Annotated in this window: 44 protein-coding genes and 1 riboswitch (1 of these 45 cut by a window edge); of the genes, 17 read left to right on the plus strand and 27 right to left on the minus strand. The window is 66.2% G+C overall.

Annotated elements, in window-relative coordinates:
- From dxs to KYK29_RS19800, 4 genes are all read left to right on the plus strand, one after another.
- On the plus strand, nucleotides 1-1,029 hold the 3' portion of the coding sequence (dxs, locus tag KYK29_RS19785; RefSeq protein ID WP_254692623.1) for a 1-deoxy-D-xylulose-5-phosphate synthase. Its footprint begins 897 nt before the window's first position; the window shows 1,029 of its 1,926 coding nt (coding positions 898-1,926); the start codon falls outside the window, past its left edge; the stop codon is at nucleotides 1,027-1,029.
- 170 nt (nucleotides 1,030-1,199) lie between these two features.
- Nucleotides 1,200-1,475: a hypothetical protein gene (locus tag KYK29_RS19790; protein ID WP_254692624.1), complete on the plus strand. Its 276-nt coding sequence runs from the start codon at nucleotides 1,200-1,202 to the stop codon at nucleotides 1,473-1,475.
- A gap of 48 nt (nucleotides 1,476-1,523) precedes the next feature.
- A complete protein-coding gene (locus KYK29_RS19795; protein WP_254692625.1) occupies nucleotides 1,524-2,273 on the plus strand; it encodes a TlyA family RNA methyltransferase in 750 nt (249 codons plus the stop codon).
- The gene (locus tag KYK29_RS19800) at nucleotides 2,270-3,520 is read left to right on the plus strand and encodes a class I SAM-dependent RNA methyltransferase (protein ID WP_254692626.1); all 1,251 of its coding nucleotides are present in this window, start codon (nucleotides 2,270-2,272) and stop codon (nucleotides 3,518-3,520) included. Before KYK29_RS19795 ends, KYK29_RS19800 begins: the two co-directional genes overlap by 4 nt.
- A gap of 82 nt (nucleotides 3,521-3,602) precedes the next feature.
- Here the strand turns inward: KYK29_RS19800 and mcpU are convergent, their stop codons facing one another.
- From mcpU to KYK29_RS19820, 4 genes are all read right to left on the minus strand, one after another.
- On the minus strand, nucleotides 3,603-5,699 hold the full coding sequence (mcpU, locus tag KYK29_RS19805; protein WP_437437278.1) for a methyl-accepting chemotaxis protein McpU: 2,097 nt from the start codon (nucleotides 5,697-5,699) through the stop codon (nucleotides 3,603-3,605).
- Nucleotides 5,700-5,881: 182 nt separating this feature from the next.
- Nucleotides 5,882-6,637, minus strand: coding sequence for a crotonase/enoyl-CoA hydratase family protein (locus tag KYK29_RS19810; protein WP_254692663.1), 756 nt, complete (start codon nucleotides 6,635-6,637; stop codon nucleotides 5,882-5,884).
- Between the two features lie 60 nt (nucleotides 6,638-6,697).
- Nucleotides 6,698-8,470 carry an acyl-CoA dehydrogenase family protein gene (locus KYK29_RS19815; protein ID WP_254692627.1) on the minus strand — a complete coding sequence of 591 codons (1,773 nt, stop codon included), beginning with the start codon at nucleotides 8,468-8,470 and terminating at the stop codon, nucleotides 6,698-6,700.
- 166 nt (nucleotides 8,471-8,636) lie between these two features.
- Nucleotides 8,637-9,167 (minus strand): BA14K family protein, encoded by a 531-nt coding sequence (locus KYK29_RS19820; protein WP_254692628.1) that lies wholly within the window; start codon nucleotides 9,165-9,167, stop codon nucleotides 8,637-8,639.
- A gap of 190 nt (nucleotides 9,168-9,357) precedes the next feature.
- On the opposite strand from KYK29_RS19820, the gene KYK29_RS19825 reads away from it, so the two are divergent.
- The gene (locus KYK29_RS19825) at nucleotides 9,358-10,443 is read left to right on the plus strand and encodes a glycoside hydrolase family 25 protein (RefSeq protein ID WP_254692629.1); all 1,086 of its coding nucleotides are present in this window, start codon (nucleotides 9,358-9,360) and stop codon (nucleotides 10,441-10,443) included.
- 40 nt (nucleotides 10,444-10,483) lie between these two features.
- On the opposite strand, the gene KYK29_RS19830 is transcribed toward KYK29_RS19825, so the two are convergent.
- A complete protein-coding gene (locus KYK29_RS19830; protein WP_254692630.1) occupies nucleotides 10,484-11,581 on the minus strand; it encodes an FAD-binding oxidoreductase in 1,098 nt (365 codons plus the stop codon).
- A 1-nt stretch (nucleotide 11,582) separates the two neighbouring features.
- The gene (locus KYK29_RS19835; RefSeq protein WP_254692631.1) at nucleotides 11,583-12,827 is read right to left on the minus strand and encodes an aromatic ring-hydroxylating oxygenase subunit alpha; all 1,245 of its coding nucleotides are present in this window, start codon (nucleotides 12,825-12,827) and stop codon (nucleotides 11,583-11,585) included.
- Between the two features lie 108 nt (nucleotides 12,828-12,935).
- Nucleotides 12,936-13,134: riboswitch (cobalamin riboswitch) on the minus strand.
- Between the two features lie 177 nt (nucleotides 13,135-13,311).
- On the opposite strand from KYK29_RS19835, the gene KYK29_RS19840 reads away from it, so the two are divergent.
- Together KYK29_RS19840 and KYK29_RS19845 are read left to right on the plus strand one after the other, a co-directional pair.
- The gene (locus KYK29_RS19840; RefSeq protein ID WP_254692632.1) at nucleotides 13,312-14,286 is read left to right on the plus strand and encodes an L-threonylcarbamoyladenylate synthase; all 975 of its coding nucleotides are present in this window, start codon (nucleotides 13,312-13,314) and stop codon (nucleotides 14,284-14,286) included.
- Nucleotides 14,287-14,297: 11 nt separating this feature from the next.
- Entirely contained in the window at nucleotides 14,298-15,728 is a 1,431-nt protein-coding gene (locus KYK29_RS19845) for an FAD-binding oxidoreductase (protein WP_254692633.1), read from the plus strand.
- Between the two features lie 16 nt (nucleotides 15,729-15,744).
- Here KYK29_RS19845 and KYK29_RS19850 read toward each other — a convergent pair whose 3' ends face one another.
- Nucleotides 15,745-18,327 (minus strand): DUF1217 domain-containing protein, encoded by a 2,583-nt coding sequence (locus KYK29_RS19850; RefSeq protein ID WP_254692634.1) that lies wholly within the window; start codon nucleotides 18,325-18,327, stop codon nucleotides 15,745-15,747.
- 270 nt (nucleotides 18,328-18,597) lie between these two features.
- On the opposite strand from KYK29_RS19850, the gene KYK29_RS19855 reads away from it, so the two are divergent.
- Nucleotides 18,598-19,164 (plus strand): DUF6101 family protein, encoded by a 567-nt coding sequence (locus KYK29_RS19855; RefSeq protein ID WP_254692635.1) that lies wholly within the window; start codon nucleotides 18,598-18,600, stop codon nucleotides 19,162-19,164.
- Nucleotides 19,165-19,234: 70 nt separating this feature from the next.
- Here the strand turns inward: KYK29_RS19855 and ubiA are convergent, their stop codons facing one another.
- Nucleotides 19,235-20,188 carry a 4-hydroxybenzoate octaprenyltransferase gene (gene ubiA / locus KYK29_RS19860; RefSeq protein ID WP_437437279.1) on the minus strand — a complete coding sequence of 318 codons (954 nt, stop codon included), beginning with the start codon at nucleotides 20,186-20,188 and terminating at the stop codon, nucleotides 19,235-19,237.
- 122 nt (nucleotides 20,189-20,310) lie between these two features.
- Between ubiA and KYK29_RS19865 the strand changes: the two genes are divergently transcribed.
- From KYK29_RS19865 to KYK29_RS19875, 3 genes are all read left to right on the plus strand, one after another.
- Nucleotides 20,311-20,550 (plus strand): hypothetical protein, encoded by a 240-nt coding sequence (locus KYK29_RS19865; protein WP_254692636.1) that lies wholly within the window; start codon nucleotides 20,311-20,313, stop codon nucleotides 20,548-20,550.
- 157 nt (nucleotides 20,551-20,707) lie between these two features.
- On the plus strand, nucleotides 20,708-21,979 hold the full coding sequence (gene purD / locus KYK29_RS19870) for a phosphoribosylamine--glycine ligase (protein ID WP_254692637.1): 1,272 nt from the start codon (nucleotides 20,708-20,710) through the stop codon (nucleotides 21,977-21,979).
- A 94-nt stretch (nucleotides 21,980-22,073) separates the two neighbouring features.
- Entirely contained in the window at nucleotides 22,074-22,517 is a 444-nt protein-coding gene (locus KYK29_RS19875; protein ID WP_254692638.1) for a plant virulence effector HPE1-like domain-containing protein, read from the plus strand.
- A gap of 189 nt (nucleotides 22,518-22,706) precedes the next feature.
- On the opposite strand, the gene glyS is transcribed toward KYK29_RS19875, so the two are convergent.
- The 10 genes from glyS to KYK29_RS19925 all read right to left on the minus strand — a co-directional run bounded on the left by glyS (nucleotide 22,707) and on the right by KYK29_RS19925 (nucleotide 32,685).
- Nucleotides 22,707-24,821 (minus strand): glycine--tRNA ligase subunit beta, encoded by a 2,115-nt coding sequence (glyS, locus tag KYK29_RS19880; protein ID WP_254692639.1) that lies wholly within the window; start codon nucleotides 24,819-24,821, stop codon nucleotides 22,707-22,709.
- 125 nt (nucleotides 24,822-24,946) lie between these two features.
- The gene (locus KYK29_RS19885; RefSeq protein ID WP_254692640.1) at nucleotides 24,947-26,887 is read right to left on the minus strand and encodes a DUF2207 domain-containing protein; all 1,941 of its coding nucleotides are present in this window, start codon (nucleotides 26,885-26,887) and stop codon (nucleotides 24,947-24,949) included.
- A gap of 14 nt (nucleotides 26,888-26,901) precedes the next feature.
- Nucleotides 26,902-27,450, minus strand: a complete 549-nt coding sequence (locus KYK29_RS19890) for a LemA family protein (RefSeq protein WP_254692641.1) — start codon at nucleotides 27,448-27,450, stop codon at nucleotides 26,902-26,904.
- 111 nt (nucleotides 27,451-27,561) lie between these two features.
- Entirely contained in the window at nucleotides 27,562-28,107 is a 546-nt protein-coding gene (locus KYK29_RS19895; protein WP_254692642.1) for an AAA family ATPase, read from the minus strand.
- Between the two features lies 1 nt (nucleotide 28,108).
- Nucleotides 28,109-29,068: a glycine--tRNA ligase subunit alpha gene (locus KYK29_RS19900; RefSeq protein WP_254692665.1), complete on the minus strand. Its 960-nt coding sequence runs from the start codon at nucleotides 29,066-29,068 to the stop codon at nucleotides 28,109-28,111.
- 88 nt (nucleotides 29,069-29,156) lie between these two features.
- Nucleotides 29,157-30,233: a dTDP-glucose 4,6-dehydratase gene (locus KYK29_RS19905; RefSeq protein ID WP_254692643.1), complete on the minus strand. Its 1,077-nt coding sequence runs from the start codon at nucleotides 30,231-30,233 to the stop codon at nucleotides 29,157-29,159.
- A gap of 205 nt (nucleotides 30,234-30,438) precedes the next feature.
- A complete protein-coding gene (locus KYK29_RS19910) occupies nucleotides 30,439-30,630 on the minus strand; it encodes a hypothetical protein (protein ID WP_254692644.1) in 192 nt (63 codons plus the stop codon).
- Between the two features lie 25 nt (nucleotides 30,631-30,655).
- Entirely contained in the window at nucleotides 30,656-31,531 is an 876-nt protein-coding gene (locus tag KYK29_RS19915) for a S49 family peptidase (protein ID WP_254692645.1), read from the minus strand.
- Nucleotides 31,532-31,637: 106 nt separating this feature from the next.
- On the minus strand, nucleotides 31,638-32,429 hold the full coding sequence (locus KYK29_RS19920; RefSeq protein WP_254692646.1) for a tRNA1(Val) (adenine(37)-N6)-methyltransferase: 792 nt from the start codon (nucleotides 32,427-32,429) through the stop codon (nucleotides 31,638-31,640).
- 34 nt (nucleotides 32,430-32,463) lie between these two features.
- A complete protein-coding gene (locus KYK29_RS19925) occupies nucleotides 32,464-32,685 on the minus strand; it encodes a putative signal transducing protein (protein ID WP_254692647.1) in 222 nt (73 codons plus the stop codon).
- Between the two features lie 107 nt (nucleotides 32,686-32,792).
- On the opposite strand from KYK29_RS19925, the gene KYK29_RS19930 reads away from it, so the two are divergent.
- The 6 genes from KYK29_RS19930 to rnhB all read left to right on the plus strand — a co-directional run bounded on the left by KYK29_RS19930 (nucleotide 32,793) and on the right by rnhB (nucleotide 39,359).
- A complete protein-coding gene (locus KYK29_RS19930) occupies nucleotides 32,793-33,809 on the plus strand; it encodes a polyprenyl synthetase family protein (protein WP_254692648.1) in 1,017 nt (338 codons plus the stop codon).
- 166 nt (nucleotides 33,810-33,975) lie between these two features.
- Entirely contained in the window at nucleotides 33,976-35,808 is a 1,833-nt protein-coding gene (locus KYK29_RS19935) for a tetratricopeptide repeat protein (protein ID WP_254692666.1), read from the plus strand.
- Between the two features lie 8 nt (nucleotides 35,809-35,816).
- Nucleotides 35,817-36,734: a 4-(cytidine 5'-diphospho)-2-C-methyl-D-erythritol kinase gene (locus KYK29_RS19940; protein ID WP_254692649.1), complete on the plus strand. Its 918-nt coding sequence runs from the start codon at nucleotides 35,817-35,819 to the stop codon at nucleotides 36,732-36,734.
- A 37-nt stretch (nucleotides 36,735-36,771) separates the two neighbouring features.
- The gene (gene moaB, locus KYK29_RS19945) at nucleotides 36,772-37,269 is read left to right on the plus strand and encodes a molybdenum cofactor biosynthesis protein B (RefSeq protein ID WP_437437281.1); all 498 of its coding nucleotides are present in this window, start codon (nucleotides 36,772-36,774) and stop codon (nucleotides 37,267-37,269) included.
- 128 nt (nucleotides 37,270-37,397) lie between these two features.
- On the plus strand, nucleotides 37,398-38,555 hold the full coding sequence (locus KYK29_RS19950; RefSeq protein ID WP_254692651.1) for a PA0069 family radical SAM protein: 1,158 nt from the start codon (nucleotides 37,398-37,400) through the stop codon (nucleotides 38,553-38,555).
- Between the two features lie 153 nt (nucleotides 38,556-38,708).
- A complete protein-coding gene (gene rnhB, locus KYK29_RS19955; RefSeq protein ID WP_254692652.1) occupies nucleotides 38,709-39,359 on the plus strand; it encodes a ribonuclease HII in 651 nt (216 codons plus the stop codon).
- A 142-nt stretch (nucleotides 39,360-39,501) separates the two neighbouring features.
- Here rnhB and KYK29_RS19960 read toward each other — a convergent pair whose 3' ends face one another.
- The 9 genes from KYK29_RS19960 to KYK29_RS20000 form a co-directional block, all read right to left on the minus strand.
- Nucleotides 39,502-39,987 carry a F0F1 ATP synthase subunit B gene (locus tag KYK29_RS19960; protein WP_254692653.1) on the minus strand — a complete coding sequence of 162 codons (486 nt, stop codon included), beginning with the start codon at nucleotides 39,985-39,987 and terminating at the stop codon, nucleotides 39,502-39,504.
- Nucleotides 39,988-39,997: 10 nt separating this feature from the next.
- Nucleotides 39,998-40,651 (minus strand): F0F1 ATP synthase subunit B, encoded by a 654-nt coding sequence (locus tag KYK29_RS19965; protein ID WP_254692654.1) that lies wholly within the window; start codon nucleotides 40,649-40,651, stop codon nucleotides 39,998-40,000.
- Nucleotides 40,652-40,742: 91 nt separating this feature from the next.
- Nucleotides 40,743-40,970, minus strand: a complete 228-nt coding sequence (locus KYK29_RS19970) for a F0F1 ATP synthase subunit C (RefSeq protein ID WP_117368645.1) — start codon at nucleotides 40,968-40,970, stop codon at nucleotides 40,743-40,745.
- Between the two features lie 67 nt (nucleotides 40,971-41,037).
- Nucleotides 41,038-41,790 (minus strand): F0F1 ATP synthase subunit A, encoded by a 753-nt coding sequence (locus KYK29_RS19975; protein WP_254692655.1) that lies wholly within the window; start codon nucleotides 41,788-41,790, stop codon nucleotides 41,038-41,040.
- Between the two features lie 56 nt (nucleotides 41,791-41,846).
- The gene (locus KYK29_RS19980; protein ID WP_254692656.1) at nucleotides 41,847-42,236 is read right to left on the minus strand and encodes an AtpZ/AtpI family protein; all 390 of its coding nucleotides are present in this window, start codon (nucleotides 42,234-42,236) and stop codon (nucleotides 41,847-41,849) included.
- A gap of 276 nt (nucleotides 42,237-42,512) precedes the next feature.
- The gene (locus KYK29_RS19985) at nucleotides 42,513-43,703 is read right to left on the minus strand and encodes a cell wall hydrolase (RefSeq protein WP_437437280.1); all 1,191 of its coding nucleotides are present in this window, start codon (nucleotides 43,701-43,703) and stop codon (nucleotides 42,513-42,515) included.
- A gap of 176 nt (nucleotides 43,704-43,879) precedes the next feature.
- Nucleotides 43,880-45,781, minus strand: a complete 1,902-nt coding sequence (locus KYK29_RS19990; RefSeq protein WP_254692657.1) for a potassium transporter Kup — start codon at nucleotides 45,779-45,781, stop codon at nucleotides 43,880-43,882.
- A gap of 128 nt (nucleotides 45,782-45,909) precedes the next feature.
- Complete coding sequence (locus KYK29_RS19995) at nucleotides 45,910-46,683, minus strand: SGNH/GDSL hydrolase family protein (protein ID WP_254692658.1); 774 nt, start codon at nucleotides 46,681-46,683, stop codon at nucleotides 45,910-45,912.
- A 53-nt stretch (nucleotides 46,684-46,736) separates the two neighbouring features.
- Nucleotides 46,737-47,644, minus strand: a 908-nt coding sequence (locus tag KYK29_RS20000; protein ID WP_254692659.1) for an Mrp/NBP35 family ATP-binding protein, incomplete at its 5' end; no start/stop codon positions are given.

Below are 47,644 nucleotides of genomic sequence, written 5' to 3' on the forward strand. Positions count from 1 at the left end.
AAATATCATGGCGTCAACACGTTCGACGTCATCACCGGCGCGCAGGCCAAGGCCAAGCCCAATGCGCCGGCCTATACCGCCGTCTTCGCCGATGCGCTGGTGCAGGAGGCCGGCTTCGACGAGAAGATCGTCGGCGTCACCGCCGCCATGCCGTCCGGCACCGGCCTCGACAAGCTCGCCAACGCCTATCCGATGCGCACCTTCGACGTCGGCATCGCCGAGCAGCATGCCGTGACCTTTGCCGCCGGCCTCGCCTCGGAGGGCTACAAGCCGTTCTGCGCGCTCTACTCCACCTTCCTGCAACGCGGCTACGACCAGGTCGTGCACGACGTGGCGATCCAGGGGCTGCCGGTGCGCTTTCCCATCGACCGCGCCGGCTTCGTCGGCGCGGACGGGCCGACGCACGCCGGCTCCTTCGACACGACCTATCTCGCCACCCTCCCCGGCTTCGTGGTGATGGCCGCCGCCGACGAGGCGGAACTGAAGCACATGGTGCGCACCGCCGCCGCCTATGACGAAGGCCCGATCTCCTTTCGCTATCCGCGCGGCGAAGGGGTCGGCGTCGAGATGCCGGAACGCGGCGAAATCCTCGAGATCGGCCGGGGCCGCATCATCCGGCAGGGCACCCGGGTCGCACTGCTCTCCTTCGGCACACGGCTTGCCGACTGTCTGCTGGCGGCCGAGGATCTCGATGCGGCGGGACTGTCGACGACCGTCGCCGACGCGCGTTTCGCCAAGCCGCTCGACCACGACCTGATCCGCCAGCTCGCCCGCCACCACGACGTGCTGATCACCATCGAGGAAGGCGCCATCGGCGGCTTTGGCAGCCATGTGCTGCAATTCCTCGCGCTCGAAGGGCTGCTCGATCAGGGATTGAAGGTGCGGCCGATGGTTCTGCCGGACCTCTGGATGGAACAGGCCAAGCCCGAGGCGATGTATGCCCGGGCCGGCCTCGACCGCGCCGGCATCGTTTCCACCGTCTTCCAGGCGCTCGGCCAGAAAGCGGTGGGCGTGGGCGCGGCAGGCTGAGGCAGCGGACCAGGAGCGGCGGTCCTTCCGGCGTGGCCCACAGCAAGGGCCGCGCTCACCTTTCCTCAACCATGCCGCTTTGCGCGATCCTAACCACATCCCTTGGCTGTTGAGAAACCGGCGACCCCTATCCTGTCGGCAACAACAAAAGGCCGACAGGGAAGAATTCCATGCGTTTCGCCTCGCAGGCGGTGGCGGTCATCATGCTCGCCACCGCAACCATTCCGGCTTTTCCGGCGACCGCCGGCAAGCGGCCGGGCCACGACCCCGCCATCGAGGCGGCGGCGATCGCCATCCTGCAACGCAAGCTGCCCGAGATGCGGCCGTCGTTCGGCCTCGCGGGTGCGACGGTGGTCCGACGCGACCCGACGGGAAACAGCGGAGCCACCCTGCTGTTCAACGCCGGCGGGCGAACATCGCCACCGGCGCGCATCAACTGGCTGTGAGCCCGCATCGGCTCTTGCAAGCGGGCCTGCGAACCGTCATGAGAGGCGATGCCTGACGCCAACACCTCCCGCCTCGACCAGCTTCTGCTTGCCGCCGGCCTCGTTTCCAGCCGTTCGCGGGCGCGCGACGCCATCCTGCGCGGCGCGGTCAGCGTGGACGGACGCGTCGTCACGCGGCCCGGCGCGACCTTTTCCATGAACGCAAAACTGGCCATCGACGATCCCGCACAGGCCTATGTGTCGCGCGCGGCGCTGAAGCTCGTCGCGGCCCTCGACGGCTTCGGCCTCGATCCGCGAGGGCTCGACTGTCTCGATATCGGCGCCTCCACCGGCGGCTTCACGCAGGTGCTGCTTGCGCGCGGGGCGCACCATGTCGTCGCCGTGGATGTGGGCCATGACCAGCTTCACGGCTCGCTTCGCGACGATCCCCGCATCACGAGCCACGAGGGGCTGAACGCCCGGACGCTCGACGCCTCCCATCTCAGCGGGCGGGAGATCGGCGCGGTGGTCTCGGACGTCTCCTTCATTTCGCTGAAGCTCGCCCTGCCGCCGGCGCTCACGCTTGCACGGCCGGGGGCGTTCTGCGCCCTGCTGGTAAAGCCGCAATTCGAGGCCGGCCGCGAGGCGATCAGCAAGGCAGGACTGCTGAAGGACCCGGAAAGCGCCCCTGCCGTCGCGGCGGAACTGGAACGCTGGCTGACACAGGACATCGGCTGGCGGAGCCTCGGGCTCCTCGCCTCGCCGATCGCCGGCGGCGACGGCAATGTCGAATTTCTTCTCGGAGGCCGCAAGCCATGACCACGGAAACGCTCACCATCGCACGGCTCGGCAGCGGCGGCGACGGCATCGCCGACACGCCGGCCGGCCCCGTCTATGTGCCCTTCTCGCTGCCCGGCGAGGTGGTGGCGGTCGCGCGGGTGAAGAACCACGGCACCATCATGTCGATAGCCGGGACGTCGCCGGAGCGGGTGACGCCGCCCTGCGCGCATTTCGGCCCGGATGGCAGGAACGGCACCTGCGGCGGCTGCACGCTGCAACATGCCGGCGACACGCTTTATCACGCCTTCAAGCGCGATCTCGTCGTCAACGCCCTGAAATCGAAGGGACTGACGCCGGAGGTCGCGGCCCTGGTGATCGCCCGGCCCGGCGAGCGGCGGCGTGTCGTCTTCACGGTCCGCAGGACCGAAAAGGGCATGCTGCTCGGCTTCAATCAGGCCGGCAGCCACCACATCGTCTCCATCGACCACTGTCCGATCAGCAGCCCCGGCATCATCCTGCGTCTGGACGCGCTGCGGCGCGTCGCAGACGCGGTCGCCACCTCCGCCGAACCGTTCCGCCTCACCGTGCTGGAGACGCTGACCGGCCTCGATCTCGCCTTCGAGGGCGTGAAGAAGATCGGCAACCGCGAGCGTCAGGCGGTGACGGAATGCGTGCTGTCGCTCGGCGGCATCGCTCGCGTCTCGAATGACGGCGAGATCCTCATCGAGCCGGATCGACCGGAAATCGACTTTAATGGCGTGCGCGTCTCGCCGCCGGCCGGCGGCTTTACGCAGGCGACGAAACCGGCGGAAGAAACCATGGCCGAACTGGTTCTCGCCGCGCTCGGCAAGGCGAAGCGGGTGGCCGATCTGTTCTCAGGCTCGGGAACCTTCGCGCTGCGCATCGCGCGGCGGGCCAAGGTGCATGCGGTGGAAGGCGAGGAAAAGTCGCTTGCCGCACTCGACCGCGCCGCACGCCATACCCAGGGGCTGAAGCCGGTCACCGTCGAAAGGCGCGACCTCTTCCGCCGCCCGCTGATGGCCTCGGAACTCAAGCCCTATGACGCCGTCGTCTTCGATCCGCCCCGCGCGGGGGCCGAAGACCAGTGTCGCGAGATTGCCCGTTCGGGGGTGAAGACGGTCGTCGCGGTGTCCTGCAATCCGCTGTCGCTCGCCCGCGACCTCGCCATCCTCACCGCCGCCGGCTACCGCATCCGGCAGGTGACGCCTATCGACCAGTTCCTGTGGTCCGCCCATGTCGAAGCCGTGGCGGTGCTGGAGAAATAGAGCAGTTCCGGCCGAAGCGAAAGGCCGGCAAGCGACAGGCCCGGGATCGCTCCCGGGCCTGCTTTCTTGAGAGCGGTTCCGGTCAGGCCGCGCGGCGTGACGACGGGGCGGCCCGAACGGCCGCTTCCCGCTCCAGCCTGAACTGCTCCAGCAAGGTGTTGAGCGCCGCGGCCTCCATCGCGAGACTGTGGCTGGCGGCCGTCTGCTCCTCGACCATGGCGGCATTCTGCTGCGTACCCTGATCCATGGTGTTGACGGCGGCGTTGATCTCCTGAAGCCCGGTCGACTGTTCGCGCGTCGCCGTGACGATGGCGTTCACATGACCGCTGATCTCCTGCACCTCGCGCACGATGGTTTGCAGCGCCGCACCCGTCTCGTCGACAAGGGTGACGCCGGAGCGCACCTGATCGCCGGAAGCGGTGATCAGCGTCTTGATTTCCTTGGCGGCGTTGGCCGAACGCTGGGCGAGTTCGCGCACCTCCTGCGCCACGACGGCGAACCCCTTGCCGGCCTCGCCGGCCCGCGCCGCCTCGACGCCCGCGTTGAGCGCCAGAAGGTTGGTCTGGAAGGCGATATCGTCGATGACGCCGATGATGTTGGAGATTTCCCGCGACGAGCTTTCGATGGCCTGCATGGCATCGACCGCGCGACGGACGACCTCGCCCGATTTCTCCGCGCCGGAGCGCGTGCGCGAGACGAGCCCGCCGACCTCTTCGGCGCGATGGGCGGAGTCTCTGACGGTGGTGGTGATCTCCTCCAGCGCCGCCGCCGTCTCCTCGACCGAGGCGGCCTGCTGCTCGGTGCGCCGGGCGAGATCGTCGGCGGAAGAGCGGATTTCCGTGGCGCCCGAATCGATTGCCCGGGCATTCTCGCCGACCGTCATCATCGCCGCATGCAGCCGTGTGACGGAATTGTTGAAATCGTTGCGCAGGCGATCGAGATGGCCGGTGAAGGGCGTTTCGATACGATACGCAAGATCGCCTTCGGCAAGCCGGCCGAGACCGTCGCCGAGCGCGTCGACGGCGTGCTGGACCTCGGCGGCCTCACGCAGCTTGGCGGCTTCGCGTTCGCGCCGCTCGCGCTCCGTCAGGTCGCGGCCGTCCTCGGCCTCCTGCTCCAGACGGTTGCGCTCGATGGCGTTGGCGCGGAACACCGCCACGGCGGCGGCCATGCGGCCGATCTCGTCGCTCCGCTCCTGGCCGGGGATTTCGGCCGTCACATCGCCGTCGGCGAGCCTGTCCATGGCCGCGGTCATCTCGGTGACCGGCCGCACGACGAGGCGTGACAGCAGCGTGGCGAGGAAGCCCAGCATGATCACGACCGCAAGCACGGTGGCGACCGTCGCGGCAAGGCGGAATTCGCCGATCGCCGCATAGGCCTTATCGCTATCGATGGTGAAGCCGACATACCACTCCACCGAGGGAAGCCCGGTGACCGGCACGAACGACACGAGAGCCGGCTTGCCGCCGTAGGTCGTATGCGCAACCCCGCCGCCGCCGACGACGGGCGTCTTTTCGGGGAAGGCGTCGGCCAGGGTCTTCGTGACCAGCGCCTGATCCTGATGGACGAGGATCTCGCCGTTCCTGTCGACGAGGAAGGCGAAACCCGCGCCGCCGAGATCGACGGAACCGATCATGTCGACGAGCGACTTCAGCGAGAAGTCGCTGCCGGCCACGGCCAGCAACCTGCCCTCATGGCGGACCGGCACGGCGGCGGTGATGATCAGTTCGTTGCTGGAGGCGTCGAGATAAGGGGCCGTCAGCACGGCTGCATTCGCCTTGACGGCATCCTGATACCACGGACGCTTGCGCGGGTCGTAATCGGCCGGCATTTCCGAGGCCGGCCAGGCTGTGAAGACGCCGGCTTCGTCGCCGACGTAGGTGGAGATGAATTCCCGGGTCAGCACCTCATTCACCAGCCCCGCCTCTATGCCGGCGGCATCGACTGCGGTGGCGGACATATTGGCGACCATTTCCGTCAGCGCGACGCGGGCGTTCAGCCAGTTGGCGATGCTCTGCGCGGCCTGATCGCCGGAAGAGCGGATATTGTCTTCCACGGACTGGGTCAGCACCTTGCGCTGGAGACTGTCGATATAAAGGGAAAAGCCGGCGAAGGCGGCTATGACGACGAGGGAGGCGACGAGCAGGATGCGCGCCATGAGATTGGATTTTCTGGACACGAAACGGTGTTCCTCGTGAACGCCGGGCTCCGCTTGGCAAACGGAAGGCGAAAACTGCAAAGCATGCCGGAGGCTTGGAAACAGCCGCATCATGCGGCCGCCGGCATGGCCGGGATGGGGCGCATCCTAGTCTTGCGTATTTAAGGCACCCTTAAAGTTTGCGGATAACAATCAGGAGGGGTTCAGCGCCGGTCGAGAAAGGCCGCCAGAGCCGCCCGGGCCTCTGGGCTTTGCAATTGCCGGGCAAAATGGGCCGCCTCCAGGTCGATCCGGTCGGCGACCGCCTGCCGCTCGTCCCGCAGCAGATCACGCGCGATGGCAAGTGCGGCGGCGGGCCTCGCGGCAAGGCCTGCGGCGGCGGCAAGCGTCGCCTCTTCCAGCATGTCCGGCGCGACCACCGCATAGATCAGCCCCGCCTCGCGGGCCGCCGCCGCCGAAAAGGTCTCACCGGCGGCCAGCAGCGCGAAGGCGCGCTGATGGCCCATGACGCGCGGCGCAAGCAGGCTGGACGCCGCCTCCGGCACCAGCCCCAGATCGACGAAGGGCGTGCGGAAGACGGCACGATCCGAGGCATAGGTCAGGTCGCAATGCAGGTGGATCGTCGTACCGATGCCGATGGCCAGCCCGTCGACACCCGAAAGCAGCGGCTTGCGATGGGCGGCAAGCGCATGCAGGAACGCCAGCACCTCGGCCCCCATCACACCATCCTCGGCCGCCGCCATGAAGTCGGCGAGATCGTTGCCGGCCGAAAAGCAGCCCTCCATCCCGAGAAAGACGGTCGCGCGGACCGCCTCGTCGTCATCGCCCGCCGTCAGGGCCCCGGTCATCGCCGCATACATGGCGCGGGTGATGGCGTTCTTCTTCTCCGGGCGATCGAGACGGATCACCTGCACGCCGGGAGCAGCGGCGGGGCGCTCGATACGGATGTGCGGGCTCATGGCGTTGGTCCTCATTCGCGTCTCCTGCCGGATAGGGTACGGCCCCCAAAGAGGGCGGCCCTATTCCAGCATCGCCTGCGCGGCCGCAAGGCTCGGCGCGCCGGACAGCACGCGGTCGCAAAGCGCCGCCGTCTCGCCCAGCAGGTTTTCAGCCGTAAAGCGGCAAAGCGCGGCGCGCTCGGCAGCCCGGTCATCCTCGGCCTCCGCGAGCGCGCCTTTGGCGAGATACGCCCCCGTCAGCACCAGGCCGAACAGCCGCTGGAAGGGCGTCGCCCCGGCAAGCGCCTCGGCCTGACGGCCATCGTCAAGCGCGGCAAGCAGCCAACCGGCCGCCCGTTCCAGATCATCGAGGGCTGAGGAAAGGCGCGGCCCGGTTTCACCGAGGGTTTCCGTTTTCGCTTCCGCTCCGGCGCCAAGCACACGCAGTTCGGCGATCAGGGCGTAAAGCTGGCCGCCCCCGGACAGGGGCAGCTTGCGGGTAACGAGATCGACGGCCTGAATGCCGTTCGTTCCCTCGTAGATCGGCGCGATGCGGGCATCGCGGCCAAGCCGCGCCGCACCCGTCTCCTCGATATATCCCATGCCGCCATGGACCTGTAGGCCGAGCGAGGCGACCTCGACGCCGACATCGGTGGCGAAACTCTTGGCGACGGGGGTGAGCAGGCCGGCGCGCTCGGCCCAATGCGCCCGTTCCTCGCCCTTCTTCACCTGCGCCATGTCCAGAGCATGGGCGCAGGCATAGGTGATGGCGCGTGCCCCCTGCGTCAGCGCCTTCATGGTCAAGAGCATGCGGGCGACGTCCGGATGAGCGACGATGGGGCCTGGCCCGGAGCGGCCGGGCGCCCGGCCCTGGACGCGCTCGCGCGCATAGGCGAGCGCCTTCTGGGTGGCGGCCTCCGCGATGGCGACGCCCTGCATGCCGACGGCGAGACGGGCATTGTTCATCATGGTGAACATGGCGGTAAGGCCGTGGTTCTCCTCGCCGACCAGCCAGCCGACCGCGCCGGCCTCGTCGCCGAAACGGCCGTCGCCATAGATCATCGTGCAGGTGGGCGAGGCATGGATGCCGAGCTTGTGCTCGATGGAATGGCAATGCACATCATTACGCGCACCAAGCGCGCCGTCCGCCGCAACGAGATATTTCGGCACGAGGAAGAGCGAGATGCCGCGCGTCCCGGCCGGCGCATCCGGCAGGCGGGCCAGAACCAGATGCACGATATTCTCAGCAAGATCATGCTCGCCATAGGTGATGAAGATCTTCTGCCCGAAGAGGCGATAGGTGCCGTCGTCGCGCCGTTCGGCGCGGGTTGTCAGAACCCCGAGATCGGAACCGGCCTGCGGCTCGGTCAGGTTCATGGATCCCGTCCATTCCCCCGTCACCATCTTCGGCAGGAAGGTCGCCTTCAGAAAGGCCGAACCATGCGCCGAAAGCGCCTCCACCGCGCCGATAGTCAGCGTCGGGCCGATGGCGAAGGCCATGGAGCCGCCGTTCCACATCTCCAGCGCCGCCGCCTGCACCATATGCGGCAGGCCCTGGCCACCGAACTGCGGATCGGCCGTCAGGCCGTTCCAGCCGCCTTCCGCCCAGGCCCGGTAAAGCGCCCGCCAGCCGTCCGGCATCGTCACCGCACCGTCATGGAAGCGCGCGCCCTGCCGGTCGCCGGAGGCGGCAAGCGGCGCGATCTCCTCGCTGGCGAAACGGCCCGCCTCGGTCAGGATCGCCGATACGAGGTCTTCGGTCAGATCACCGAAGTCACCGGCGGCAAGGGCTGCGCCGAGGCCCGCCACATGGTGCAGCATGAAGGCAATATCCTCGACCGGCGCCCTGTACATTCCGTTCTCCCCGCATCGCGCCGCAGACCCTCTCGCCTGAGGTCGCCCTGTGCATCAAGACTATTTGTTTTTACGTAAGCGTCAACATACTGCCGGAACGGAAAAGGCCGCCCGGCAGATGACCGGGCGGCCTGTCGAAAGGCGGTTTCCTTATGCGTTCAGCGGCTCACGAATAGGGCGAGATGCACTGACGGCGCGGGCCGTTGTAGGGCTGGAACGTATTGTCATAGGCGCGATAGGAGCGATAGCGGTTGGCGCACCAGTTCACGTGGGAACTGCCGCCGACATAGCCGCGATCATTGGCGATCGCGCCCCCGACGACCGCACCCATGCCGAAGGCGGCCAGCGGGAACCAGTAGCCGTTGTAATGGCGGTAACCCGGGCGGGCATGGCGATAACCGCGATGGCCGCGATACCAGCCACGCCGGTCGCCCCGGGAATAATGCCGGTTCTGGCGGTAGTGACGATCGGAGCGGCGGACGTCGCGATGGCGATGCGCGTTACGGGCGCGCTTGCGCCGCAGGATCTCGCTCTCGTGATTGTCGCGGACGAGTTGCAGGCCGTTGCCATTCGCGCCGGTTTCCGCGGCGATCTGGCCGCCGGCCCCGGAAAACGGCATCGCCGCGGCGGGCGTCATCGGCGTCGCGGCGAAAAGCGCCGAAAGGGCCACCGCGAAACATTTACTGATCAGGTTCATGATATTTCTCCATGATTGATGCCAAGGCCTTCGCCTGCCGGCACGTCAATCATAAAACGCGTGAACGTCCCTCCCGTTCCATATGGACGTAAACCGCCCCGACTTCAATGCATGCGCGATTAGATGTCCGTTAACCCTGTTTGCGCCACCATGGCGGCTTGCGGAGGAATCGGAAACGACAGGAGCCCCCATGTTCGCGAAGCATCTGCTGGCCCTTCTCTTGCTCGCGGCGTCTCCCCTTTCCGCCACGGCCGGCGATATCGAGCCGTGGAAATCGCCGGACAAGGCCATCGTCATCGACGCCTACGAACTGAACGAGATCGACTGGACGCAGATGCTGACCGACCGGCGCATCGCCGGTTTCATCTCCAAGGCCTCGGACGGATTGCCCGAAAGCTACCGATGCACCGGCGACCACGGCGGCGACACGGTCGCCCACTGCAAAACGATGTGGCGCAAATACGCCGTCAGCCGCGAACTCTACGAGACGCGGCGGCTGCTGGCCCGCTCGAAGGGGCTGCTGTGGGGCGCCTATCATCTCGCCCGGCCCGGAAATCCCGTCGATCAGGCGAACCATTTCCTCGATTACGCCAATCCGCAGGCCGACGAGATGATGGTGCTCGACATCGAGGGGATCGAACCCGGACGCTTCATGTCGCTTGAGGACGCGCAGGTCTTCGCCGGCCATATCAGGACGCGCACCGGCCGCTATCCGGTGCTCTACACCAATCACTCCACCGCCCGGCATATCGCCGCCAACCGCGGGAAATATCGCATCCTCTCGCGCCTGCCGCTGTGGTATGCCCGCTACCGTCCGTCGATCGTCGGCAGCTTTCCCATGGGCAATTGGGACAATTACGCGCTCTGGCAGTTTTCCGCCGCCGCCAACTGCTCCAAGCGCCGCTGCCCCTATCGGGTCAAGGGCGTCAACAACGATATCGACGTCAATGTCGCACCGATGACCAAAGCGCAGTTGCACAAGGTCTGGGCCGCCGGCGACCTGTTGCCCGAAAAGCCCTTCGAGCCGCTCGACGACATCGTCACCGCCTCGGTTTCCGCCACGACGGCGCTGGACGCGACAGCGCGGGCCGAAGCCTCGTCCGGCGCGAAGGCGCAGACCGCCGTCACGGTGGCGCTCACCCCGCGCTCCGGCATCTCCTTCCCGCTTGCCGTCACCGCCGAGGCCCGCGCCGGGATCGCGGCAAGCGGTTCGGCGACCGTATCGCCCGGCCGCCGGGTGGTCGGGGCCGGGCAGCCGCACGAGCGGCGCTTCTGAAACGTCTCCGGCCGGCCTTTGCGCGCCGGCCGGGACATATTCACGCCTCGATCGACACGTCTCCGAGCGGCTGCGAGCAACAGGCGAGGATATAGCCTTCGGCGATCTCGTCGTCGAGAATACCGCCGTTGTGGTTCATTTCCACTTCGCCCGAAACCTTCCTCACCCGGCAGGTGCCGCACAGGCCGCCTTCGCAGGCCGCGCCGATACGCACGCCGGCGCTGCGCGCCGTTTGCAGGATCGTCTGGCCGGGCGGGCAGGTCGCTTCCTTGCCGGCCATGGTGAAACTGACGGTCGAGACCGTATCGGCATCGGCCTCGCCCGGCCCGGCGCGCACGGCGAGTTCCTCCGCCGCGGGCGCGGCCGCCGGCTGGAAGCTTTCCTCGTGATAGCGCTCCATATCGAAGCCGCAGACCTTCAGCATGTCGCGAACGCCGCGCATGAACGGCTCGGGACCGCAGCAGAAAACGGTGCGGTCGCGAAAATCCGGTGCCAGCAGCGCGAGCCGCGCGGCGTCGATGCGACCGGTGAGGCCGTGCCAGCCATCGCGCGGACCATGCCCTTCGACGATGAAGCCCAGCGACAGCTGCGGCATCTGCGCGGAAAGGCATTCCAGTTCCGCCCTGAAGAGCAGGTCCTTCGGCTTGCGGGCGCAGGTGACGAAGGCCACATCCGCCTGCGGCGCGCAATCGGCCATCCAGCGGGTCATCGACATCATCGGGGTGATGCCCGATCCCGCCGATATGAAGAGATACCGCTCGCCGGGATGACGCACGAAGGAAAAGTCGCCGAGCGGCCCGAAGGCCTTCAGCGTCATGCCGGGCGTCAGATTGTCGAACATCCAGCGCGTGCCGATCGAATTCGCCTGCGCCTTCACCGTCACGGCGACCGAAAACGGCCGTGACGGCGTCGAGGAGAGCGTATAGGTCCGCATCACCGGCTCGTCCTCGGAAACCGGCAGTTCGAGCGTGACGAACTGGCCCGGCAGATACCGGAACCAGTTGTCGCGGTCGGAGCGGAAGGTGAAGGTCATCACCTCCGCCGTCTCCGCCGTCACGGCCGTGCATTCGAGCAGGTGCTGGCGGTCGTTCCAGGGCTGCAACTCGTCGAAATGACGAAAGTGGCTTGCCGCCGTCATGTCACGCCGCCTGCCGGAGCGATTGCGCCCCGCCACCGAGCCGCTCGATCATGAAGTTCGCATACCATTCGACGAACTGCATGACGCCGTTTTCGTCCTCGGCCGAATAGGGACCGGGCTGATAGGCCGGCGAGCGGATGCCGAAGGCGTTTTCCTCGACGATCCGCCGATCCTGGTCGTTGGTCTCGGTCCAGACATGGATGAGCTCGTCGAGCTGGTAGTCTACGCCTTCTACCGCATCCTTGTGAACCAGCCACTTGGTGGTGACCTGCGTCAGCTCGGGGCCGAGCGGCAGGACGCGGAAGGTCACCGCGTGGTCGGCCAGCACATGGTTCCACGTCCCCGGATAATGGAAGAGCATCAGCGTGCCGACATGGCTTTCCAGCATATCATCGGACAGCGGCCGCCGGACGGCGCGCCCGCCCGACATGGTGTAGCTTTCGGCCCCCTCGATGAGCGGCATGCGGGCGGCGCGGAACTGGCCGTCCGGCGAGAGGCGGAATTCGCTCGGCAGGCCCGCCGCCTCGCATTTTTCCCAATGGGCGGCGATCACCGGATCGTCCTTGGCGCCCTGCACGCCGCTGGCGGTCGCCGCTTCGGGATAGCTGCGGCAAAGCTCGGGATGGTTGGCGGCGCAATGGTAGCACTCGCGGTTGTTCTCCCAGACGAGCTTCCAGTTGCCCTTCTCGACGATGGTGCTTTCATAGGCGACCTTGGTCTCGCCGAGGCGGTGGCGGGCCAGATAAGGCTCGGCCGTGGCGCGGAAGGGCGCGAAGTCCGGGGCGGTTTCAGCCAGACAGATGAAGATGTAGCCGCCGACGCTTTCGCAATGGATCGGCTTCAGGCCATGCTGGCTCTTGTCGAAATCGTCTCCCATGTGGCGGGCGAAAAGCAGCGAGCCGTCCAGCTCGTAGGTCCATTGGTGATAGGGGCAGACGAGCTTGGCGGAAGAACCCTTGTGCTGCGTGCAGACGCGCGAGCCGCGATGGCGGCAGGAATTGTGCAGAGCGCGGATGACGCCGGAACGGTCACGGGTGATGACCACCGGATAGTTCCCGATCTGTAGCGTGAAATAATTTCCGGCCTTGGGGATTTCGCAATCGTGGCCGACGAACAGCCAGTCGCGATACCAGATCGTCTCGAGGTCGAGCTTGTAAAGGTCGGGGTCGATATAGAAGGCCTGCTCGAGGCTGTAGCCCTCGCGCCGGTTCTTGAGCCTGTTGAGAACGTCGCTACGAATGTCCATGCCGGATCCTCAGGGTTACGAATGGCCGAGGCGGTCCGGAAGGAGACGGCATTCGCACGGGAAGGCCCGCACGGAGATGCACGCATCCCGGCCGCCCGCCGCAGCCAGTCACGATCATTGTCCAAGGCTGGTTTCCGGGCTGAGGAGCGGTTCTTGCGAACCCACGCGGCGCCTTCCCGGACCTGTCGTCCAGTGGCGTCCCGCCGCGCTTTTCTCCAACACCGTTGCGGGGGCAGCGCCGGATTTTAACCGGCTTCCCAATTCTCCGCCCTCTTGCGGGAGCGGCACCTTGAGCCTCTTTATCAAAACGCAGAACAGCCCGCCGCACATGCCGGAAAGCGACACCGCTTCCCGTTTTGGCGACCATGCTTCCGGCCTGTTTCCCGGATGCGATACGCACCGGCGCGAAAGCCTGTTCGCAAACTCTTGGCACGGCCGGCCAAAGCCCTGTAAAGGAAGCGCAAACGACGAAGGACGAAACGATATGGCTGACATCCTGGACACGGGAACACAGGCGCAGGAGGCGCTGGAGCGCGCGACGGAAGCACTCGGGCGCGGCGTTCCCGTCGCCATTCCCACGGAAACCGTCTACGGACTGGCCGCCGACGCGACGAACCCGCAGGCCATCACCCGCATCTACGAGATGAAGGGCCGGCCGCGCTTCAATCCGCTGATCTCCCATATGGCCGATCTCGCCATGGCCGAGACCCACGCCGTCTTCGATCCCCTCTCGCGCAAGCTTGCGGAAGCCTTCTGGCCCGGCCCGCTGACGCTCGTCGTTCCCGTGCGGCCGGAAAGCACGATCCATCCCTTGACCCGCGCCGGGCTCGATACGGTTGCCATCCGGGTGCCGACGGGCATCGCAAACCGGCTGATCGCCGTCTTCGGCCGGCCGCTCGCCGCGCCGAGCGCCAATACCTCCGGCCGCATCAGCCCGACCACCGCCCAGCATGTCGCCGCCGATTTCGGCGAAAGGCTCGAACTCGTGCTCGACGCGGGGCCGGCGCGCGTCGGCCTTGAATCGACGATCCTCAAGGTGGAAAACGGGATGGTCCGGCTGCTGCGCCCCGGCGGGCTCGATGCGGCGGAAATCGAACGGCTGACCGGGATGCCGCTGGCGCGGCCCGAAAAGACGGGCACCGCCATCGAGGCCCCCGGCATGCTCGCCTCGCATTATGCGCCCGCCGCGCCCGTGCGCCTCGGCGCCACCGGAGTGCGGCCGGGCGAGGCGCTGATCCGGTTCGGCGGCCAGCCGCTGCCCGGCGAGGAACGGGCGGCGCTGGTGCTCGACCTCAGCCCCGCCGGCGACCTTGCGGAAGCCGCCGCCAATCTCTTCGGATACATGAAGCGGGCCGACGCCGCCGGCACGTCCTCCATCGCCTTCTCGCCCGTGCCGGAAACCGGCCTCGGCGAGGCGATCAACGACCGGCTGCGCCGCGCCGCCGCGCCGCGCGGGTGAAAGGAAACGCCATGGTCGACACCACGCTCTCGCCGGAGCTTATCGCCCGTTTCGCGGCCATCACCGGCCCGGCCCACGCCTTGACGGAGGCCCGCGACATCGCCCCCTATCTGGTGGAAAGCCGTGGCCTCTACCATGGCCGTTCGCCGCTGGTGCTGCGGCCCGGCAGCGTCGGGGAGGTCGCCGCGATCCTGGCGCTGGCGAGCGAAACCCGCACGGCCATCGTGCCGCAGGGCGGCAATACCGGCCATGTCGGCGGGGCCGCGCCGCGCGAGGACGCAAGCGACGTCGTTCTTTCGCTCCAGAGGCTCAATCGCATCAGGGACGTCGATCCGCTCGGCAATACGATCGTCACCGACGCCGGCGCGGTGCTCGCCGATATCCATGCCGCGGCCGAGGCGGTCGACCGCTTCTTTCCCCTGTCGCTCGGCTCGGAGGGCTCCTGCCAGATCGGCGGCAACCTTTCCACCAACGCCGGCGGAACGGCCGTGCTCGCCTATGGCAACATGCGCCAGCTCTGCCTCGGGCTGGAGGTGGTGCTGCCGACCGGCGAGATCTGGAACGGCCTGCGCCGCCTGAAGAAGGACAATACCGGCTATGACCTGCGCGACCTGTTCATCGGCGCGGAAGGCACGCTTGGCGTCATCACCGGCGCGGTCCTGAAGCTTTTCCCCCGTCCGCTCGGCCATGAAGTCGCCTTCGCAGGGGTGGCATCCGTCGAAAACGCCCTTGCGCTCTTCGAACGGGCCTCCAACCGCTGCGGCGCAGCGCTCACCGGCTTCGAACTGATGCCGCGCCTCGGCGTCGACTTCACGACACGCCACATTCCCGGCGTGCGCGATCCGCTCGCCGGCCGGCATGCGTGGTATGCGCTGATCGACATCTCCACGTCCGACGCCGCAGCGACCGCCACCGGCATGATGGAAGCCCTGCTGAGCGAGGGCATCGAAGCCGGGCTGGTGGAAGACGCGGTCCTCGCCACAAGCCAGGAGCAGCGGCGTGCGCTCTGGCATATGCGCGAGAGCATGTCGCCGGCCCAGAAGCCCGAGGGCGGCTCGATCAAGCACGACGTTTCCGTGCCGGTCGCCGCCATTCCCGCCTTCATGGCGGAGGCCGACGCCGCGGTCCTGAAAGCGATGCCCGGCGCGCGCATCTGCTCCTTCGGCCACATGGGCGACGGCAATATCCACTACAATATCTCGCAGCCGGTCGATGCCGACAGGCAGGCGTTCCTCGGCCGCTGGCGCGAGATCAATGCCCTCGTCCACGCCATCGTCCTGAAATACGGCGGCTCGATTTCCGCCGAGCACGGCATCGGCCAGCTGAAGCGCGACGAGCTTTCCGCCGTCCGCGCGCCGATCGAGATGGACCTGATGCGCCGGATCAAGCGCGCCTTCGACCCGGCCGGCATCATGAACCCCGGCAAGGTGGTGCTGCCCTGACGCATCCAGGCGGGGATCAGCTCCCGCCGGTGCGCAACTGGGAAAGCGACATCATCAGGTCGGCGCTGATGCCGGCGCTGCCGGAGCCGGAAAGCACCATCAGCGCGGGATCGGAATCGCCCCCGTTCTCCAGATCGTAGAGAACGGAGAACTTGACGATCATCTTCTTGACCTTCTCCGGATCCTGGAGGTCCTCCAGGTCGAGGTGGCGCCGGATCATCTCCGCCTGGGCATCGATATCAGCGCTGCCGACCTCGTCCGGCAACGAGAAGAGCACCTTGAAGACGGCAAACAGCGCATCGTCGGCAAGCAGATCGTAAGGGCTGGAGATCGTCGACGCCTTGCGCTCGAAATAAAGCGCGAGGCGCACGCCCGCGTTATCCTCGCCCGCATCCTCCTCCATCATCTGGCGGATATAATTGTCGATGGTCTGATAGATCCCGCGACGCGACTGGATTTCCGCCTCGTCCTGCCGCACGACCTGGCCGTCCGGCCCGAAATTGAACGAGGCGACGATCTTGCGGAACGAACGATCGGCCTGCTGGTTGACGAAGCTTTCCGGATCGTCGAGGTCCGAGGTGAAGATCCGCGCCATGAACTCGGCGTCGACGCTCTCCAGATCGATGTGATTGGCTTCCAGCACGAAGGCGACGAGCCGGGCGTCGGAGAGGAATTCCTTGACGGAGTCGATCTTCTGCATCTGGGAGGCGTAATATTTCGCCTCCTCCTCGGCCAGTGTCCTTTCGTCCTGCGTGCCGAAACGGGATTTTTCCGCCACGTAAGCGCGCGACATGGCGAGAACTTCCGCCTCCGATTGCGCCAGCATCGGCGTGGAGACATTGCCGTCCGCTCCAAAATTGAACGCCCGGGCGAATTCGACCAGGCGCGGATCCTTCAGCGTATAGACATAGCTCTTCGGATCGTTGAGATCGCTCTTCAGGACATTCTTGATCGTCAGCGTCGAGACGGTGGCGGCATCGATGCCGAAGGCCTTCAGCGCGAACTGATAGATGGAAGCCTCGCCGACGAAGTCCGTCACGGTCCTGACCGCGCCGATCTGACTGCGGAAGCGCTTGACGGCGAGTTCGTCCGCCTCGTCGTCCTTGTCGTTGTAACGGACCATATAGCCGCGGGTCGTCGCCTCGGTCTGCGCGGCCGCCTGCGCGAGGTCGCCGGCGGCCAGCGTCCCGTCCTCCTGGAAATTGAAAGCGGCGCGCAGGGCGATGTACTGTTCTTTTTCCGCACCGCCGAAGCGGTTGATATAGCTGTCCGGATTGTCCGGATCCGGATCGCTCGTGAGAATGTTGCGGATCGTGTAGCCGACCACCGACGCCTTCTCGAGACCGAAGGCGACCTTGATGTAGGAAAGGAGCCGGGGATCGGAAACCAGTTCCTCGGCCGTCGCGATCTCGCCGATACGGCTTTCGAAATAATCCCGGTTCATCAGCGCGGCGGCCGAGGTCACGCGCGGGTTCGACACCGTATAAAGCTCGTTGACGCTCGTCTTCTGCGCCGCGTCCTGCACCGTGCCGGCCACGGCTGTGCCGTCGGCCTCGAAGTTGAAGGCGGCGGCGAGCACCAGATATTTATCCGCCGAGGCGAGGATCGCGGTCTGGCGCGTCATATCCGCCCTCAGCGTCGCCTTGCGGGCATTTGCCTCGTCGCGGGGCACGAGAACCGCGTCAAGGCCGTCAAGTGCGGCCTGTTTTTGCACCCGCTCGTCCTCGAAACCGGCAAGCAGCGTCCGGCTCTCGTCGAGCGCAGCCTGTTTCTGGTCGAGAAGCGTCTGCAACTCCTCCGGATCGAGCCCGTCGGGATTATCCGCAAGATCGGCGATCTCCTGCTCCAGCAGGGCGATCCCGTCCCGGTACAGCGGAATATCGTCATCGAGCCGGGCAATCCGCTGGATATGGCTGTCGCGCAGGTCGAGTTGCGCCACCTCGTCGCGGGCCGCTTCATAGATCGCCTGGGCATTGGCGGCCTGCGCGCCGAAGGTCGTATTGTAGTAGCTTGCCGGGTCGGAAAGATCGCTCGACATCACCTGCCGCACGGTCGATCGAGAATAGGTCTTCTCGTCAATGCCGAAAGCCGTGAAGACATAGGCGCGCAAACGATCGTTGTTCAGCACCTCGTCGACGCTCGTCACCTGGTCGATGAGAATATTGTAATAGCGCGTCTCTTCCTGGATGACCGCGCCGGCATTGGCGGCGGTCGCCGAGTAAAGCCCGATGATCTCGTCGAGCTGCGCTTCGGTCTGGGCGCTTTTCGTCGCCGAACCGGAAAAGCTGAAGGCGGCGGCGAAGGTGCGATAGCGGTCGTCGGTCAAGAGGTTGGCGAAACTGTTGGGATCGCTGACGTCGCTTTCCAGCACCTTGCGCATGAAGGCCTTGGCATAGGTCATATCTTCAAGGCCATAGGCCTTCATGGCGTAGGAATAGAGCCGGTAGTCGTCGAGGAACTCGTCGACGGAAGCGACCCTGCCGATGTTTTCCTTGTAATAGGCGGCCTCGCGCGCATTGAGGCCCTGGCTCGCCGTGCGGTTCAGCGAGACCAGAAGATCGCGGGTAATCAGATCGTAGCTCAGGTAAGTCGACAGCATCGGCAAGAATCCTTCCCGCGCGGCCCGGCGCGGCACTTTTGCATTCTCGCCGCCAAGCCTTGTCCCGGCCTTGCATCGGCGCCGCCGCGTTCACCGCTTCTAAACCCTGTGCCGTGCGGTTTTGCTAACCATCAGGGAATGCAAAGTTTTTTTAACCGCGATTTTTAAGCGCCCCGGAAGAGGCGCCGCCTAATCTCTTTCCTGCAGAGGACGAAAAGTCCCAACGAGACGACGCCGAAGCGGCTCTCAAGGAAGACAAGGGCGAAAGACATGCTGAATACCGTTTCCCAACCGGCCTGGGCCGGCTCCACGCTGCGGCTCGATCCGTGCCGCTTTCCGCAGCAGCTGAATTTCCAGCCACGCGGCGGCGAGGCCCATGCCACGGTGACGCTCGACGAACGCGGCGCGGTGCTGCGCCGGGCCCTGCCCGCAAGCGGCCTGCCGCTGTCGATCGCGCTGCCGGCCCGCATCTTCAAGGGCGTGGCCGCCCGCGCCATCGACCATGGCGACGGCGATGTCACCGTGACGCTCGAACTGCACCACGACGACCCCGAATTGTGCATCCCGCTGCTGGTGGCCCATGACCTGTGCGACATCGCCGCAGACTGGCGGAGCTGGGCGGAAGCCTATCGCATCCCGATGCTGATGGTGGAGGCCGATGGCGTGGCCCGCCCGCTCGACGACCATATCGCCGGCGTCGGCAACCGCCCTGCCCGGCCGCGCCGCCGCCACTCCTATTTCGCCGAGCGGCGGCCCCGTTTCCTCGTTCGCCGCAATACGGGCAATCTCGGCATACAGATGAAGATCGCCGGCCACGAGATCATCGCGCGCCGCTGATCGTCCCCGGCTGCAAGCCCGACAGGCCGGCCGCGCGAGCGACCGGCCTTTTCATGTCGGAAAGGAAATGTCAGGCGAACGGAAGCGCCGCGAGCAGGCCGAGGAAGACGATCAGGCCGACGACGCCATTGAACTTGAAGAGCTTCAGGCATTGCGCGCCGTCATCGATATCGAGCGTGGCGATCTGCCAGACGAGGGCCGCGGCGGCCAGCGCCAACCCGACATAAGCGACGATACCGACGCCGGAAAGCCAAAAGGAAACCGCCAGCAGCGCCACCGTCAGGCCGTAGAGGCCGACGAGCCAGGCCACGGTGTTCTCGCCGAACAGCCGCGCGGTGGAACGCACGCCGATCAGCGCATCGTCCTCCTTGTCCTGATGGGCGTAGATCGTATCGTAACCGATGGTCCACAGCACCGCGCCGGCGTAAAGCGCAAGTGCCGGCGCGGAAAGCGCGCCGAATTCGCCCGCCCAGCCCATCAGCGCGCCCCAGGAAAAGGCAAGGCCGAGGAAGAACTGCGGCCAGTCGGTGAAACGCTTGGCGAAGGGATAGATCGCCACAACGACGAGCGAAACGATACCGAGCACCACCGTAAAGCGGTTGAACTGCAACAGGACGGCAAGCCCGACGAGCGCCTGCGCCAGCAGGAAGAGCCTGGCCTGCGTCCGGCTCACCCGCCCCGACGGCAGCGGACGCGACCGGGTGCGCGCCACCTTGTCGTCGATCTTGTGATCGACGAGATCGTTATAGGTGCAGCCCGCGCCGCGCATGGCGACGGAGCCGATGAAGAACAGCACCAGATGGAGCGCCAGCCGGCCGGCGTCGAAGCTGCCCGCCGCTGCGGCGACATTTCCCGCCAGCGCCGCCGACCAGGCGCAGGGCAGCAAAAGCAGCTGCCAGCCGATCGGCCGGTCCCAGCGGGCGAGTTGCGCATAGGGCCACAGGCCGCGCGGCAGCACGCGATAGACCCAATTGTCGGAAGGAGCATCGGCCACGCGGCCGGAATCGGGAGAAAGGCTCATCATGCGCCTTGATCGCAAGCCCGTCTTGCCGGGTCAAGCGGCAAGCGGACGCCGGCCGGAACAATCCCGCCCGCCCGGCATTTCCTTTCCGATCCCTTCCAACCCTATCGGCAGGAGCGTTTGCCATGACCGTCAGCACCATGGAATTGAAACTGCAAGCCATCCGCGAGGATACGGGCCTGACGCCGCGCGAAAAGATCGCCCGGCTCGAACGGTTGCGCGTCGAGGCGCGCGCCCTGCAACGGGCGGCCACCGAAAGCGCCATGGTGGAGGACGACGGCTGGTACGAGGATGTGCACCTGATCGACATCGAGCTGGACAATCTCGGCAAGCCGGTGGAAGAAAAAGGCCCGGCGACCCTCTGAGAGACCTGCTTTCGCCCCGCCGGAAGCGTTCCGCAAACTCGAACCCGTGCGCGGACCGCATCGCCCGCGCAGCTGACGTCGTCATCTTTGCGTCCGGCCTTGACGTTTGGGCCGCCTGCCCTTAACCCGCCTGCAAAGACGGATTAAGGGCATCGGCATGAAGGTTCTGTTGATCGGATCGGGCGGACGCGAGCACGCGCTGGCCTGGAAAATCGCGCAATCGCCGCTGTTGACGGCGCTCTACGCCGCACCGGGCAATCCCGGGATAGCCGAATGCGCCACGCTCGTCTCCCTCGATGTCGACGATCCCGCCGTCGTTTCGGCCTTCTGCCGGGAAAACGGCGTGACGCTGGTGGTCGTCGGGCCGGAAGCGCCGCTGGTCGCCGGACTTGCCGATGCGCTGCGCCGGGAGGGTATCGCCACTTTCGGGCCGTCCGCGGCCGCCGCCCAACTCGAAGGCTCCAAGGGCTTCACCAAGGATCTCTGCGCAAGATACGGCATCCCGACCGGCGCCTATCGCCGCTTTACCGCCGCCGACGAGGCGAAAGCCTATGTCCGCGCCGAGGGCGCGCCGATCGTCGTCAAGGCGGACGGGCTTGCCGCCGGCAAGGGCGTCACCGTCGCCATGACGCTCGGCGAGGCGCTGGCGGCCATCGACGACTGCTTCGACGGCGCATTCGGCGCAGCCGGGGCCGAGGTCGTGGTCGAAGCCTTCCTCGACGGCGAGGAAGCGAGTTTCTTCTGCCTGTGCGACGGCGTGAACGCCCTGCCGCTGGCTTCGGCGCAGGATCACAAACGCGTCGGCGACGGCGACACCGGCCCGAACACCGGCGGCATGGGCGCCTATTCGCCCGCCCCGGTCATGACGCCGGAGATGACCGACCGCACGATGCGGGAAATCATCGAGCCCACCATTCGCGGCATGGCGGCCGACGGCCATCCCTTCCAGGGCGTGCTTTTCGCCGGGCTGATGATCACCGCCAAAGGGCCGGAACTGATCGAGTACAACGTGCGCTTCGGCGATCCGGAGTGTCAGGTGCTGATGATGCGGCTGAAAAGCGATCTCCTGCCGCTGCTGCATGCGGCCGCGACCGGCAGCCTTGGCGGAATGACCGCCGACTGGCGGGAGGAAACCGCACTCACCGTCGTCATGGCCTCGAAGGGCTATCCGGCCGCCTACGCGAAGAACACACCGATCCGCAGCCTGCCTGCCGACGACGCCATCTCCAGGGTGTTTCACGCCGGCACAGCCTCGAAGGACGGCCGGCTGGTGGCCACGGGCGGCCGCGTGCTGAACGTCACCGCCGTTGCCCCGACCGTCGCAGGCGCGCAAGATGCCGCCTATCAGGCGATCGACCGGGTGGACTGGGAAAACGGCTTCTGCCGCCGGGATATCGGCTGGCGGGCCGTCGCGCGCGAAAAAGCGTGAGAATACGCCGCATCGTTCGAATTTTAGCGATTTGCCTGACGGGACCGTAACCGCCGTGACCTATTCTCCCTTTCATCGATAGGGAGAACCATCCATGCGCCGCCTGACGACTGCCTTTGCCCTCGTGCTTCTCGCCGCTCCGGCCGTTGCTTCGTCCATCGAACCCGTCACCGGCGGACAACCCGCCTCCGACAGCATTTCGATCATGACCTGCGCCGCCTGCCCGGCGCTCAAGAAAAAGCCCGCCTCCGAACTCTATCACGTCGAACCGCTTGCCGCCGGCACCCAGAAAGTGGAAATCCGCGAGGAAAACGGCGTTCGCAAGATCTACCGCACGGAAGCCTGGATGGGCGGCTCGCCGGTCGTCTTCGTGAGCACGCTGCCGGAAGAGCCGGCGACGGCCGCAGCCGCCGATCCGATCGACCGCGAAGCCCACACGAGCGCCCTCGACGCCGCGCTGCCGCAGGACGCCGCAGCGCTCGTTACGGGCCGCTCACAGGAGTTTGATCCGGGCGGATTTGATCTTCGCGTGAATTAAGCCCATATTACAGGGGCACGTCCCTGCCTCTCAGTCCCCCTGAGACTGACGAGTTCCGCGTCTGCGGACGTTTTGCGCCCCTGGCCTCTAGCGGGGGCGCAAGCGTATGAAAGGGCGGGTTCTTCTCCCCTCACCCCGATCATATATGCCGGCGCCGGGCGGGATGTTCCGCTTGCCGGCGCCCGGCCCTCACCCGCTGATCTTCGAGAAGTCAGCTACGGTTTCCGTCGCCGCGCGGATCGCCGACAGGAGCGCCAGCCGGTTGGCGCGGATCGCCGGATCCTCGTCATTGACGAGCACATCGGTGAAGAAACGGTCGACAGGATCCCGTAGCGCCGAGAGCGCCGTCATGGCGGCGCGGAAGTCTTCCCGCGCAACGGCGGCAGCCGCCGCCTCGGCCGCCGGGACGAGGGCGGCGTGCAGCGCCTTTTCGGCGTCGAGATGCAGAAGTTCCGGCGCGACGGCCGTTTCGACCACTGTCCCCTTCTTCTCCTCGGCCGCGAGGATATTGGCGGCGCGTTTCGTGCCGGCCAGGAGGTTCTGGCCTTCCTCCGAACTGATGAAGGCGGTCAGCGCCTCCACCCGGCGCGCGACCAGCAGCAGGTCGTCGGCAGCCGCCGTCAGCACCGCGTCGATCAGGTCGTGCCGCGCGCCCATGTCGCGCAGATAGACCTTCAGGCGATCGTGGAAGAAGGAGAGCAGGTCGGGGTCCTGCACCACCGGCAGGAGCGGCAGGTGGATATTGCGCTCCAGAAGAATGCGGATGACGCCGAGTGCTGCGCGGCGCAGCGCATAGGGATCCTTCGAGCCCGTCGGCTTCTCGTCGATGCGCCAGAAACCGGACAGCGTGTCCAGCTTGTCGGCCAGCGCGACGGTGAGCGCCACCTTGCCGGACGGCACGCGGTCGGAAGGACCCTGCGGCTTGTAATGATCCTCGATCGCTTCGGCGACCGCCGGATCCTCGCCCTGCAACAGGGCGTATTTGCGTCCCATCACCCCTTGCAGCTCCGGAAACTCGCCGACGGCCTCGGTGCGCAGGTCCGCCTTGGACAGCACCACGGCGCGATCGACGCGTGCGGCGTCGGCGCCCGTCGCCTTCGCCAGTTCGGCGGCAAGTGTGCGGATGCGGGCGACGCGCTCGCCCTGCGTCCCGAGCTTCGCGTGGAAGGTCACGTCGAGCGCATCCAGCTTGGCCATCCGCTGGTCGAGCGGCCGGGCGAGATCGAGCCCGAACTTTTCGGCCGACGCCTTCAGCGTTTCGAGGTCCGGCAGATCGCCCTGATCGCGCAGCCAGAAGTGCCGCGCGTCGGAAAGGCGGGCGCGCACGACCTTGCCGTTGCCGCGAACGATTTCCCGGCCGCCGTCCTTCGCCTCGATGTTGGAGACGAGCACGAAATGATTGGACAGCGTCTCCTCGCCCGGCTTGCGGGTGACGAAACACTTCTGGTTCGTCTTGATCGTCAGGCGGATGATCTCGGAGGGGATGGCGAGGAAATCCGCGTCGAAGGTTCCCATCAGTACCTGCGGCCATTCCACGAGGCCGGACACCTCGTCCAGCAGCCCCTCGTCCTCGACGAGTTCGAGCCCGCCGGCAAAGGCCAGATTGGCGGCGTCGGCGGCGATGATCTGCTTGCGGCGCTCGGCGTCGAGCACCACCTTGGCCTTTTCGAGTTGCGCCACGTAATCATCGAACCGGCGCACGACAATCGCGTCCGGCGCATGAAAACGGTGGCCGTAGGTGACGTTGCCGGCGACGATGCCGTCCACCTCGAAGGGTACGACGCGCGTCTCCTCGGTCTCCCCGCCGAAGGTGCAGAGGATCGATTGCAGCGGCCGGATCCAGCGCAGCGCTCCCGGGCGCGCCGAAGCCGCGCCCCAGCGCATCGATTTCGGCCAGGGAAAATCGCGCACGATGCCGGGCAGTACCCCCGCGATGATCTCTTCGGCCGGACGACCGGCCTTGACGATATGGGCGACATAGAAATCGCCCTTCTTCGGGTCGTTGTGAACATGCGCCTCGCCGATCGAGGACAGGCCGGCCCCGCGCAGGAAGCCCTCGATCGCCTTCTCGTTGGCGTCGGTGCGCGGTCCCCGGCGTTCCTCGCGGATATCGGCCGAGCGGGCGTTGAGGCCGCGAATGTCGAGCGTCAGCCGGCGTGGCGTCCAGTATTCCCGCGCGCCCTCATAGGTGAGGCCCGCCTCGACCAGCGCGTCGGTGACGAATTTCTTCAGGTCGCCGGCTGCCTTGCGCTGCATGCGGGCGGGAATTTCCTCGGAGCGGAGTTCAAGCAGGAGATCGGGCATGGGAGGTCACTGACTGGTGATTTTTCAACTGTTGGGGGGCTTAGCAAGCCCCATGCGAAATGTCACCCGTCGCAAACCCGAAAAGTCGCCTTGCCCGCACGCCGGGGCCTACACGCCGCGCGCATCTACCAGCCGCCGCCGCCGCCACCGCCACCGCCGCCGCCGGAGAAGCCGCCGCCGCCCGACGACGAAAAGCCGGAGGAGGAGCTTTTGGGGGGCGGCGGAAGGGATGCGGTGAGCGTGTCGGCCATGGAGCCGGCGAACTCGCCCATACGGCCGGAGAGCCGTCCCGAGGAAAGACCGTCGCCGTTATACCATCCCGGCTGCCAGGCGGCGGCCGCACCGGCGGCGGTCGCGGTCGCAAGCCATCGCTCGAAGGTTTCCGACCACGGCTTTTCCACGCCGAGCGCGACGGCATAGGGCAGCAGCGTTTCATAGTGCCGCGGCGACATTTCCGGCGCGCCGGCCATGTTCATGCGGTCCTTCTCGGCAAGCACCAGATATTGCCGCAGCCCGGCGATGCCATCCATCATGCGGCGGCCGAGGGGTGTCGGAGCCCCCATGAGGAAGAAGAACACCAGATTGGCGACCATGATCCCGCCGATGGCGGCGAGCATCAGCATCCAGTCCGCCGCCAGGTCCTCCTCCAGCATCACAAGCAGCAGGCCGCCGAAAATCGAAAGAAACACGAACCCGACGAAGGCGGTCACGATCACCGCGACGATGCGGGCGCCGAGCGAGCGGGCGCGCAGCAGGCTGCGCCCGATATTGACGGCGAAAACCGACAGGAAGACCGCCGGGAAGGCCAGGGCGACAATGGCGGCGTTCGCCTCCTCGTCCAGGCCGCCGAACAGCAGCAACACGCCGAGGCAGAGCAGGGAAAGCACGACGCCTCCCGCCACATAGGGCCGGTTGGCGTGGTAGTATTTCTGGCGGTGCTCCCGTTCCATGGCATTGCGGAAGGACGTGCCGAGCGTCTGCACCCGCTCGCCGTGCGCCCGGTCGATGAGGAGTTGCGCGCCGGCCGACGGCAGCGCCTTCAGCACTTCGGCCTCGCTCGTCGGCAGTCGGCCGGCGACGGACTTCGCCGTTCTCGTCACGACGATCGAGCTCTTGAGATCGTCAAGCTGTACCAGCCCCTTGACGGCGAGGCTGAGGAAGGTGGCGGAAATCGCCGTCCAGCCCGCGCCGCGAAAACCCTTCTCGTCGATATAGTTGACGAGGGCCGGCGACAGCCCCTCCGGCGCATCCCAGCGCGGCACGATCACGCCGGCCGACGGATCGCGCCCGACCGCGGCCCAGGCCCAGCCATAATAGGCGAGAACCAGCGCCAGACCGGTGCCGGCGATGATGAGGCCTCGATTGTCCCTGAACCACCAGGCCCGCTCGTCCGCCGCGCTCGGCGGATCGATGCTGCCCGCCGGCATTCTCACGCCGACGGTCAGGCCCTCGTGCGGAGCAAGCGTGCGGGTGGTCCTGACCATCGCGACCTCGCCCCGGTTTTCCGTGCGCGCATCCTTGCCGGTTCCGCCATAAGCGCCGGTGAAGGCGACGAGTTCCCCGGCGCGCACGCCCTCCGGCAGGGTGATCGTGGCGCTGGCGCTGCGGATGGAAAAGGCCCATTCGGTGCCGGTGACGTTCCAGAAGAGTTCGTCATGCGTGTCGAAGAAGCGGATCTGCCGGGTCGTGCGATAGGTGAGGCGATAGTCGTGAAAGCCGGGCGACAGCTCGGTGTCGGACGAGCCGATGTAGATCCGCACCCCGCGCCTTGCGCTTTCCGTATGGTAGGGCTCCGCCTCCCCGTCCCGCTCGGCGCTCTCGATGTCGAAGCCGACCTGCCGCTCCCGCCCGTCCCGGTCGACGAAGGTCAGGGGAAAATCGCGGAAGATGCCGCGCCGGATCTGGTTGCCCTCGGCATGGACGCGGATCGTCTCGGTCACCGTCAGCGCACCGTTTTTCGCCACGGCGATATCCGCATGGTAGCTGTCGATATATTCCTCAGCCCGCGCGGCGACCGCGGCGACGAGCAGAAACGCCAGAGCCAGGAAGGCGGCAATCCGCGACATACCGTTCTCCCGGATCAGAATTTCACGCTGGGCACCGCCCGGTCGTCCGGGTTCTCGATTTCGAAATAGGGCGCCTTGATGAATTTGAACACCATGGCCACGAGGTTGGAGGGGAAGCTCTCCACCTTGACGTTGAGGTCCCGCGCCGCGCCGTTGTAATAGCGCCGCGACATCTGGATCTCGCCCTCCATGGTCTCCAGAGACCGCTGGAGTTCGGCGAAGTTTTCATTGGCCTTGAGGTCCGGATAGGCCTCGGCGAGCGCGAAGATCCGCCCGAGCGCCTGGCTCAGCAGGCCCTCCGCCTGGGCGCGGCCGGCCACATCGCCGGACGGCACCGCCTGCGCGCGATTGCGCAGTTCGACAACCTTTTCCAGCGTCTCCTTCTCATGCGTCGCATAGCCCTTCACCGTTTCGAGAAGGTTCGGGATGAGATCCGCCCGCCGCTTCAGTTGCACGTCGATGCCGGACCAGGCCTCTTCCTTCATCTGCCGGGCCTTCACCAGCCCGTTGTAGACAACGATGGCGTAAAGCGCGATCACCGCGACGATTGCCAGACTGATCATATGATTCTCCCACTCCTGATGTTCGGACGGAAGACTAGCACCCGCCGCGCCGCTGAAAAGCCCGTTTTCCGGGTCCTTGCGGTTCTCCCGCCATTTTGCGGCATGGCGGGCTTACCCGAGGCGGCTGGCAATCTCCAGCGCGACCTCTCCGGCAGCCGATCCGGTGACGTCGAGACCGATCCGGATATCGGCTTCGGCCCGCAGCAGGCGGTGATGGGAACGAAGCATCTCCAGCACCGCCGGATCGACGAGCTTGCGCTGGCGGGCGCGGTCCTCGCCTGTCAGCCGGCGGCGGTTCTCTTCGGCTGCGCAATCGAGCACGACGGCGACAAATACCGCACCACGCCGGGCGGCGAGATCGCGGTACTGTTCGAAGACCGCCGTGTCCTGGTCATCATCCGAAAGGGCGTCGGTGAAGATGTAGCGGCTGCCCGGCGGTGCGCGCAACAGGTGCTCGAAGACGACGCCGCGAATTGCCTGGCGCAACGAACGGTTCAGCGGATCGCGGCGGGAGAACACGGCCTCCGCCGGGTTTATGAGCGTGTGATTGTCGAGGAGCCGCGCATCGATCCGCTCGGCAAGAAGGCGGGCGATGGTCAGTTTGCCCGTGCCCGGCCAGCCGTTGATATGAACGACCAGATCGGACGGGACCGGCATCTCAGGCCGCGTCCCGGTTCCAGTTGGCCCCGCCGGCATCGGTCAGCAGGAAGGCCTCGCCGCAGGCCTTGGCGAGCGTTCGCACGCGCAGGATGTAGCTCTGGCGCTCCGTCACCGAGATCACGCCGCGCGCATCGAGCAGGTTGAAGACATGCGACGCCTTGATGCACTGGTCATAGGCGGGAAGCACGCATTTATGCAGGGTGTTTTCCGCATCGCCCGGCGCGCCGGCGGCCAGAAGCGCCAGGCATTCCTTTTCCGCATCGATGAAATGGCGATGCAGCATGGCCGGATCGGCATACTCGAAATTGTGACGGGAATATTCCTGCTCGGCTTGCAGGAAGACATCGCCATAGGTGATCTTCTCGTCGCCCTCGCGGCCGTTGAAGTTCAGGTCGTAGACGTTGTCGACGCCCTGCACATACATGGCGAGGCGTTCCAGGCCATAGGTGAGTTCGCCGGCGACGGGAGCGCATTCGATACCGCAGACCTGCTGGAAATAGGTGAATTGCGATACTTCCATGCCGTCGCACCAGCACTCCCAGCCAAGCCCCCACGCGCCGAGCGTCGGGCTTTCCCAGTCGTCCTCCACAAAGCGCACGTCATGCAGCAGCGGGTCGAGGCCGATGGCCGCAAGCGAATCGAGATAGAGTTCCTGAAGGTTCGACGGGTTCGGCTTCAGGATAACCTGATACTGATAATAGTGTTGCAGCCGGTTGGGGTTTTCGCCGTAGCGGCCATCGGACGGCCGCCGGGAGGGCTGCACATAGGCCGCCCGCCAGGGACGCGGCCCGAGCGCCCGCAGCGTCGTCGCCGGATGGAACGTGCCTGCGCCGACCTCCATGTCGTAGGGCTGGAGCACCGCGCAGCCCTTGTCCGCCCAATAGTTGTGAAGCGTCAGGATCAGCCCCTGGAAGGAGCGCGTCGGATGCATGTGTTCAGGCAGGGCGGCAAGGGTCATCGATCCGGTCCGGGCATGTGTCGAAAGCTGGCGGACAGGTGCCATGCTCAGCCCCGACGGTCAAGGCCGGGTGACAGGCGTCTTGCAGTCAATGGGTCTCCAGCGAGCGGAACAGACCGGAGCCCGCGGGCTGGTTGACGGCATGCAGGCGACGCGGAGCGAGCGTCGGCACTTCGCGGAGCTGGCGGCGCTGGCCGGGCGGAACGCGTGCGCCGTACCAGGCGGCAAGCGCCGGCAGATCCGCGCCGAGCGAGCGTTCCGCACGCCATCCGAGAGCTTCCAGAGCGCGCGTGTCGAGCGGCGGACGGCTCGTGTGATAGGGCCGGCCGGCGGCAAAGCCGACAGCGGTCGCCGTCTGCGGAACGGCATCGATCACCATGCGCGCGACGGCCAGAACCTCGTGCAGGTCCGGGCCGGCAACGTTATAGGCGGCATTCGCCGCGCCGCGGGTCACCACCGCCCGCAACGCCGCGCAAAGATCGGAGACCGCCACGAAGGCGCGGCGCTGCGTGCCGTCGCCATGGACGGTGAGCGGCCGGCCGATGGCCGAAAATTCGAGGAAGCGCGGCAAGAGCTTCTCAGCGTTCTGGCGCGGACCGAAGACATTGACCGGGCGCAGCACGCGGATGTCGAGATCGAACACCCGGCGCAGGCCGAAGATCAGCATCTCGGCGGCCGCCTTGGAGGCGGCGTGGGGATTGTCCGGCCCGAAGGGCGCATCCTCGCCAAGCGGCGCATCCGCGCCGGCGCCCGCCCCATAGACTTCGGCGGTGCCGATATGGACCGTCAGCGGCACGCGGCGGCGCGCCGCCGCCTCGATCAGCGCCTGGGTGCCGAGCGCATTGGCGACGGTGAAGCGCTCCGGCACCGAGAAGGAGCGCTCGACGTGGCTTTCGCCTGCGGCATGCACGACAAGGTCGGCTCCCTCCACCACCTCGGTCGCAAGATCGAGATTGCCGACGTCGCCCTCGTGCAGCGTCACGCGGCCGGTGCGCAACGCGGCGTCGAGATTGTCGATATTTGCCGCATAGGTGAAGGAATCGAGCACCCGCACCCGCGCATGGGGGCAATGAAGCAGAAGATCGTCGACGATATGCGATCCGACGAAGCCCGCGCCACCGGTGACGACGATGGTGTTGATCCTGTCAAGCTCGAGCGAGGCCATGGCGTCTTCCCTTATCTGCGACATCCGCGCGGGCGACATGCGGGCCGCCCTCGACACCCTGATGGGCGCTGGCGCACCACGGGGCAACGCAGAGGCGCAAAAGAGGAAGAATAAACCGGCGTTAACCTTACGCGGCATGGTTAACGTGCCGGAACGGCACGGGCGGGCAGTCCCGAAGACGGACGCGGCGTGCCGGAGCGGCGCGCTATTCGTCGTCGCGGCGCAAGCGGTATTCGCCGGTTTCGGGATCCTTGACGAGCGTGCCGTCCGCGCCGGTGCGGCGTTCTTCTTCCGCCTTCCGCCGGCTGCGGCTCAAGCGCTCGGCATCGGCCACGAACTTGCGATAGCCGAGCCAGGCGACGCCGACGACGAGAAGCAGGAATATCAGTTGCGCCATTGGCCCTCCCCCGGTGCGCCGCGTTTCATCCGGACAGGCCGTAGCGCGCCCAGAGCAGCTTTTCTTCCGCAAGCGACGCCAGCGACGCCGCACCCGCCGAGCCTATACGTTCCGCCATGTCGACGGAAACCCCCTCGACGCCCGGCGCGCGCCGTCCGAGAAAACTCCTCGGGGTGGAAACAAGCTCCAGCCGCGTCTGCCCGCCGTAGCGGCGGCGCAATTCCGAGCGCATGTCGGCAAGCCCGTCGACGAGACCCAGCGACAGGCCGCGTCCCCCCGTCCAGAACAGGCCGGAAAACAGGTCCGGATCGTCGACAAGCCGGCCGGCGCGGCGGTCCTTCACCATGTCGATGAACGTGCCGTGGATGTCGAGCTGCAACTGCTTCAGATAGGCGATGTCCTCCGCCCGCTCGGGACGGAAGGGATCGAGGATCGCCTTGTTCTCGCCGGCGGTGTAGACGCGCCGCTCGACCCCGACCTTGCGCAGGAGTTCCGGAAAGCCGAAACCGCCCGACACCACGCCGATGGAGCCGACGATGGAGCTTGGATCGGCATAGATCTCATCGCCCGCAAGCGCGATCATATAGCCGCCGGAAGCCGCCACGTCCTCCACGAAGACCAGCACGCGCTTGTCCGTCTCGGCAGCGAGATCGCGGATGCGCCGGAAGATCAGCCGCGACTGGACCGGCGATCCGCCCGGCGAATTCACCGACAGCGCGACGGCGGGCGCGTCCTTATAGGCAAAGGCCCGGTCCAGCGCCTGGGCAACGCCGGCTAGGTTCAGCGCCGGCCGGAACTGGCTGCCGCCGGCCATGATGGCGCCATGCAACCGCACCACCGGAATGACCACGCCCGATTTCCGGAATCTCCTGGGCACCAGTCTCTTCAAAAATCCGGCCATCGGGCAATCCTGTCTCGATTCATCTCGCCGCTGATGTATGCATGGCGGGGGAAAACACAAGGCAGAACCTGCATTCTTCGCACATCAGGGGCCGGTCAGGGGCATGTCAGGGGCGCGGCAGACGCGGATAGGCGGCCAACCCGTTGTTCAGCGCATTCACGAAAGGCGTGAAAGCATGCAGGCCGTCTTCATGCATGACGATCGGCATGCGCAGCGCCAGCCCGCCGCGCGAACCCTTGATGCCGGTGACCAGGATGCGCAGGGCGATTTCGCCGGCCCGCGCGTGCAGGGGCGTTATTTCCAGTGCGCCGAAGCGGCGACCGCAGGCATCGACGATCGCGGCGACGGACTGCGGCCGCGCGATCAGCGAAAGCTGGCCGCCAGGCCTCATGATCGCACCGGCCGTCCTGATCCAGCGCTCGAACAGATCGTCATCCATGGCGTGGGCCTCGGCCTTCAGCGCGTCGGGGGTACGGCAGTGGATACGATCGTTGAAGGGCGGGTTCATGATGACGTGGTCGAAGACGTCGTCGGCAAGGCCGGCCTGCCGGCGGGCGCGACCGGACAGGCCGACATCCGCCTCCAGCACCTCCGCCCGGCCGGCAAAACAGGCGTTCGACGGCAGAGCGAGCGTCTTGCGGGCAAAGGCGGCCATCAGCGGCGAGCGCTCGACGAGAAGCACCTCGGCCCCGGCGATGCGCGCCGCGACCGCAAGCCCCGCCGCGCCCGCGCCAGCCCCCAGGTCCGCCACGCGCATCGGCCCCTCGCCCGCCACCAGCGCGGCCAGCAGCATCGCGTCCATGCCGGAACGATGGCCGATCCCCTTCGGCTGCACGAGATGGAACCGTCCGCGGTGGAAGGCGTCGACGGTCTCGACGATGGTCCCCTCGACCGTCATCGCCAACCCCCTGCGGCGCAGCGCGGGGGGCCGCTCACGGCCGCAGCTCCGCGCCGATCCCGGCGTCCTCGAGGATGCGCCGCGCTTCCGTCTCGCGGTCGCTTTCGACGAGAAAGCGGCGCGGCAACATGCCGAGCGAGCCTTCGAGAATGCTCATCGACTGGTCGGCGATGAGATAATGGATGCCCGCCTCTTTCATCAGGCTCTCCGCGAAAGAGAGAAGGACGGCGTCATTGGTGCGGATCAGTTCGATCATTCCGGTCGTTTTCCAGCCTTAAATCCCTGGCGGGACAATTCGCCTCTTGCCGCAAGAGGCCCCGCTTTCTATTGTCTTTCAACTAAAATAAACAGGAGTCCGGTCATTTGGGCGTCGTGATATCGCTTGAAGAAGGCAAAAACAAACAGGCATCGGTGAAGCCGCTCGTCGATCTCACGAAAGCCGATATGGATCGGGTGAACCAGCTTATCCTGTCGAAGGCCGGTTCGGACGTGCAGATGATCCCGGAAGTGGCGAACCATCTCATCTCCTCCGGCGGCAAGCGGCTGCGTCCGATGCTGACGCTGGCTTCCGCCGCCATGTTCGGCTACGCGGGCGACCATCACATCAAGCTGGCGACCAGCGTCGAGTTCATGCATACGGCCACACTGCTGCATGACGACGTGGTCGACGAAAGCGACATGCGGCGCGGCAAGTCGACCGCCCGCATGATCTGGGGCAACCAGGCAAGCGTGCTGGTCGGCGACTATCTGCTCGGCCAGGCCTTCAAGATGATGGTCGAGGTCGGCTCGCTGGAGGCGCTCGACGTGCTGGCAAGCGCGGCAAGCGTGATCGCCGAGGGCGAGGTGCTGCAACTTTCCGTCGCCAAGAACATGGAGACGACGGAGGACGACTACCTTCAGGTCATCCGGGCGAAGACCGCAGCACTTTTCGCCGCCGCGGCGGAAGTGGGACCCATCGTCGCCGGCAGCGCCCGGGCGGAGCGCAACGCGCTGAAATCCTACGGCATGAACCTCGGCCTCGCCTTCCAGCTCGTCGACGACGCGCTCGACTACGGCGGCAAGGCGGCCGAACTGGGCAAGAACACCGGCGACGACTTCCGCGAAGGCAAGATCACGCTGCCGGTCATCCTCGCCTGGCGGCGCGGCACGGCGGAAGACCGCGCCTTCTGGCGCGAGGCGATCGAAGGCGGCAAGAACGACGACGACGGACTGGAGCGCGCGCTCGGCCTCATCACGCGCTACGGCGGCCTCGGCGAGACCATCGCCCGCGCCGAACATTACGGCACGGTGGCGCGCGACGCCCTGGCGCCATTGCCCGACACGCCCTGGAAGGACGCGCTGCTGGAGGTCATAGACTTCTGCATCTCCCGGGTGAGCTGACCTGCGGCCGGAAAAGCGCGACGACAGGATTTTCTTGCCGCACTGCGCCAAAAAAGCCATTCTCTCGCGGCATGAGTCCCCGACTGATTTGGGCGATACCGTGGCGGCCGTCGCCACGGCCGTCCGGCAGCGCGATACTCCATACGTTCTGGCGAAAGGCTTCTGGATGCGGCATTCCTTCCTTCTTCGGCTTCTCTCGGGCGCCGTCCTTGCGGCCGGCATCACCCTTGCCGGCCCCCTTGCGACCCATGCCGGGGAACAGCCGGCCGCCGCCGAGGAAAAGCCCTTCGATCCGCAGACGGCCAACACGTTCTCCGGAGCGTTCCTGGCCGCCCGCACGGCGGATTTCGACAAGGACTACGAGACCGCCGTCACGCTTTACCGCATCGCGCTGCAATTCGACCCGACCAATACCGACGTCAAGCAGCGGCTGATGATCACGCTGCTCATGAGCGGCCATTTCGACGAGGCCGCGGCGCTGGCCGACGCCCTCAAGGCCGATCCGGCGGTCGAGCGCATCACGTCCATCGTGCGCGGCATGGAAGCCATCCGCAAGCGCGAATACAAGAGCGCCGAGAAGATCCTCGTCTACAAGGGGCCGAACGACCTCGACCGGATGATGAACGATCTGCTGCTCGCCTGGGCGCGGTTCGGCGACGGCCGGCCCAAGGAGGCGCTCAGGCTGATCTCGCGCATGGAGGGACCGGAGTGGTTCAAGATCTTCACCAATTACCACGCCGGCGCGCTGGCGGCGGCGGCCGGCGACAGGGCCACGGCGCGCGCGCGCCTCAATGACGCGATCCTCGACCGCAACGGCGCCAGCGCCGCGCCGGACACCTTCCTGCGCGCCGTGATGGCGCTGGCGCGGCTGGAAGCCCGCGAGGGCAACAGGCAGAAGGCGCTCGACGCCGTCTCCGTCGGCGACAATTTCGTATCGAGCTATGCGCCGCTCAAGGCGCTGCGCCAGAGCATCGAAGCCGGCGAGAAGCAGGAGCAGCAGGTACGCACCGCCGCGCAAGGGGCCGCCGCCGTCCTGTTTTCCGTCGGCGGCGCGCTGAACCGCCAGGGCGCGGAAGACATCGTCCTGCTCTATCTCCAGGCCGCCCGCGCGCTCGATCCGGAAAGCGACGACACGCTGGTCCTGCTCGGCGGGCTTGCCGAAAACATGAAGCGGCCCGATCTGGCGATCGAATATTACCGCACGGTGCCCGAGAAATCGCCCATGCGGCGCATCTCCGAACTCCAGCTCGGCCTCAACCTTGCCGATACCGACAAGACCGACGAGGCCAAGGAGCATCTGCAAGCCCTGATCGAAACCGACCCCCAGGACCTGCGCGGCTATCTGGCACTCGGCAGCGTGCTGTCGGCGGCCAAGGAATACAAGGCGATGGGCGAGCTTTACGACCGCGCCGTCGCGATCATCGGCCCGGTGCCGAACCGTACCCACTGGAACATCTTCTTCCAGCGCGGCATCGCCTATGAACGGCAGAAGAAATGGGAGCAGGCGGAGCCGAACTTCCTGAAGGCGCTCGATCTCAATCCCAATCAGCCGCAAGTCCTGAACTATCTCGGCTACTCCTGGGTCGACATGGACCTGAAGCTGGAGGAAGGGCTGGAGATGATCCGCCAGGCGGTGAACCTCAAGCCCGACGACGGCTATATCGTCGACTCGCTCGGCTGGGCCTATTACCGTCTCGGCCGTTTCGACGACGCGGTGACGGAGCTGGAACGGGCCGCCGAGCTGAGGGCCGGCGATCCGACGATCAACGACCATCTCGGCGACGCCTACTGGCGGGTCGGCCGCAAGCTGGAGGCGACGTTCCAATGGAACCGCGCACTCGGCCTGAAGCCGGAGGAAGAGGATATTCCCAAAATCCAGCTGAAGATCGAAAACGGCCTGGCGGACCTGCCGAAGACGGAGCCGGCCGCAGCCGAGGCAAGGGAAGACGCGCCCGCGCGGCCCGCCGAGCCGGACAACGCGGCCGACCGCAAGTCCTGAAACCTACGATGCAAACGGACGCCCGTCTGAAGGGCTTTGCCGTCATCGAGCCGGCCCCGGCCAAGATCAATCTCGCGCTGCATGTCGTCGGCCAGCGCGAGGACGGCTACCATCTTCTCGACAGCCTCGTGACCTTCACCCGCTTCGGCGACCGTATCGCCCTGTCGCCGGCCGATACCGACCGCTTCACGCTTTCAGGCGATTTTTCCGGCCCGCTCGCGGAAGAGCCCGGCGACAATCTGGTCATCCGCGCGCGCGACCGGCTGCGGGCGGCCGTCATCGCGGCCGGCGCAAGCGCGCCGCCGGTGCATATCCATCTTGAAAAGAACCTGCCGCTTGCCTCCGGCATCGGCGGCGGATCGGCCGATGCCGCCGCCACGCTGCGCGGCCTTTCGAGGCTGTGGCGGGCGGCCCTGCCGGACGGGGCGCTCACCGCCATCGCCATCGGGCTTGGAGCCGACGTGCCGATGTGCCTTGCCAGCCGGCCACTCGTGGCGCGCGGCATCGGCGAGGCGTTGACGCCCGCCCGCATACCCTCCCTTGACCTGGTGCTGGCCAATCCGCTGCTCGGCGTCTCGACCCCCGCCGTCTTCGGGGCGCTTGCGTCGAAGCGGAACGCGCCGCTCGCCCTGCCGGCCCCCCTGCCCGGACACAATGGCTGGCCGGCGCTGCTTTCCAGCCTGCGCAACGACCTCGAAGCCCCGGCGCGGCAGACCTGCCCCGTCATCGGGACGGTTTCCGAAGCCCTTGCGCGAAGCGGCGCACGCTTCGTGCGCATGTCCGGCGCAGGCGCGACCTGTTTCGGCCTCTACACATCGTCGCAGGCCGCAGAAGCCGCCGCCGAAACCCTTGCGCAAAACCATCCGGCGTGGTTCTTCAAGGCAACGCAGACGATCACCCAGGGAGACGATCGTGGTCCGGATTGACGATACCCGCCCCTTCATTCCCGTCGGCATCGCCGTGATGACCGTATCCGACAGCCGTACACCGGAAACCGACACGTCGGGCGACACGCTGGCGGCCCGCATCGCCGAGGCCGGGCATCGGCTCGTCGGCCGGGCGATCGTTCCCGACGACATCGCCGCCATCCGCGCGCAGGCGAAAGCCTGGACGGTGGATCCCACCGTGGATGTGATCATCACCACCGGAGGCACCGGCTTTACCGGCCGCGACGTCACGCCGGAGGCGCTGGAGCCGCTGTTCGAAAAGCGGATGGACGGCTTTTCCACGGTGTTTCACCGGCTCTCCTACGACAAGATCGGCACCGCCACCATCCAGTCGCGCGCAACGGGAGGCGTCCTCAACGCCACCTTCATCTTCGTTCTGCCGGGATCGCCCGGGGCCTGCCGCGATGCCTGGGACGGTATCCTCAAGGGCCAGCTCGACTACCGGCACCGGCCCTGCAATTTCGTGGAGATCATGCCGCGTCTCGACGAACACCTGAAGCGCGGCGCGGACTGACCACCGCTCCCGTCCATTTTCCCAACCGGCCCGCAAAGCGGCCGCCTGTTATTTTGTTCTTGAATTGTTCTCATTTTGGGACTAGGAATAAAATCATCAGGCGGGACGGATGTCCCCGGGAGAAACCCATGAACGAGCTTGCCAGCATCCGGCAGGGCGCGCTGGCGCCCGGCCATACGAAAGACGTCGCCGAAGCGCTGATGGCGCAATCGGGCATGCGCATCGAGGTGGATCGCCGCCGGGGGCGCGGCGCCGGGCTGAATTTCACCGGCCGCTTCGAGCCGGTGAGCCGTGAAAACATCGATGACGGCTGGCAGACGCTGGAGGAGCTTCCTCCCTTCCGCACCGAGGTGCAGGTGGAACGGCCACGCACGATCATCACCCGCAACGAATCACCGGACATCCCCTTCGATCGTTCGATCAATCCCTATCGCGGCTGCGAACACGGCTGCATCTACTGCTTCGCACGGCCGACGCATGCCTTCATGGGCCTTTCGGCGGGCATCGATTTCGAGGCGCGGCTTTTCGCCAAGCCGGATGCGCCGAAGCTGCTGGAGCGGGAACTGTCCAAGCCCGGCTACAAGCCGCGCGTCATCGCCATCGGCACCAATACCGACCCCTATCAGCCGATCGAGAAGGAATGGCGGATCATGCGCCAGATCCTCGAAGTGCTGGACGCGGCCAACCATCCGGTCTCCATCGTCACCAAATCGGCGCTCATCCTGCGCGATCTCGATATCCTCGGCCGCATGGCGGCGCGCGGCCTCGCCTGGGTCGGCATGTCCGTCACCACGCTCGACCGCAAGCTTGCCCGCAGCATGGAGCCGCGGGCGGCAACGCCCTCGCGACGGCTGGAAACGATCCGCGCGCTTTCGCAGGCCGGCATCCCGGTCGCGGTGATGATGGCCCCGGTCATTCCCGGCCTCAACGATCATGAGATCGAGCGGGTGCTCGATTCCGGCAAGGCGGCCGGCGCCAGCGAGGCAAGCTATGTGCTGCTTCGCCTGCCGCTGGAAGTCAGCCCTCTTTTCCGCGACTGGCTGCTGCGCAACTATCCGGACCGCTATCGCCACGTCATGTCACTGGTTCGCTCCATGCGCGGCGGCAAGGATTACGACGCGGAATTCGGCAAGCGCATGAAGGGCGCCGGTCCCTATGCCTGGCAGATCGCGCGGCGTTTCGAAATGGCCGCCAAGCGGCTGGAGCTGACCCGCACCCGCCGCAACCTGGCGGTCGACCGGTTCCTGCCGCCGGCGGGCAGCGGCGTACAGCTTTCGCTTTTGTGAACGGCAGCCGGCGGGCCGCATTCCCGCCGGAGCGACAAGACCGTTTCCACCTTCCGGCCAGCGCCTTCCCCGGGCGCGCCGGAGGATCCTCCGACACCGCCGCACCCGTCGGAGGACTTGCGGGCAATCGGACGGATGTGCATGGTCTTCGCCATGACCAATCGCATATCCTCCGATTCCCGCCTTCTTTTCGACCTGCCGGAAGGGCCGGATTTCCTGATCGAGACTGCGGCCCGCAAGACCGGCCTCTGGCCTGTCGCCGGAACCGACGAGGCCGGACGCGGCCCGCTTGCTGGACCGGTCGTCGCCGCGGCGGTGATCCTCGATCCCGAGAATATTCCTTCCGGGCTGCACGACTCCAAGCAACTCGGCGCCGCGCGGCGGGAAACATTGTTCGACGCCATTCTCGCAACCGCCGCCGTCTCCGTCGCCTCCTCCTCGGCGCGCCGTATCGACGACACGGATATCCGCAAGGCGAGCCTCGACGCCATGCGTCGCGCCGTCGCCGGACTGGAGATCGCGCCACAACTGGTGCTGGCCGACGGACGCGACGTGCCGCCCGGGCTTTCATGCGAGGGCCGGGCCCTCGTCAAGGGCGACGCCCGCTCGCTGTCCATCGCCGCCGCCTCCATCGTCGCAAAGGTCATGCGCGACCGCATGATGGCGCGCGCGGACACCGCCTTTCCCGGCTATGATTTCACCCGTCACGCCGGCTATGCCACGGTCGTGCATCGCACCGCCATCAGCACTCTCGGCCCCTGCCGGCTCCACCGGATGACCTTTCGGCCGCTGCGGCAGGATTGAGTGATCCGGACATACGACGGACATCGCCTTCCGCGACGAGCCGCCCGCAAGCGCAAAGAAAAAGGCCGGATCGCTCCGGCCTTTTTTCAGATGCTGCATGACGGAAACCTCAAGCGCGTTCCGCGCTCTCAGGACGCATGCTTCAGTTGAGACGGGTCTTCACTTCACCGATCGCCTTTTCGAACAGCGCGTTGCCGGTCTTGGCGTCCGTCTTCGCGACGATCACCTTTTCGGCAGCCGCGACGGCGAGATCGACAGCGGCGGCCCGAACGGCGTTGATCGCATCGGCCTCGGCCTGGCTGATCTTCTGCTCGGAAAGCGCCGTGCGACGGGCGACATATTCCTCGGTCTTCTGCTTGGCCTCGGCGGTCAGCGCGCTTGCCTCCCGTTCGGCGGCGGCAACGATGCCGGCGGCTTCCGCCTCGGCTTCCTTGCGCTTGCGCTGGTATTCAGCGAGCAGGTGCTGCGCCTCCTCGCGAAGACGCTTGGCTTCCGCCAGTTCGTTCTCGATCTTGCCGGCGCGCGCATCGAGGCTGCGGCCCACCATGCCGGGAACCTTGAGATAGGCAATCAGCGCGAAGAACAGCAGGAGCCCGACAAAGGCGAAGAAAGTTGCATCGAATTCCACAGGAACCTCCTTATTTGCCGCCGGACGATTTCACGGCCGCGGCAATGTCGGTCTTGGTCGCCTTCACGCCGATGAGCTGCTCCACGACGGCCGTCGCGGTCTCCTCGGCGATCGCGCCGACATCGGCAAGCGCCCTGGCCTTGATTTCGGCGATGCGGGTTTCGGCACCGGCGATCTTTTCCTGCAACGATGCCTCGATGCGGGCGCGTTCGGCCTCGGCCTTCGCCTTGGCGTCTTCGCGGGCGGCGCTGGCAATGGCGTTGCCCTCGGCGCGCGCTTTGGCCAGATCCTGCTCATAGGCGGCAATCGCGTCGTCGGCTTCCGTCTTCAGGCGGGCCGCCTCGTCCAGATCCTGGGCGATGCGGTCGTGACGGGTCTCGAGAATTCCGCCGATCCGCGGAATGACGACCTTCGACATGAGAACATAGAACAGACCGAAGGTGATCGCCAGCCACAGGAGCTGCGATGCAAACGTGGTCTGATCGAACGGCGGGAAGACGCCGTCGGCGTGTTCGTCGCCATGTGCCACACCCGTTTCGGTGTGCACTTCGCCGCTCGGCTGGACAGCCTGCGCATCCGCAGGGGCCTCATGCGTTTCCGCCGGGGTCTCCGCCTGGGCGATCTCAAATGGGGTGGACTCGGCCAACGCCGGGGTCACAAACATGCTCACCTCCAGGGGGCACTCTCAAAAGGTGTACATCGCGTACGCGGACCATGGCCCCTTGAAAGGGCCATGGTCCTGCCTTCGGCCGATATCAGACGGCGAAGAGGAGGAGGAGAGCGATGAGCAGCGAGAAGATGCCCAGAGCTTCCGTAACGGCGAAGCCGAATACGAGGCGGCCGAACTGGCTGTCAGCAGCGGACGGGTTGCGCAGGGCGCCGGCCAGATAGTTGCCGAAGATATTGCCGAGGCCGAGAGCCGTGCCGGCCAGACCGAACGTGGCGAGACCCGCACCGATGTACTTTGCTGCTTCCGCTTCCATGATGAACTCCTTCGAATGGGTTGTTGCGGCTTGAGAGCGGCGCCGGGGAGCGCCGACGACTGTATTCCTAGTGACCACCCGGATGCACAGCATCGTTCAGGTACATGCATGTCAGAACTGCGAAGACATAGGCTTGCAGGAACGACACGAGGAATTCGAGACCGACCAGAGCGACGGTCATGAAGAGGGGAAGGACCGCGCCGGCCACGCCGACCGCGCCGAGCGCGCCGAGCGAGGTAACAAATCCGGCAAAGACCTTCAGCGTAATATGCCCCGCCAGCATGTTGGCGAAGAGACGAATGGACAGGCTGATCGGACGCGAGAGGAACGAGATGATCTCGATCGAGACGACCAGCGGCAACAGCGCTCCGGGAACGCCGGCCGGCACGAAAAGCTTGAGGAAGCCGAAACCGTGCTTGTAGAAACCGTAGAAGACGACGACGCCGATGACCAGCATCGACAATGCGAAGGTGACGATGATCTGGCTGGTGACCGTGAAGAAATAGGGCACCATGCCGATGAGGTTCGCCGTCAGCACAAACATGAAGAGCGAGAAGACCAGCGGAAAGAACCGCATTCCCTGGGTGCCCGCCCCTTCCCGCAGCATCGAGGCGATGAACTCGTAGGACATCTCCGAGACGGACTGCATGCGGCCGGGGACGAGCCCGCGCCGGGACGTCGTGAAATAGAGGAAACCCGCAGCGGCCGCGACGGTCGCGACCATGAACAGCGAGGCGTTGGTGAACGAGAAATCGATGCCGCCGATTTCGATCGGAACAATCTTGTTGACCAGGAACTGATGGGTCGGATCGTTTGCCACCGTTTAATCTCTCTTGCTTGCCCGCCGGAGGCGGAAGTCGATATTCGAACCGCGCCTCAGGCGCTGTCCTTCTTTCCGGTCTCGTCCTGCCCGTTTCCGGCTCCGGGAGCCCGGCCCGCAAGCCTGTCCACCGGATGGGGCGAGGCCACCAGACCCGCCGCACGCATGACATTCAGCACGCCGGCACAGAAGCCCAGAAGAAGGAGGATGATCATCCCCCAAGGCCCTGTACCTGCAAAATGGTCCAGAAGATAGCCCAGAAGCGCACCGACGATGACGGCGGCGACGAACTCGCTCGACAGTTTCATCGCGACCGCATAGCCCTTACGGCTTTCGGCGGCCCGCGCGTCGGCGTCCGTTCCGGCCTCGTCCTTGCCACGTCGTTCCGCGAGTTCCGCATCCAGACGCTTCAGCCGGTCTTCCAGACTTTCCTTCCGATCGGTCATGGCCTTCCCCTCGTCGTTGTCACCGCCGGGCTTCGCCCCATTGCGGACATAATAACGGCTAGGGTTTCCGCCATATCCGGCCCCTTTTGAAGTCGGGCGCAACATAGTTTTAGGGGCCTGCATAGTCAAGGCATGGCGCAGCTTTGCGCAACACCAAAAACACCCATTGAAATCAATGGCCTGACAGGAAATCCACAGACAAACGGCCCGAAGGGGACGGGAATCGGCGCATGGCGCGCGGGGACTCGGCCCCACGCGGGCGGCCGCCGGAAGGACTCAGCTCCAGCCGCCGCCGTATGTGCGGTAGAAGATATGCTTTCCGATCTTCGTCACGCGATGCATCGTGCGGCCCCAGGGCGGATTGACGTAGGTCGCGTGGTAATGGGTGGCCGAGCCGACGTCGTCGAGCCAGATCTTGCCCGCGGTGACGGCCATGGCGATTTCCTTCGCCGTCTTCCAGTGCCAGGGCGCCAGGATGAGATCGGGAATGCGATCGCAGGCAAAGGAGAACTGGCAACGGTTGCGCCATTGCTTGTTCTGATAGACGACGCCGCAGATCGTCGCCGGATAGGCGGGATTGCGCACCCGGTTGAGGATGACCTGCGCCACGCCCGCCTGGCCGCGCAATTCCTCGCCGCGCGCTTCGAAATAGATGCCCTCGGCGAGACATTTCTGCTCGGCGGCGCTGAAGGCGCTCTTCGGCAGCGGCGTCGCCGCCCAGGCATGGTCGTCCGGTCCGATGTCGGGGATGAAGCGGCCCCGTTCCGTTTCGGCCCGAAGAATCGAATCGAAGGGCGATTCGCGCGCATAGTCGGGCGCGGGCGGCGCATAGGCGGTGGCGAGGATATCCGCCCGGTCGCTGGTGACGAGGTCCGCCAGGATCGCCGGCACGCCGGCGCCCGTGTTCTCCGGGCGCTTGCGGTAGAAGGCCGTGGCGATCTCGACCTCCCTGCCCTTGATCTGCGGTCGGGAGAAATGCATGCGCCCGCTCCTTTCGAAGGCGGGCGACAGAAGCGAACTGGTGCGCTCCAGGATCGATCCGGCGGTGAAGTCCTTCGGCGGCGTCACAGGCGTCACCGCGACGACGCGGCCCTTCTTGTCGCGCCGGTTGACGCGGTCCTCATCGGGAATGCCGCCCTTGCCCTTGCGCTCGTCGATCAGCGCCGCCTTGCCGCCGCCGGGAAGCTCCACGCCCGCGCCACTGTCGATCGCGCCCGTCGTGACGGGGTCGGCGAAGGCGATCTCCACCTCATGGATCGAGCCTGCCGGCGAGCGGGTCAGCACCATCTGCTGATTGCCGCCCTTGCGGTTGAGGCCGGCGAGGAAGGTGGCCAGGTCGGTATGCGCCGCCGGGGTCGGCAGAACCGTGAAAAGCCCGAGACCGAGAGCAAGAGGCGCGTTCCAGCGCCGCTTCCAGGCCCGAAGAAGACGACCGGCTCCTGCATGACGAACGCTACGCTGACGCAACTCTTTACTCCGCACCGGATAGGCATGGCTGGCCGTTGCCCGGCTCCCGCCGACGCCTCGCCCGCCCAGATTTTACGCATGGAGCCTGCCGCACGCCGAAACGTCCGCCGGCGACCCTCTCGACGCCAACAATGAAGCATTAACCTTGATGGACAGTTAATGGCGCTCCCGCCCGGTCAGATGATGACCTGAGAGCCAAGCTCGACGACACGGTTGCTGGGAAGCCGGAAATAGTCCGAGGGGTTGGCGGCAAGGCTCGACAGCGCGATGAACAACCGGTCCTGCCAGATCGGCATGCCCGACCGCGCATCCGGCACCAGCTTGCGCCGGCCGAGGTAGAACGAGGTCGACATGATGTCGAACCGCTGCCCGGCGCGGCGCATCAACGCCAGCGCCTGCGAGATGTTCTGCGTTTCCATGAAGCCAAATCGCAATTCGAGGCGCAGGAAGCGATCCGACAGCCTCTCCACGACAAAGCGGTCCGCCGGCTCGACGCGCGGACGGTTCATGGTGCGCACCGTCAGGATGACGTTGCGATCGTGCAGCACGTGATTGTGCTTGATATTGTGCAACAGCGCGGCGGGCGCGAACCCCGGATCGGCGGTCAGGAAAATCGCCGTTCCCGCCACCCGCACCGGCGCATGGGCGCCCGGCTTTTCGACCGATGCGACGAAAGCGGCCAGCGGCACCTCGATCCGGCGGGCCTTCTCGCGCAGGATGCGCGTGCCCCGCGTCCAGGTCCACATCACGATCACCACGCTGGCGGCGATCAGCACCGGCACATAGCCGCCGTCGCGGACCTTCAGCAGGTTGGCGGCGAGGAACACCAGTTCCAGAAGCAAGAGGGGCAGCATCACCGCAAAAGCGGCCGCCAGCGACCACTTCCAGCGCCGGCGCAGGAAGACGAAGGCGAGCAGCGACGTCACCACCATCGCGCCGGTGACGGAAACGCCATAGGCCGTCGCCAGCGCCTCGGAGGAGCCGAACAGGAAGACCAGCACGATGACGCCGACCAGCAGGATGGTGTTGACGCCGCGCAGGAAAATCTGGCCGGTATGGGTTTCGGACGTATGCAGGATCTCCATGCGCGGCAGGTAGCCGAGATGGATCGCCTGACGCGCCAGCGAGAATGCGCCGGTGATCACCGCCTGGCTGGCGATGATCGTGGCCGCCGTGGCGAGCAGCACCACCGGCAGGATCATCCATTGCGGATACATCAGGAAAAACGGGTTTTCGGCAGCGGCCGGATCGTGCAGCACCAGCGCGCCCTGCCCCAGATAATTGAGGGTCAGGGACGGGAACACCAGACAGAACCAGGCCCACTGGATCGGCCGGCGCCCGAAATGGCCGAGATCGGCATAAAGCGCCTCGGCCCCCGTCACCGTCAGGAACACCGCCCCCAGCACGACAAGGCCGACAAACCCCTCCGTCATCATGAAGACCACGGCATGGACGGGATTGAAGGCCTCAAGGATCGTCAGGTCGTCGCTGATATGATGCAGACCGGCCACGCCCATGACCACAAACCAGAGGGCGGTGACCGGTCCGAAGAACCGCGACACGGCCGCGGTTCCGCGCGACTGTACCGCAAAGAGCAGGATCAGGATCGTCGCGGAGATCGGCACCACGTAATCGGCAAGCGCCGGCGTCACCAGCCGCAGTCCCTCGACGGCGGAAAGGACCGAAAGGGCCGGCGTGATCATCGCATCGCCGACGAAAAGCGCCGAACCCGCCGCGCCCAGGAAGAACAACGTGCGGGCATGGCCGCCGGCGGTGCGCATGAGAAGCGCCAGCAGCGAGAGCGTTCCCCCCTCGCCGTGATTGTCGGCCCGCAGCAGGAACAGCACATATTTCGCCGTGACGATAATCGTCAGCGTCCAGATCATCAGCGAGATGAGGCCGACAATCTCCTCCCGGGTGACGCCGCCCTGCGCCACCGGGCGAAGCGCCTCGCGGAAGGCGTAAAGCGGGCTGGTGCCGATATCGCCATAGACGACGCCGACGGAGCCGAGGGAAAGGGCAAAGAGCCCGCGCCACCCGCCGGATGCGTGCAATTCACTGCCGGTATCCTGTTGCATGGGAATGAAGATCCCCAGAGCCTGCCTCTTCGAGGCAAAGACATAGGAGGGCGACGTCGCCACGACAATGGCGAGGAGCCCGAGGTCGACGTTTTATGCGGGCGGCACGCCGCTGGAAACAGCCCCCGTTACGGGCCGACGCCGGCATGGCTCTCCCGGTCGCCTGTCCTCCAGGCCCGTTGCCATCGCCAGCGGGCGCGAAGCGACAGGACCTCCATGGCGTAGCGCCAATATTCCGCCCTCCGGAAATGCTGGGGTTCCCGGTCGGCAAATCGCGGCCTGACCGCCCTTGGCGGGATCACCTGAACCCCGTCGGGCACTTTCAGGCATTCCAGAAACGCATTCGCCCGATCCTGCCTTGCCCTTGGATAATTGCCAGTCGGGAAATGGATGAAAACGATCTGTGCTGCGGGCTGGGCGGAGCGCAGAAGGCTCAGGATCTGCCGAAAATTGTCGGCGCTCTCCTCAGGCGCCAGCCGCCTGCCGAGCGTATGGCCCGCCGGGGCCTGCGCACGGGGATAGCGGCAAAAACAGGGAGCCGCGTCCGCTATCTGGTAGAGGCGCGCGCCGAGATCCATGAAATTATCGACGAGGATCATATCGAAGCGCGCCGACGCCAGCGTCTTGTGGAACGGCGCACAGTCCGGCAGGCGATGCGCGCCGAAGCCCTCCGCCGACTGGTTCCGCAGCAGATTGGCGGCGGCGAATTCTCCCTCCTCCCCCGGATCGATCTTCAGGAGACGGCACAATTCGTCATGGGGCTTCAGATTTTCGCCGGACGCGAGCAGGGTCTCCAGCAGGCGATCGCTTCTGTTGTGATAGACGGAGTTCAGGATGCGCGAGAACGGTACGGCTCTTGCCGTTTGCCTGGAAAGACAGGAGCCGACCGTCGCTATCCGCATCGCGAACCGTCCCTTTTCGAAGCCTTCCGTCAACCGCCGGACGGCATGGCCTGCTATTCGAAGACGATGGAGGGCGCGGCGCGCCCGCCCTTGCTCCGGACGGCTTCAAGCTGCTCCCAGACGCGGCTGGCGACCGCGCGATAGGCCTCGGCCGCCGGACCATCCGGCTCGGAGACGACGACCGGCGTGCCGGCGTCCGACGTCACCCGGATATCCATGATCAGCGGCACTTCGCCGAGGAACGGAACCCCGATGCGCTCGGCTTCCCGGCGCGCGCCGCCATGACCGAAGATATCATAACGGTTGCCGGTGTCGGGCGCGATGAAATAACTCATGTTCTCGATGATGCCGAGGACCGGCACTTCGACCTTGCTGAACATGTTGAGGCCCTTGCGGGCGTCGATCAGGGCAAGATCCTGCGGCGTGGAGACGATGACCGCGCCGGCCAGCGGCACCTGCTGGGCCATGGTGAGCTGGGCATCGCCGGTGCCGGGCGGCATGTCGACCACCAGCACGTCGAGTTCGCCCCAGGCGACTTCGCGCAGCATCTGCAACAGCGCCGACTGGATCATCGGCCCGCGCCAGATCATCGCCACTTCCTCATCGACGAGGAAGCCCATGGACATCACCTTGAGGCCGTAATTCTCCATCGGCTTGATCAGCCGGCCGTCGATCTGTTGCGGACGGCCGGAAATACCGAGCAGGCGCGGCATGGAGGGACCGTAGATATCGGCATCGAGCACGCCGACACGCAGGCCGTTCGCCTTCAGCGCCAGCGCGAGATTGACGGAGGTGGTCGATTTTCCGACGCCACCCTTGCCGGAGGCGACTGCGATGATCGCCCCGACACCGGGAATTCCGGCTTTCGCGGGACGTCCGCCCGGCGCGCCACGGGCGTGACCGGGCGGAATTCCGGCTTTCGCGGGACGTCCGCCCGGCGCGCCACGGGCGTGACCGGGCG

Origin of the sequence: Shinella daejeonensis, assembly GCF_024281235.1 — a bacterium.
Taxonomy (GTDB): Bacteria; Pseudomonadota; Alphaproteobacteria; order Rhizobiales; family Rhizobiaceae; genus Shinella; species Shinella daejeonensis.

What these genes read in the sequence shown, in the direction of transcription:
- KYK29_RS19815 (WP_254692627.1), bottom strand. Translation starts at nt 8,470, where the DNA reads ATGTACAGGGCGCCGGTCGAGGATATTGCCTTCATGCTGCACCATGTG.
- KYK29_RS19965 (WP_254692654.1), bottom strand. Translation starts at nt 40,651, where the DNA reads ATGTTTGTGACCCCGGCGTTGGCCGAGTCCACCCCATTTGAGATCGCC.
- KYK29_RS19790 (WP_254692624.1), top strand. Translation starts at nt 1,200, where the DNA reads ATGCGTTTCGCCTCGCAGGCGGTGGCGGTCATCATGCTCGCCACCGCA.
- ubiA (WP_437437279.1), bottom strand. Translation starts at nt 20,188, where the DNA reads ATGATGAGCCTTTCTCCCGATTCCGGCCGCGTGGCCGATGCTCCTTCC.
- purD (WP_254692637.1), top strand. Translation starts at nt 20,708, where the DNA reads ATGAAGGTTCTGTTGATCGGATCGGGCGGACGCGAGCACGCGCTGGCC.
- KYK29_RS19915 (WP_254692645.1), bottom strand. Translation starts at nt 31,531, where the DNA reads ATGGCCGGATTTTTGAAGAGACTGGTGCCCAGGAGATTCCGGAAATCG.
- KYK29_RS19835 (WP_254692631.1), bottom strand. Translation starts at nt 12,827, where the DNA reads ATGGACATTCGTAGCGACGTTCTCAACAGGCTCAAGAACCGGCGCGAG.
- KYK29_RS19850 (WP_254692634.1), bottom strand. Translation starts at nt 18,327, where the DNA reads ATGCTGTCGACTTACCTGAGCTACGATCTGATTACCCGCGATCTTCTG.
- KYK29_RS19995 (WP_254692658.1), bottom strand. Translation starts at nt 46,683, where the DNA reads ATGCGGATAGCGACGGTCGGCTCCTGTCTTTCCAGGCAAACGGCAAGA.
- KYK29_RS19845 (WP_254692633.1), top strand. Translation starts at nt 14,298, where the DNA reads ATGGTCGACACCACGCTCTCGCCGGAGCTTATCGCCCGTTTCGCGGCC.
- KYK29_RS19795 (WP_254692625.1), top strand. Translation starts at nt 1,524, where the DNA reads ATGCCTGACGCCAACACCTCCCGCCTCGACCAGCTTCTGCTTGCCGCC.
- KYK29_RS19925 (WP_254692647.1), bottom strand. Translation starts at nt 32,685, where the DNA reads ATGATCGAACTGATCCGCACCAATGACGCCGTCCTTCTCTCTTTCGCG.
- KYK29_RS19810 (WP_254692663.1), bottom strand. Translation starts at nt 6,637, where the DNA reads ATGAGCCCGCACATCCGTATCGAGCGCCCCGCCGCTGCTCCCGGCGTG.
- KYK29_RS19970 (WP_117368645.1), bottom strand. Translation starts at nt 40,970, where the DNA reads ATGGAAGCGGAAGCAGCAAAGTACATCGGTGCGGGTCTCGCCACGTTC.
- KYK29_RS19895 (WP_254692642.1), bottom strand. Translation starts at nt 28,107, where the DNA reads ATGCCGGTCCCGTCCGATCTGGTCGTTCATATCAACGGCTGGCCGGGC.
- glyS (WP_254692639.1), bottom strand. Translation starts at nt 24,821, where the DNA reads ATGCCCGATCTCCTGCTTGAACTCCGCTCCGAGGAAATTCCCGCCCGC.
- KYK29_RS19940 (WP_254692649.1), top strand. Translation starts at nt 35,817, where the DNA reads ATGCAAACGGACGCCCGTCTGAAGGGCTTTGCCGTCATCGAGCCGGCC.
- KYK29_RS19855 (WP_254692635.1), top strand. Translation starts at nt 18,598, where the DNA reads ATGCTGAATACCGTTTCCCAACCGGCCTGGGCCGGCTCCACGCTGCGG.
- KYK29_RS19875 (WP_254692638.1), top strand. Translation starts at nt 22,074, where the DNA reads ATGCGCCGCCTGACGACTGCCTTTGCCCTCGTGCTTCTCGCCGCTCCG.
- KYK29_RS19990 (WP_254692657.1), bottom strand. Translation starts at nt 45,781, where the DNA reads ATGCAACAGGATACCGGCAGTGAATTGCACGCATCCGGCGGGTGGCGC.
- KYK29_RS19825 (WP_254692629.1), top strand. Translation starts at nt 9,358, where the DNA reads ATGTTCGCGAAGCATCTGCTGGCCCTTCTCTTGCTCGCGGCGTCTCCC.
- KYK29_RS19830 (WP_254692630.1), bottom strand. Translation starts at nt 11,581, where the DNA reads ATGACGGCGGCAAGCCACTTTCGTCATTTCGACGAGTTGCAGCCCTGG.
- KYK29_RS19950 (WP_254692651.1), top strand. Translation starts at nt 37,398, where the DNA reads ATGAACGAGCTTGCCAGCATCCGGCAGGGCGCGCTGGCGCCCGGCCAT.
- moaB (WP_437437281.1), top strand. Translation starts at nt 36,772, where the DNA reads ATGACCGTATCCGACAGCCGTACACCGGAAACCGACACGTCGGGCGAC.
- KYK29_RS19900 (WP_254692665.1), bottom strand. Translation starts at nt 29,068, where the DNA reads ATGACCCTTGCCGCCCTGCCTGAACACATGCATCCGACGCGCTCCTTC.
- KYK29_RS19905 (WP_254692643.1), bottom strand. Translation starts at nt 30,233, where the DNA reads ATGGCCTCGCTCGAGCTTGACAGGATCAACACCATCGTCGTCACCGGT.
- KYK29_RS19820 (WP_254692628.1), bottom strand. Translation starts at nt 9,167, where the DNA reads ATGAACCTGATCAGTAAATGTTTCGCGGTGGCCCTTTCGGCGCTTTTC.
- KYK29_RS19800 (WP_254692626.1), top strand. Translation starts at nt 2,270, where the DNA reads ATGACCACGGAAACGCTCACCATCGCACGGCTCGGCAGCGGCGGCGAC.
- KYK29_RS19840 (WP_254692632.1), top strand. Translation starts at nt 13,312, where the DNA reads ATGGCTGACATCCTGGACACGGGAACACAGGCGCAGGAGGCGCTGGAG.
- KYK29_RS19910 (WP_254692644.1), bottom strand. Translation starts at nt 30,630, where the DNA reads ATGGCGCAACTGATATTCCTGCTTCTCGTCGTCGGCGTCGCCTGGCTC.
- KYK29_RS19865 (WP_254692636.1), top strand. Translation starts at nt 20,311, where the DNA reads ATGACCGTCAGCACCATGGAATTGAAACTGCAAGCCATCCGCGAGGAT.
- KYK29_RS19890 (WP_254692641.1), bottom strand. Translation starts at nt 27,450, where the DNA reads ATGATCAGTCTGGCAATCGTCGCGGTGATCGCGCTTTACGCCATCGTT.
- KYK29_RS19920 (WP_254692646.1), bottom strand. Translation starts at nt 32,429, where the DNA reads ATGACGGTCGAGGGGACCATCGTCGAGACCGTCGACGCCTTCCACCGC.
- KYK29_RS19885 (WP_254692640.1), bottom strand. Translation starts at nt 26,887, where the DNA reads ATGTCGCGGATTGCCGCCTTCCTGGCTCTGGCGTTTCTGCTCGTCGCC.
- KYK29_RS19935 (WP_254692666.1), top strand. Translation starts at nt 33,976, where the DNA reads ATGCGGCATTCCTTCCTTCTTCGGCTTCTCTCGGGCGCCGTCCTTGCG.
- rnhB (WP_254692652.1), top strand. Translation starts at nt 38,709, where the DNA reads ATGACCAATCGCATATCCTCCGATTCCCGCCTTCTTTTCGACCTGCCG.
- KYK29_RS19980 (WP_254692656.1), bottom strand. Translation starts at nt 42,236, where the DNA reads ATGACCGATCGGAAGGAAAGTCTGGAAGACCGGCTGAAGCGTCTGGAT.